The 57671-nt window shown below is 43.1% G+C and carries 56 protein-coding genes and 1 tRNA gene (1 of these 57 running past the window's edge); 30 read left to right on the forward strand and 27 right to left on the reverse strand.

The genetic code is table 11. From position 1 onward, the window contains the following. Positions 1-180: 180 nt before the first annotated feature. From N480_RS13730 to N480_RS13740, 3 genes are all read right to left on the reverse strand, one after another. Complete coding sequence (locus tag N480_RS13730; protein WP_063373061.1) at positions 181-1365, reverse strand: vWA domain-containing protein; 1185 nt, start codon at positions 1363-1365, stop codon at positions 181-183. Beyond that, the gene (locus N480_RS13735) at positions 1365-2198 is read right to left on the reverse strand and encodes an AAA family ATPase (protein ID WP_063373062.1); all 834 of its coding nucleotides are present in this window, start codon (positions 2196-2198) and stop codon (positions 1365-1367) included. The genes N480_RS13730 and N480_RS13735 overlap by 1 nt, the downstream gene beginning before the upstream one ends. A gap of 65 nt (positions 2199-2263) precedes the next feature. After that, on the reverse strand, positions 2264-2485 hold the full coding sequence (locus tag N480_RS13740; protein WP_063373063.1) for a DUF1653 domain-containing protein: 222 nt from the start codon (positions 2483-2485) through the stop codon (positions 2264-2266). Positions 2486-2573: 88 nt separating this feature from the next. Between N480_RS13740 and N480_RS13745 the strand changes: the two genes are divergently transcribed. The 10 genes from N480_RS13745 (at position 2574) to rpoS (ending at position 9684) form a co-directional block, all read left to right on the forward strand. Continuing rightward, positions 2574-3056: a DUF2947 family protein gene (locus tag N480_RS13745; protein WP_063373064.1), complete on the forward strand. Its 483-nt coding sequence runs from the start codon at positions 2574-2576 to the stop codon at positions 3054-3056. Positions 3057-3138: 82 nt separating this feature from the next. Beyond that, positions 3139-3768: a hypothetical protein gene (locus tag N480_RS13750; RefSeq protein ID WP_063373065.1), complete on the forward strand. Its 630-nt coding sequence runs from the start codon at positions 3139-3141 to the stop codon at positions 3766-3768. Positions 3769-3821: 53 nt separating this feature from the next. Then, a complete protein-coding gene (gene ftsB, locus N480_RS13755) occupies positions 3822-4106 on the forward strand; it encodes a cell division protein FtsB (RefSeq protein WP_063373066.1) in 285 nt (94 codons plus the stop codon). Continuing rightward, complete coding sequence (ispD, locus tag N480_RS13760) at positions 4099-4794, forward strand: 2-C-methyl-D-erythritol 4-phosphate cytidylyltransferase (RefSeq protein ID WP_063373067.1); 696 nt, start codon at positions 4099-4101, stop codon at positions 4792-4794. Before ftsB ends, ispD begins: the two co-directional genes overlap by 8 nt. A 1-nt stretch (position 4795) precedes the next feature. Then, positions 4796-5272: a 2-C-methyl-D-erythritol 2,4-cyclodiphosphate synthase gene (ispF, locus tag N480_RS13765; RefSeq protein WP_063373068.1), complete on the forward strand. Its 477-nt coding sequence runs from the start codon at positions 4796-4798 to the stop codon at positions 5270-5272. Positions 5273-5288: 16 nt separating this feature from the next. Continuing rightward, positions 5289-6326 (forward strand): tRNA pseudouridine(13) synthase TruD, encoded by a 1038-nt coding sequence (truD, locus tag N480_RS13770; protein WP_063373187.1) that lies wholly within the window; start codon positions 5289-5291, stop codon positions 6324-6326. After that, positions 6323-7072, forward strand: coding sequence for a 5'/3'-nucleotidase SurE (gene surE, locus N480_RS13775; protein ID WP_063373069.1), 750 nt, complete (start codon positions 6323-6325; stop codon positions 7070-7072). The genes truD and surE overlap by 4 nt, the downstream gene beginning before the upstream one ends. A 5-nt stretch (positions 7073-7077) precedes the next feature. Next, positions 7078-7716, forward strand: coding sequence for a protein-L-isoaspartate(D-aspartate) O-methyltransferase (locus tag N480_RS13780; protein WP_063373070.1), 639 nt, complete (start codon positions 7078-7080; stop codon positions 7714-7716). Between the two features lie 80 nt (positions 7717-7796). Beyond that, complete coding sequence (locus tag N480_RS13785) at positions 7797-8645, forward strand: peptidoglycan DD-metalloendopeptidase family protein (protein ID WP_155732853.1); 849 nt, start codon at positions 7797-7799, stop codon at positions 8643-8645. A 52-nt stretch (positions 8646-8697) separates the two neighbouring features. Then, positions 8698-9684: an RNA polymerase sigma factor RpoS gene (gene rpoS / locus N480_RS13790; RefSeq protein WP_063373189.1), complete on the forward strand. Its 987-nt coding sequence runs from the start codon at positions 8698-8700 to the stop codon at positions 9682-9684. A 270-nt stretch (positions 9685-9954) separates the two neighbouring features. On the opposite strand, the gene N480_RS13795 is transcribed toward rpoS, so the two are convergent. The 3 genes from N480_RS13795 to pepA form a co-directional block, all read right to left on the reverse strand. Further along, complete coding sequence (locus tag N480_RS13795; protein WP_063373071.1) at positions 9955-12801, reverse strand: valine--tRNA ligase; 2847 nt, start codon at positions 12799-12801, stop codon at positions 9955-9957. 23 nt (positions 12802-12824) lie between these two features. After that, positions 12825-13271: a DNA polymerase III subunit chi gene (locus tag N480_RS13800; RefSeq protein WP_063373072.1), complete on the reverse strand. Its 447-nt coding sequence runs from the start codon at positions 13269-13271 to the stop codon at positions 12825-12827. Between the two features lie 170 nt (positions 13272-13441). Further along, positions 13442-14953: a leucyl aminopeptidase gene (gene pepA, locus N480_RS13805; protein WP_063373073.1), complete on the reverse strand. Its 1512-nt coding sequence runs from the start codon at positions 14951-14953 to the stop codon at positions 13442-13444. 195 nt (positions 14954-15148) lie between these two features. Between pepA and lptF the strand changes: the two genes are divergently transcribed. Then, entirely contained in the window at positions 15149-16261 is a 1113-nt protein-coding gene (gene lptF, locus N480_RS13810; protein WP_063373074.1) for an LPS export ABC transporter permease LptF, read from the forward strand. Next, the gene (gene lptG, locus N480_RS13815) at positions 16258-17325 is read left to right on the forward strand and encodes an LPS export ABC transporter permease LptG (RefSeq protein WP_063373075.1); all 1068 of its coding nucleotides are present in this window, start codon (positions 16258-16260) and stop codon (positions 17323-17325) included. Before lptF ends, lptG begins: the two co-directional genes overlap by 4 nt. Before the next feature lie 45 nt (positions 17326-17370). Here the strand turns inward: lptG and N480_RS13820 are convergent, their stop codons facing one another. After that, positions 17371-17871, reverse strand: coding sequence for an RDD family protein (locus tag N480_RS13820; protein WP_063373076.1), 501 nt, complete (start codon positions 17869-17871; stop codon positions 17371-17373). A gap of 250 nt (positions 17872-18121) precedes the next feature. Between N480_RS13820 and N480_RS13825 the strand changes: the two genes are divergently transcribed. Further along, positions 18122-18206, forward strand: a tRNA-Leu gene (locus N480_RS13825). 158 nt (positions 18207-18364) lie between these two features. Here N480_RS13825 and N480_RS13830 read toward each other — a convergent pair. Continuing rightward, the gene (locus N480_RS13830) at positions 18365-18607 is read right to left on the reverse strand and encodes a hypothetical protein (protein ID WP_063373077.1); all 243 of its coding nucleotides are present in this window, start codon (positions 18605-18607) and stop codon (positions 18365-18367) included. A gap of 214 nt (positions 18608-18821) precedes the next feature. On the opposite strand from N480_RS13830, the gene N480_RS13835 reads away from it, so the two are divergent. Further along, positions 18822-20630 carry a sensor histidine kinase gene (locus N480_RS13835; RefSeq protein WP_063373078.1) on the forward strand — a complete coding sequence of 603 codons (1809 nt, stop codon included), beginning with the start codon at positions 18822-18824 and terminating at the stop codon, positions 20628-20630. On the opposite strand, the gene N480_RS13840 is transcribed toward N480_RS13835, so the two are convergent. From N480_RS13840 to N480_RS13870, 7 genes are all read right to left on the reverse strand, one after another. Continuing rightward, positions 20627-22456, reverse strand: coding sequence for a DUF885 domain-containing protein (locus N480_RS13840; protein ID WP_063373079.1), 1830 nt, complete (start codon positions 22454-22456; stop codon positions 20627-20629). The two genes, N480_RS13835 and N480_RS13840, sit on opposite strands and share 4 nt — an antisense overlap. 164 nt (positions 22457-22620) lie before the next feature. Further along, positions 22621-23757: a radical SAM family heme chaperone HemW gene (hemW, locus tag N480_RS13845; protein ID WP_063373080.1), complete on the reverse strand. Its 1137-nt coding sequence runs from the start codon at positions 23755-23757 to the stop codon at positions 22621-22623. After that, the gene (locus N480_RS13850; RefSeq protein ID WP_063373081.1) at positions 23754-24347 is read right to left on the reverse strand and encodes an XTP/dITP diphosphatase; all 594 of its coding nucleotides are present in this window, start codon (positions 24345-24347) and stop codon (positions 23754-23756) included. Before N480_RS13850 ends, hemW begins: the two co-directional genes overlap by 4 nt. Before the next feature lie 5 nt (positions 24348-24352). Further along, the gene (locus N480_RS13855) at positions 24353-24793 is read right to left on the reverse strand and encodes a DUF4426 domain-containing protein (protein ID WP_063373082.1); all 441 of its coding nucleotides are present in this window, start codon (positions 24791-24793) and stop codon (positions 24353-24355) included. Positions 24794-24812: 19 nt separating this feature from the next. Further along, positions 24813-25346: a YggT family protein gene (locus tag N480_RS13860; protein WP_063373083.1), complete on the reverse strand. Its 534-nt coding sequence runs from the start codon at positions 25344-25346 to the stop codon at positions 24813-24815. A 9-nt stretch (positions 25347-25355) separates the two neighbouring features. After that, positions 25356-26177: a pyrroline-5-carboxylate reductase gene (proC, locus tag N480_RS13865; RefSeq protein ID WP_063373084.1), complete on the reverse strand. Its 822-nt coding sequence runs from the start codon at positions 26175-26177 to the stop codon at positions 25356-25358. Between the two features lie 16 nt (positions 26178-26193). Further along, entirely contained in the window at positions 26194-26904 is a 711-nt protein-coding gene (locus N480_RS13870) for a YggS family pyridoxal phosphate-dependent enzyme (protein ID WP_063373085.1), read from the reverse strand. Positions 26905-26906: 2 nt separating this feature from the next. Here N480_RS13870 and N480_RS13875 point away from each other — a divergent pair, with 2 nt between their 5' ends. The 3 genes from N480_RS13875 to N480_RS13885 are packed head-to-tail and all read left to right on the forward strand — an operon-like array spanning position 26907 to position 29942. Then, a complete protein-coding gene (locus N480_RS13875; RefSeq protein WP_063373086.1) occupies positions 26907-27953 on the forward strand; it encodes a type IV pilus twitching motility protein PilT in 1047 nt (348 codons plus the stop codon). A gap of 2 nt (positions 27954-27955) precedes the next feature. Further along, positions 27956-29080 (forward strand): PilT/PilU family type 4a pilus ATPase, encoded by a 1125-nt coding sequence (locus N480_RS13880; RefSeq protein ID WP_063373087.1) that lies wholly within the window; start codon positions 27956-27958, stop codon positions 29078-29080. Further along, positions 29055-29942: a hypothetical protein gene (locus tag N480_RS13885; RefSeq protein WP_063373088.1), complete on the forward strand. Its 888-nt coding sequence runs from the start codon at positions 29055-29057 to the stop codon at positions 29940-29942. Before N480_RS13880 ends, N480_RS13885 begins: the two co-directional genes overlap by 26 nt. A 13-nt stretch (positions 29943-29955) precedes the next feature. Here the strand turns inward: N480_RS13885 and ruvX are convergent, their stop codons facing one another. The 6 genes from ruvX to N480_RS13915 all read right to left on the reverse strand — a co-directional run bounded on the left by ruvX (position 29956) and on the right by N480_RS13915 (position 34311). Next, the gene (gene ruvX, locus N480_RS13890; RefSeq protein ID WP_063373089.1) at positions 29956-30408 is read right to left on the reverse strand and encodes a Holliday junction resolvase RuvX; all 453 of its coding nucleotides are present in this window, start codon (positions 30406-30408) and stop codon (positions 29956-29958) included. 5 nt (positions 30409-30413) lie between these two features. Then, a complete protein-coding gene (locus tag N480_RS13895; protein WP_063373090.1) occupies positions 30414-30971 on the reverse strand; it encodes a YqgE/AlgH family protein in 558 nt (185 codons plus the stop codon). Between the two features lie 19 nt (positions 30972-30990). Next, positions 30991-31950 (reverse strand): glutathione synthase, encoded by a 960-nt coding sequence (gene gshB / locus N480_RS13900; RefSeq protein ID WP_063373091.1) that lies wholly within the window; start codon positions 31948-31950, stop codon positions 30991-30993. A 93-nt stretch (positions 31951-32043) separates the two neighbouring features. Further along, positions 32044-32778 (reverse strand): 16S rRNA (uracil(1498)-N(3))-methyltransferase, encoded by a 735-nt coding sequence (rsmE, locus tag N480_RS13905; RefSeq protein ID WP_063373092.1) that lies wholly within the window; start codon positions 32776-32778, stop codon positions 32044-32046. 116 nt (positions 32779-32894) lie between these two features. After that, entirely contained in the window at positions 32895-33377 is a 483-nt protein-coding gene (locus N480_RS13910) for a hypothetical protein (RefSeq protein ID WP_063373093.1), read from the reverse strand. Between the two features lie 40 nt (positions 33378-33417). Continuing rightward, a complete protein-coding gene (locus tag N480_RS13915) occupies positions 33418-34311 on the reverse strand; it encodes a hypothetical protein (protein ID WP_063373190.1) in 894 nt (297 codons plus the stop codon). Between the two features lie 80 nt (positions 34312-34391). Here N480_RS13915 and glnE point away from each other — a divergent pair, with 80 nt between their 5' ends. Beyond that, a complete protein-coding gene (glnE, locus tag N480_RS13920; protein ID WP_063373094.1) occupies positions 34392-37187 on the forward strand; it encodes a bifunctional [glutamate--ammonia ligase]-adenylyl-L-tyrosine phosphorylase/[glutamate--ammonia-ligase] adenylyltransferase in 2796 nt (931 codons plus the stop codon). 9 nt (positions 37188-37196) lie between these two features. Here glnE and N480_RS13925 read toward each other — a convergent pair whose 3' ends face one another. The 3 genes from N480_RS13925 to tolC form a co-directional block, all read right to left on the reverse strand. Next, entirely contained in the window at positions 37197-37805 is a 609-nt protein-coding gene (locus N480_RS13925; RefSeq protein WP_063373095.1) for a TcpQ domain-containing protein, read from the reverse strand. Between the two features lie 26 nt (positions 37806-37831). Continuing rightward, a complete protein-coding gene (gene lpxL, locus N480_RS13930) occupies positions 37832-38758 on the reverse strand; it encodes an LpxL/LpxP family Kdo(2)-lipid IV(A) lauroyl/palmitoleoyl acyltransferase (RefSeq protein ID WP_063373096.1) in 927 nt (308 codons plus the stop codon). Between the two features lie 124 nt (positions 38759-38882). Then, positions 38883-40232 carry an outer membrane channel protein TolC gene (tolC, locus tag N480_RS13935; protein WP_063373097.1) on the reverse strand — a complete coding sequence of 450 codons (1350 nt, stop codon included), beginning with the start codon at positions 40230-40232 and terminating at the stop codon, positions 38883-38885. A gap of 211 nt (positions 40233-40443) precedes the next feature. On the opposite strand from tolC, the gene N480_RS13940 reads away from it, so the two are divergent. The 9 genes from N480_RS13940 to glsB all read left to right on the forward strand — a co-directional run bounded on the left by N480_RS13940 (position 40444) and on the right by glsB (position 48915). Then, positions 40444-41067 carry an NUDIX domain-containing protein gene (locus N480_RS13940; RefSeq protein ID WP_063373098.1) on the forward strand — a complete coding sequence of 208 codons (624 nt, stop codon included), beginning with the start codon at positions 40444-40446 and terminating at the stop codon, positions 41065-41067. 25 nt (positions 41068-41092) lie between these two features. Continuing rightward, a complete protein-coding gene (locus tag N480_RS13945; RefSeq protein ID WP_063373191.1) occupies positions 41093-41563 on the forward strand; it encodes a DUF1249 domain-containing protein in 471 nt (156 codons plus the stop codon). Then, positions 41550-42314, forward strand: coding sequence for a metallophosphoesterase (locus N480_RS13950; RefSeq protein ID WP_063373099.1), 765 nt, complete (start codon positions 41550-41552; stop codon positions 42312-42314). Before N480_RS13945 ends, N480_RS13950 begins: the two co-directional genes overlap by 14 nt. Then, positions 42299-42856 carry a YqiA/YcfP family alpha/beta fold hydrolase gene (locus N480_RS13955; protein ID WP_063373100.1) on the forward strand — a complete coding sequence of 186 codons (558 nt, stop codon included), beginning with the start codon at positions 42299-42301 and terminating at the stop codon, positions 42854-42856. Before N480_RS13950 ends, N480_RS13955 begins: the two co-directional genes overlap by 16 nt. Positions 42857-42888: 32 nt before the next feature. Then, the gene (parE, locus tag N480_RS13960; RefSeq protein ID WP_063373101.1) at positions 42889-44778 is read left to right on the forward strand and encodes a DNA topoisomerase IV subunit B; all 1890 of its coding nucleotides are present in this window, start codon (positions 42889-42891) and stop codon (positions 44776-44778) included. 18 nt (positions 44779-44796) lie between these two features. Beyond that, the gene (parC, locus tag N480_RS13965; RefSeq protein WP_063373102.1) at positions 44797-47091 is read left to right on the forward strand and encodes a DNA topoisomerase IV subunit A; all 2295 of its coding nucleotides are present in this window, start codon (positions 44797-44799) and stop codon (positions 47089-47091) included. A 23-nt stretch (positions 47092-47114) separates the two neighbouring features. Continuing rightward, on the forward strand, positions 47115-47288 hold the full coding sequence (locus N480_RS25375) for a hypothetical protein (protein ID WP_155732854.1): 174 nt from the start codon (positions 47115-47117) through the stop codon (positions 47286-47288). 32 nt (positions 47289-47320) lie between these two features. Next, on the forward strand, positions 47321-47884 hold the full coding sequence (locus N480_RS13970; protein WP_063373103.1) for a phosphoribosyltransferase: 564 nt from the start codon (positions 47321-47323) through the stop codon (positions 47882-47884). Positions 47885-47997: 113 nt separating this feature from the next. Further along, positions 47998-48915, forward strand: coding sequence for a glutaminase B (gene glsB, locus N480_RS13975; protein ID WP_063373104.1), 918 nt, complete (start codon positions 47998-48000; stop codon positions 48913-48915). 37 nt (positions 48916-48952) lie between these two features. Here glsB and N480_RS13980 read toward each other — a convergent pair whose 3' ends face one another. Next, a complete protein-coding gene (locus tag N480_RS13980) occupies positions 48953-50257 on the reverse strand; it encodes an inosine/guanosine kinase (RefSeq protein WP_063373105.1) in 1305 nt (434 codons plus the stop codon). A 172-nt stretch (positions 50258-50429) separates the two neighbouring features. Between N480_RS13980 and tadA the strand changes: the two genes are divergently transcribed. Next, the gene (gene tadA / locus N480_RS13985; protein WP_063373106.1) at positions 50430-50948 is read left to right on the forward strand and encodes a tRNA adenosine(34) deaminase TadA; all 519 of its coding nucleotides are present in this window, start codon (positions 50430-50432) and stop codon (positions 50946-50948) included. On the opposite strand, the gene N480_RS25620 is transcribed toward tadA, so the two are convergent. Beyond that, positions 50939-51103 (reverse strand): hypothetical protein, encoded by a 165-nt coding sequence (locus N480_RS25620; RefSeq protein WP_196761495.1) that lies wholly within the window; start codon positions 51101-51103, stop codon positions 50939-50941. The two genes, tadA and N480_RS25620, sit on opposite strands and share 10 nt — an antisense overlap. Positions 51104-51195: 92 nt before the next feature. After that, positions 51196-52578: a membrane-bound lytic murein transglycosylase MltF gene (gene mltF / locus N480_RS13990; RefSeq protein WP_196761496.1), complete on the reverse strand. Its 1383-nt coding sequence runs from the start codon at positions 52576-52578 to the stop codon at positions 51196-51198. Positions 52579-52820: 242 nt separating this feature from the next. Here mltF and purL point away from each other — a divergent pair, with 242 nt between their 5' ends. Next, complete coding sequence (purL, locus tag N480_RS13995; RefSeq protein ID WP_063373107.1) at positions 52821-56705, forward strand: phosphoribosylformylglycinamidine synthase; 3885 nt, start codon at positions 52821-52823, stop codon at positions 56703-56705. Between the two features lie 688 nt (positions 56706-57393). Further along, on the forward strand, positions 57394-57671 hold the beginning of the coding sequence (locus N480_RS14000; protein WP_063373108.1) for a YdbH domain-containing protein. 2275 nt of this gene lie beyond the right edge of the window; 278 of the gene's 2553 nt are visible here — the first part of the coding sequence; it begins with the start codon at positions 57394-57396; the stop codon falls past the right edge of the window.

Here is a 57671-nt window from a genome sequence, read left to right on the forward strand (position 1 = left end):
CCCTGAAGCTGGGTCCCATCGTGCATCCATGCGCTCACTTCCTCATGCTGCGAAACTTTGTTTCGGTCATTCGTCACCCTTGCGCAAAGGAAACGCACTCACTGCGTTCGCTGACTCTCGTTTAAGGAGCCTTCGACTTGAAAGCCACACAAACTTATTTTTAAAAAGCAGGAAAACCAATCAGGTAAGGGTTTTAACCGCTTGGGAAATACCTTCTAGTGTCAATGGGTACATCCTTCCATTCATCAAGCTGTCAATTTGCGCTATTGATTGGTAATAATGCCAATACTCTTTGGGTTGTGGATTAAGCCAAGCAACCTTTTCGAAGTGATTTGTTAAGCGATGCAGCCACGCGCTGCCAGGCTCTTGATTCCAATGTTCCACGCTGCCGCCTGGGTAGGTGATTTCATAAGGCCCCATGGTTGCATCTCCAACAAATATTAACCGGTAATCTTTGCCAAATTTATTAATGAGCTGATAAGTATCGAGCAGTGAGTCGTTTAGGCGGTCATTGTCCTTCCAGACATGTTCATACACACAATTATGGAAATAGAAAAACTCTAGGTGTTTAAATTCCGAATGAGCGGCGCTGAAGAGTTGCTCGCAAATTTGGATATGATCATCCATGGAACCGCCGATATCAAACAACATAAGCACACTGATAGCATTGTGCCTTTGTGGGGCCATTTTGACATCCAGTAAACCACCTTGCTTTGCGGTTGCCTCAATTGTGTTGTTGAGATCAAGCTCATCACTTTCATGACTACGTGCAAACTTTCTGAGTTGCTTGACCGCCAATTTCATATTCCGGGTGCTAAGATCAGCATCTTTATCGAGATTCTTATATTGTCTTTGATCCCATACTTTCACAGCTTGTCGGTGGCGGCTTTCATGTTGCCCGATCCTAACCCCTTCGGGATTGTAGCCGTAAGCGCCAAAGGGGGAAGTTCCGCCAGTACCAACCCACTTATTCCCTCCAGCGTGCCTTTTTTGTTGCTCTTCAAGGCGGCTCTTTAGGGTTTCCATTAATTTTTCTAGGCCTCCTAGCGCTTTGAGCTTGGCCTTTTCTTCTTCGCTGAGGTGCTTTTCGAACTCTTTTCTCAACCAATCTGATGGTAAAGTTTGCTGCTGAATAGCATGGGCAATGTCGACTTGCTCAACACTCTCAAAGTACTCTGCAAATGCCCTGTCAAACTTATCAAATAAAGTTTCATCTTTAACAAAGATTACTTTGCTAAGTGTATAAAAGTCATCAAGGCTGCCGAAACAGAGGCCTTTTTCTAGTGCAGTAAGGCAATCCAACAGTTCCCTAAGACTTGCTTGAATACCGTGTCGTCTTAGAGTAAACAGAAACTCGATAAGCATTATCTTTTACTCATAAATGCGAGCTTCTCAATGAGAGTAACATCTTGCTCATTTTTCAACAATGCCCCAAACAGTGGCATAAGCCCACCTTGATGAGTTTTATCATGCAGCGTTTTTGCGTCAATCTCTTCTGCAAGCAATAGTTTTAGCCAATCCAACAATTCACTGGTACTGGGTTTCTTTTTGAGACCACGAGCTTCTCTTAAATTAAAGAATACTTCGAGCGCCTGTGTAAGCAGCTGTGATTTTATATTTGGAAAGTGTACGTCTACAATCGCTTTCATCTCTTCTGGTGAGGGAAAATCGATATAGTGGAAGAAGCAACGACGCAAAAATGCGTCCGGTAATTCTTTCTCATTGTTTGAGGTAATAATAACAATGGGCCTAATATCTGCTTTAACTTGTTGTTGTGTTTCGTAAACATGAAACTCCATCTTATCCAGTTCAAGTAGCAAATCATTTGGAAATTCAATATCAGCTTTGTCTATTTCGTCAATGAGTAAAACTGGACGTTTATTTGCAGAAAAAGCCTGCCATAGCTTGCCTTTAATGATGTAGTTGTTTACGTCATGAACACGTTCGTCACCAAGTTGGCTATCTCGTAACCGAGACACGGCATCGTATTCATATAGGCCTTGTTGGGCCTTAGTCGTTGATTTTATGTGCCATTGTATCAGCTCGGTATCTAGGCTTTGAGCAAGCTCTTCTGCCAAGAGTGTTTTGCCTGTGCCCGGCTCACCTTTTATCAGTAATGGCTTTTCGAGGAGAATGGCGGCATTTACCGCCTGTTGCAATGCTGTTGTTGCTATATATTTATCGGTGCCTTTGAACATTTTTTATTGTGGTCTGATGAGGTAATGGTATCAGTTTGCCACATTTTTAATTTTACTATCAAATATCATTCTTCTCGTAAATACTGAAATCTAGGCTGAGTTTTGCCATCAACCATTACTTCCTCGACAAACATGCTCAGAGGCCTTGCCCAATGGTCGTAATTACCATATAAAGTCTGGTAAATAACAAGTGGCTCTTCACTTTCGCTGTGAGTTGCTACAAACATTACTTTATATTCTTTTCCTTTGTAATGACGATATATCCCTTTTTTAAGTTCGCTAGGCATTGTTGAGTCCTCGTGTGACTGGGTATAATTGAAATTATTAAAAACGAGTCTGTAAACTCGTTTATCTGTGAGAGTAAGGTTTCTATACATGAATTATATTGCGCTTAACGATTTCAAGAAAGCATGGGTTTTTCGTCATCAAGATTTGCCTATTGAAGAGTCTGACTTGGACCAGATAAAGCCAATGACGGCCCAGCGTGCTGCGGTTCTTTGGAGTACAATGGTCAGCAGAGAACAAGATCATCCTGACTTTTTTACGCCGCATGATTGGGTCGGCAAAGAAGATAATTGGGAAGAAGTAGTCGACTGGGAACAGGCTTGGGAGCAAGGTGTGGAAACATTGCCACAAGAGATATGTGATTATCTTAAATGGGAAGACAATACCACAGTGTATTTTTGTCTGTCGCGCGAGCATGTTATTGAAACACAGTTTGGGGTTTTTAAACGTTGCTGGCAGAACTTTATGTTTCTTGTCGATGGGAGTTTGTTGTTAGGTAAAAAGCGCGACGCAGCAGTGCAATTTTTAGAGTCAGGCGAGGCCAAACTAGGTCTACGACCAAAAGGAAACTAGTACTTTTAGGCGTTGTAATTTTGTCAGATTGGCTGTATTTAGTAACGATGGCGTGTTATAAGATCCTCATAAAGGAGGAGCTTTGGAAAAATACCAATCTAGCAGGCAGCAAACAACGATCTGGCAAGATGAAGTCTCCAGGCTTATTTTTGCCGAGCTTGTTAATGTATTTTACACCAGAGAAATTACCAACTTGGTGAACGAACCCGATCCTATTCGGTTAAAGCGCTTTTTGAAGAGTCTCCCCTACTATGTTGAACGTGCAGCGACACACATTGTATTAGGTGCTGTACCGCTTGAACTAGACAGCCATAACGGGTGCTGGGTTGCACCGCAAAGAAAAAAGCCTTCGCAAGATCTTGCGGCGATAAACAAGTACTATCAAAAAAGTGCAATGGTTGGCCTTGTAGTGCCTATCATGTTTGAACTCCAACATGAAACAGGCATCTACATAGATATGATCGATCAAGTTAAGCCGAACAAAATTCACTGCAATGAATTTGGCTGGTTTGACTTGTCAGGTTTGCCGCAAGAATCAGAAAAAGCTAGGTTATTAAAACCAAGTAAAGCTTTAATGACCGCAGCCTGTTGTGGTCATCGATGGCATTATCATAAAATAGCAACACCAAGACTACTTGGGCTCAGAGAAATGCTGCTTGCAAGCAGTATCAACTGGCCTAATGTAACGAAAAAGAAAATAGTGTCAGGTTAATATTCGCACTTTGGCGACATGACTACACAGTTCATATACTAGGATATTGAATTATGCGTTTATTCCAACTTGCGCTGTTTTGTCTGTGTGTCTACATCCAATACAAGCTTTGGTTTGGTCACAATGGTTTGCAAGATTATCGGCGAATAACTGAAACCGTCAATTCTCACCAAGAAATGAATGCAGAGTTGCTAAAAAGAAACAAACTATTAAAAGCAGATATTGAAGATCTAAAATTAGGTTTAGAAGGTGTCGAAGAAAGGGCTCGACATGAGCTCGGTATGATAAAGCCTAATGAAACCTTCATTCGAGTATTACCAAAGAAACAACATGAATAAATCAATCTCTATTGCCTCCGTCGTACCAGCGGCTGGAGTCGGTGCAAGAATGGGGTTAAATCACCCTAAGCAATACATAAATATTAACGGCAAAACAGTGTTAGAGCACACGCTAAATAAGCTGGCTAGTGTAAGCAAAATTGAGCACATTTATGTCGCGGTTAGCGAGTCAGACGAATACTTTGGCGGGCTTGATTTAAAACACCTTGCACTATCTCGCGTAAAAGGAGGGAAAGAGCGGGCCGATTCGGTCTTAAATGCATTGAAGGCAATGTCTGATAATCCGCCTAAATGGGTATTAGTGCATGATGCGGCAAGACCTTTGGTTGACGTAGAAGATATAGAAAAGCTGATTGCTCAATGTCTCGCTTCAAATGAAGGAGGCATACTCGCGAGCAAAGTGAAAGACACGATTAAAAGAGGTTCGCTGTATAGTGAAGAAACCGTTCCTCGAGACATGTTGTGGCAAGCGTTAACACCGCAAATGTTTATTTATGAAGAGCTTTTAAGTGCGTTAGATATTGGGTTGAGTGCTGGAGCAACTATTACAGACGAAGCTTCAGCAATGGAACTTCAAGGTAAGCCGGTTAAATTGGTTGAAGGGCGGTCGGACAATATAAAAATTACCACACCAGAAGATCATGCTTTAGCATGTTTTTTAATGAGCCAGCAAAAAAAGAGTAGTTAATATGTTTAGAATTGGTCATGGGTTTGATGTGCATAAGTTTGGTGGTCAAGGGCCACTGGTCATTTGTGGAGAGAAGATAGATTACCATCAGGGTTTTATTGCTCACTCTGATGGTGATGTTGCTGTACATGCATTATGTGATGCCTTGTTAGGTGCGTTGGCGCTTGGTGATATAGGCAAACACTTCCCAGATACAGACAATGAATTTGAAGACATTGACAGTCGAATTTTACTGCACAGAGTCATGAGCCAAGTCAAGGCGATGGGCTATCGCGTTGGCAATGTAGACGTTACCATTGTGGCGCAAGCGCCGAAAATGAGGCCGCATATAGATGCTATGCGTGCAAACTTGGCTGAAGATTGCGATATTGAAATGGACCAAGTAAATGTCAAGGCGACTACGACAGAAAAGTTAGGATTTGAAGGGCGTAAAGAGGGGATCTCTAGTCACGCCGTTGTATTGCTTTTTAAGGTATAAAATCGTGATTGATGCCATCTCTTCGTTAAATTACTTGTATGGAAAGCCACTTTCTGAAGGCGAGTTTAAACACGAGCCTGAAGACTTTATGGTTGAAGAAGTGCTAGATATTGAATTTACTGGCGAGGGTGAACATGTTTGTTTGCAGGTGATTAAACGCGGTGAAAATACTGCGTATGTGGCAAAGAAAATTGCTCAATTGGCAGGTGTGGCTCCACGCGATGTGAGCTACGCAGGCCTCAAAGATCGACATGGCGTTTGTACGCAATGGTTTAGTGTGCCAGTTCCTATTAAAACTGAGCGGGATTTTTCTAAACTAAATTCTGACTCGATTGTCGTACTTAAACAGATTAGACACAACAGAAAGTTAAGAACAGGATGCCACCGAGGAAATCGATTTATCATTACCTTACGTAACGTAACAGAGCCACTAGATGTATTGTCTCGCATTAACGCAGTAAGGCAGGGCGTCCCAAATTACTTTGCTGAGCAACGTTTTGGACACGATGGTCATAATTTAGAGATGGCAGAAAGGTTATTTGGTGGTGAATACATCAGAGATAAAAAGCTACGCGGGATCGTGATTTCAGCTGCACGTTCGCACATATTTAACCAAATAGTCTCTCGGCGCGTAAAAGAACATGGTTTAGCTAAAACATGGCACCGCGAAGTCTTTATGCTCGCTGGAAGCAATGCGTTTTTTGAAGACGACCTAAACGACGATATTGTCGAACGTTTAAATAGAGAGGACATTCTATTGTCGGCGCCACTCGTTGGTAAAGGTGAAAAGGGGCTTACGTCAATCGAGCGTGAATGGCTTCTTGCATATAGCTCTTGGCATCAAGGTTTGGCAGATTTAGGGTTGAAAAATGAGCGTCGTAGCTTAAGAGTTATTCCTAAAGAGTTAAAACTGGAGTCTATGCCGGAACGGGCTATCAAACTTACCTTTGAATTACCTAAGGGTTGTTACGCAACATCAGTCCTCAGAGAGCTCATCATGCATAAAGACGTAAGTTTAAGAGAAAAACAACCACCAGGAGATTCGAAAGAGTGAAAATCTTATTGAGCAATGATGATGGTGTAAATGCCAAAGGTATTGACGTTTTGTATAAAGCTTTGAGTGAGCTTGCCAACGTAACGGTTGTTGCACCAGACAGAAATTGTAGCGGTGCCAGCAACTCTTTGACGTTATTAAACCCACTACGTACGACTAAATTGGATAATGGCTTTATATCAGTTAACGGTACGCCCACCGATTGTGTACACTTGGGGGTGAACCAACTTCTGGATAGCGCGCCGGATTTAGTCGTGGCTGGCATAAATAATGGGGCAAACCTAGGAGATGATACATTATACTCAGGCACTGTTGCCGCCGCCGCAGAAGGCCGTCATTTAGGCTTGCCTGCCATTGCGGTGTCTTTGTGCTCCAAAAAGGAAGCGCATTATGAGACTGCAGCAGCCATCACAGTGAGAATTATCAAAGCACTGGGCAGTCATCCATTACCTAAAGATCAAATAATCAATGTTAATGTGCCAGACATACCGTTAAGTGAACTCAAAGGGATTAAGGTAACAAGGCTAGGTGCACGGCATAAAGCTGATACCATGACAAAACAGCGCGACCCTTGGAATCGAGATATATACTGGTATGGCTCACTGGGCTCGGAGAGTGATGCAGGTGAAGGTACTGACTTTTACGCTGTGAACCAAGGATATGCGTCTATAACGCCGCTTACAGTTGATATGACAGCACACGATAGCATTGATAGTCTAGCCACTTGGCTTTCATCTCAGGAGTAGCGCAATTGCTCAGTAATTATCAACGTAGCGCTGACAAACTCGCAGCAAACTTAAAAGCCGCTGGCATACAAGATTCAGCTGTGTTGCAAAGCATATCAGAAATACCGAGACATCTGTTTGTAGATGATATTTTGCAGCATAAATCCTATGAGAATACTGCGCTACCTATTGGGCAGGGACAGACAATATCACAGCCATACATTGTGGCCAGAATGACAGAAGTGCTGCGACAATTTGGTATTTCACGAAATGTACTTGAGGTAGGAACTGGTTCAGGCTACCAGACGGCGGTGTTAGCGAAATTGTTTGACAGTGTGTTTAGTATTGAGCGAATAAAAACATTACAGTGGCAGGCCAAGCGGCGTTTGCATCAGTTGGATTTATACAATGTTTCAATGAAACATGGTGATGGTTGGTTAGGTTGGCAATCGAAAGCCCCATTTGACGGCATAATTGTCACGGCGGCGGCATCAGTTGTCCCTGAGCAGCTATTAGCTCAGTTAGCTGATGGTGGCGCCATGGTGATCCCTTTAGGTGTTGAAGAACAAATTTTAACGCTTTTTACTAAGTGCGAGGGTAAAATCACTCAACAAGCGCTTGCCCCTGTGCGGTTTGTTCCTTTGGTAGCTGGCCCGATTTCCTAAAATAAATGAAGAAAAATATTTTTAAGACTGATAAATTTTGCGTTTCTTAGTTTATTGTAAAGTCGGTTGAAGACTCAAATATGGATTTTGGTGGTGTAAGGGTGAGACAAAAAAACTTAATTATAACTGGCATTTGTTGCCTTTTTTTGAGTGCTTGTACCTCTGTTCATACTCCTGCACCAGTTGTCAATCTGAGTAAAGGTAAGACAACTTCGTCAAAAAAAATTCATATTAAAAATAATCGTTATAAGGTAAGAAAAGGTGACACTTTATTTGCCATTGCATTCAGTGCAAGTAAGGATGTACGCACAGTAGCTAAAATCAATAATATTAAGCCTCCCTATACGATTTATCCCGGTCAGACTATATTATTAACCTATCCTAAAAAAGCCAATAAAACGGTTAAAGTTTCACCGTTAAAAATCAAAAATAATACAAATAATAAACCTTTAAATAACAAGGTATCGAAAAAAGAGCTTGATCCACCCCCACAACGAGAGTATGTTCAAAAGCAAGCCAGTAAAAAAACCAATGACACCAGTACTTTGTTGAATAAAAAGGTACGTTGGAATTGGCCCGCAGTAGGTAAAGTTACAAGACGCTTTTCTATAAAAGAAAATGGCTACAAGGGAATACAGATTTCTAACAAAACAGGGACATCGATAAAGGCTGCGGCAAACGGCATTGTTGTTTATGCAGGGAGTGCATTAAGAGGCTATGGCAATTTAATCATTTTGAAGCATACCGATGATTATCTAAGCGCATATGCCCACAATTCCAAATTGCTAGTAAGAGAGCAGCAGCAGGTTAAAGTGGGGCAGAAGATTGCCGAAATGGGGAATTCGGATTCAAGCTCGGTTGCTTTGCGTTTTGAAGTAAGATATCGAGGTAAGTCAGTAAACCCTATGAGGTATCTGCCCAGAAAATAGCGTATCGACGTATTGATGGAACACTATCACTTATTCGCTTGGGAGGATGCTTATGGCTCAAACAGCAAAACAGAAAAGTAAAGTGAACCCGGAATTAGACGATAAATTTAGCGGGGTTGACTCCGAAGATAGTCCTAGTGGAGAGCTTCTTGAAGATATCGACAATGAAGAAGAGCTTTTTGCGAAAGACGATTCAGTTAAAAATTTAGACGCAACCCAATTGTATCTTGGCGAGATTGGTTTCTCTCCGTTACTTAGTGCTGAAGAAGAAGTTTATTTTGCGCGTAAAGCCCTGCAAGGGTGTGAAGCGTCTCGCAAGAGGATGATTGAAAGTAACTTGCGTTTGGTTGTTAAAATTGCACGCCGTTACAATAATCGGGGACTTGCACTGCTCGACCTTATTGAAGAAGGTAATTTAGGGTTAATTAGAGCAGTTGAAAAATTTGACCCTGAACGTGGTTTTCGATTCTCGACTTATGCCACTTGGTGGATCAGACAGACCATCGAACGGGCGATAATGAACCAGACTCGAACCATACGTCTGCCTATTCACGTCGTGAAAGAGCTAAATGTTTATCTCAGAACAGCGAGAGAGCTTACCCAAAAGCTAGATCACGAACCCACAGCTGAAGAAATTGCTGAATGTCTAGACAAGCCTGTCGAAGACGTAAGTAAAATGCTTCGCCTAAACGAAAAAATCACCTCAGTGGATACCCCCATTGGCGGTGACAATGATAAAGCTCTTCTTGATATCATCGCTGATGAACGAGGATATGAACCTGAGAGTGAAGTACAAAATAAAGATATTAATCGCCACATAGTAGATTGGTTAGGTGAACTTAATCCTAAGCAACGAGAAGTACTAGCACGCAGATTTGGGTTACTGGGTTACGAGCCTTCGACATTGGAAGATGTAGGTCGAGAAATAGGCTTAACGCGTGAGCGAGTAAGACAAATTCAAGTTGAAGCACTGCGTCGTCTCAAAGATATTTTACAGCATGAGGGCCTTAGTACCGACAGCTTATTCGAGCAATTGTAACGCTCAAACTTCAAATCCACGCGCCTGAGCATCGGTCGCACTTTTTCCCTAGATGTAATATTAGGTTTATCTAGGGGAAAAGTTGGTTTCGAACCTCATTATAGCAGCCCTGAATTAATAAATTGAACTAAGTAGTGGTATTGCGTCACCCTTTATGAATTGAATAATACTGCTTGTTTTAGCTGGCTACTGTGCCGTTGAGGTTGTCAGTTTTTTGCAGACATAAAAAAGCCACTGTACTAAACAGTGGCTTTTTTGTTTTAAATCAGATTAAAGAGATTCGATTTTAGCTTTTTGCTCAAGTAGCTTGGCTTTTGCATCGCTAAATTCAGCGAGTTTATCTCTCTCTTTTTCTAATACAGCAGCTGGTGCATTATTAACAAACTTTTCGTTTGCCAACTTCTTCTCAACTTGTAAAAGACCCTTTTCAGCTTTTTCTAGCTGTTTGGCAATACGTGCCAGCTCTGCATCTACGTCGATTAAACCAGCCATTGGGATCATAATTTCTAAATCACCAATAAATGCTGTAGCTGACGCAGGGGCGTCTTCTTTGTTTGCTAGAACAGTAAACTCTTCTAATTTAGCCAGTGAGCTTAAGAAAGCCTTGTTGTCATTTAATCGGCGCTGGTCTTGTTCATTTACGTTAGCGAGCAACACACTCAGAGGTTTATTTGGACTGATGTCCATTTCACCTCGAATGTTACGAATAGCCAAAATGAACTGCTTAACCCACTCAAGATCAGCCATCGCTTGTTCATCGACAATCGAAGCATCAAACTGAGGGAATGCCTGCAACATAATTGTAGTTGCTTCAATGCCTGCAAGCGGTGCTACACGCTTCCAAATGGTTTCTGTGATATATGGCATTAATGGGTGTATCAGGCGCAGCAGGCCTTCTAACACAGTGATCAGAGTATGACGTGTGCCACGTTGTTGTACTTCATCACCTTTAAATAAAACCGGCTTAGTTAACTCTAAATACCAATCACAGAACTGATTCCAAGTGAATTCGTAAATGGTATTCGCTGCTAGGTCAAAGCGGTAGTTGTCCAAGTGCTCAGTAAAGGTATTTACTGTGTTTTGGAACTGGCCCAAGATCCAGCGGTCTGCCAGTGAGTATTGTTTTGGCGCTTCATTGAATCCACAATCTTGGTCTTCTGTGTTCATTAGCACATAACGACTAGCGTTCCAAAGCTTATTACAGAAGTTACGGTAACCTTCAAGCCTGTTCATATCCCAATTGATATCACGACCTGTTGATGCCATTGCAGCGAGTGTAAAACGTAATGCATCCGTTCCGTGAGCTTCTATACCATCAGCAAATGTTTTACGGGTATTTTTCTCAATTTTCTTCGCCAATTGAGGTTGCATCATATTACCAGTGCGCTTAGTCACAAGGCTTTCAAGGTCAATGCCGTCGATCATATCTAGTGGATCTAACACATTACCTTTCGACTTAGACATCTTATCGCCGTTCTCATCACGGATAAGACCCGTTACATAAACTGTTTTAAACGGTACTTGTGATGTGCCATCGTCGTTTTTAACGAAATGCATGGTCATCATGATCATGCGAGCAACCCAGAAGAATATAATGTCAAAGCCAGTTACCAGGACATCTGACGGGTGGAATACTTTTAAGTCTTCTGTGTTTTCTGGCCAACCTTGTGTTGAAAAGGTCCACAGCGCTGATGAGAACCAAGTATCCAATACATCATCGTCTTGTGTTAGTACAACGTCGTCAGATAGGTTATTGTCTTTGCGCACTTCAGCTTCGTCACGACCGACATATACGTTGCCTTCGGCATCATACCAAGCTGGGATACGGTGTCCCCACCACAATTGACGAGAGATACACCAGTCCTGAATATCACGCATCCAAGAGAAGTACATGTTTTCATACTGTTTAGGTACAAATTGAATATCACCGTCTTCAACTGCCTTAATTGCAGGCTCAGCAAGAGGTGCTACTCGCACGTACCACTGGTCTGTTAGTAGTGGCTCGATGACTACGCCTGAACGGTCACCGTAAGGCACTGTTAGGCTATGGTCGTCAATTTTCTCTAAAAGGCCTGCTTGTTCAAATTCTTCAATGATCAGTTTACGTGCATCAAAGCGGTCTAAACCATGGAAGCGCTCTGGGATTGGCGCATCAAGAGACAGCTCTTTACCATCAAAAGTATAGCTTTCACCTTGTGCTAGAACTGCAGCGTCTTTATTAAATACGTTTATCATAGGCAGCTGGTGGCGCTTACCTACTTCGTTATCGTTAAAGTCATGAGCTGGTGTGATCTTTACACAGCCTGTGCCTTTTTCCATGTCTGCGTGTTCATCCGCAACAATTGGAATACGGCGGTTAACGATAGGTAGTAAAATTTCTTTGCCAATTAGATCTTGATAGCGTTCATCATCTGGGTTGACCGCAACACCTGTATCACCGAGCATCGTCTCTGGACGCGTTGTCGCAACAATGATGTAGTCTTTACCATCTTTGGTTTTTACGCCATCAGCAAGTGGGTAGCGCAAGTTCCACATGTGGCCTTGCTTGTCTTTGTTTTCTACTTCAAGATCTGAGATTGCCGTATGAAGCTTAGGGTCCCAGTTTACTAAGCGCTTACCACGATAAATTAAATCTTCTTTATAAAGACGAACAAAGACTTCTTTCACTGCTTCAGACAGGCCTTCGTCCATTGTAAAGCGTTCGCGATCCCAATCTACAGATGCACCTAATCGACGCAATTGCTTCGTGATAGTGCCGCCAGACTCGTTTTTCCACTGCCAAATTCGATCGATGAACTCATCACGTCCTAAGTCGTGTCTTGTTTTCCCTTCCTCAGCAGCAAGTTTGCGCTCTACAACCATCTGCGTTGCTATACCTGCGTGGTCAGTACCGACCTGCCATAAAGTATTTTTACCTTTCATACGCTGGTAGCGTGTTAGCGTATCCATGATGGTATCTTGGAACGCGTGGCCCATGTGCAGGCTACCTGTGACGTTTGGTGGCGGGATCATGATTGAGTATGCATCGCCTTGTCCAGAAGGCTTAAAGTAGCCATTCTCTTCCCAGTCTTGGTATAGTGACTGTTCAATATCTTGTGGATTATAGGTTTTATCCATTACACAGAACCTTTAAAAATACTTTAATTATCAATTTCTTTTGTTGAAATATTTGCGCCTATAGCGCGAAGTTGTTTGAACCTTTCTCGTGCAGCCTGCTTGGCGTGTGACTCCACAGGAACAAAGTCGTAAACCTGCTCAAATCGTCGGACAAAATCCGGGATATGCGTGGCGAGGTTGATTAGTGTCGTGCGCCTTCCAACGGGAGGCATTTGCCCAATTTCCACTGGTGCGCCACCTTTTGGGCCTTCACCTTGCAAATTATGCGGTACGAAACTTTCAGCATCGAACTGCCACAAATATTCGTCAACGGCATGGGCATCTTCAACGTTATTTACATAAATAAACACGCGTTGCCCAGCACGGTACAGTTTAGCAGCACTGCGTGCTGCAAGATCAAAATGAGCCGGGATTTGTTGATTGGGCTCATGGTCATGCTTTAACACAAAAAAGCGTGCATTGATTGACATGGCATGTGACTTATATTCAGTCCTGAATTATTAGCTTTGCATGATTTGCATCGCTTGAATTCAGCGTTCAAAATAAAGCCGCATTCTGACACAGAATACGGCTATCATCAATCTAGAGTCGTGCTTGAGTCAAGTTAATTAGTACTTAAGCTCAATAATACGCTCTTTTGTTAATCTTGCATGCCTTCGGTGATATTTGCGCGGTTAAGCAAATATTGCATTAACATTGGCACAGGTCTGCCAGTAGCGCCTTTATTGGCGCCGCTACGCCAAGCAGTTCCTGCCACATCAATATGTGCCCAGTTGTACTTTTTAGTAAACTTAGATAAGAAACATGCAGCTGTTATGGTGCCTGCGGCTTTACCCCCCAAGTTGGTGAAATCAGCAAATGGACTCTTCAATTGTTCTTGATAGTCATCCCATAATGGCAATTGCCATGCCCTGTCACCACTTTGCTCAGACGCTTTTAACAAGTCATGAGCAAGCGGGTTGTGATTAGATAATAATCCTGAGGCGTGGTGACCAAGGGCAACAATACATGCTCCGGTCAGTGTTGCAACGTCTACGACTGTGTCAGGCTCAAAAGCTTCTACATAGGTCAAGGCGTCACACAGTACTAATCTGCCTTCAGCATCAGTGTTTAACACTTCTACTGTTTGGCCCGACATGGTAGTTAAAATATCACCAGGGCGATATGCACGGCTACTTGGCATATTTTCACAGCCAGCAAGTACACCTATCACATTTAGCGGTAGTTGCATTTGTACAACCGCTCGCATTAACCCGAGTACGCCTGCTGCTCCACCCATATCGTATTTCATTTCATCCATGCCTTCGCCTGGCTTTAATGAAATACCACCGGAGTCAAAAGTTAAACCTTTCCCGACAAACACAATAGGGGCTTGCTTTTCAGACGCACCATTGTAGTGAATAACCGACATAACTGACTCATTTTCACTGCCTCGGCCAACGGCCAAATATGAGTGCATGCCTAGTTCTTCCATTTCCTTTTCGCCGACTAAGTTGACGGTGACATTGTCAAACTCTTTAGTGAGCGCTTCGGCTTGTTCGCCTAAGTAACGAGGGTTACAAATATTTGGCGGCATATTCGCGACGTCTTTACACAACTTTGCGCCAGCAGCGATAGCTAAACCATGCTCAATAGCACTTTCGCCAATGGTTAACTCTCTACGAGTCGGGACATTGAAGACAATTTTACGCAGTGGACGTCTCGCTTCACTTTTTTTGCTCTTCAACTGGTTGAATGTGTACAAGCAGTCTTGAGTTGTTTCAACAGCTTGACGCACCTTCCAATAAGTATCTCGACCTTTTACATGTTGCTCTGTGAGAAAACAAACAGCTTCCATTGAACCTGTCTCGTTGAGCGTATTAATCGTCTTTGAAATGATTTGCTTGTACTGTTTGTCGTCAAGCTCGCGCTCTTTGCCGCAGCCGACGAGTAAAACGCGCTCACTAAGTACGTTGGGAACGTGGTGAAGTAATAAAACTTGTCCCGGTTTGCCTTCTAGATCACCACGGCGTAATAAATTGGAAATATAGCCTTCGCTGATTTTATCCAGCTGCTCACCAACCGGCGATAAACGACGTGGTTCATACACCCCAACAACAATACACGCACTGCGTTGCTTTTCTGGACTACCACTTTTAACGCTGAATTCCATTGCGACTCCTGAGTCTAAGTTATGCCATTTTCAACTTTAAATGCCAAATTACATCAAGTTAACTAAGTTACTTTAGTGCACCCGCACTAGTAGGATATTTGATTTTGATGGCATATAATAAAGTGACTAAAATAACCAGTTTACTCAAAATTTCCTACTATTCCAGTGAAATGAGACGTTTTATAGGGGCGAACATTGCTAATTTTTCGATATTTAACTGCTGAAGTTTTAAAATCGCAGGTCGCCGTTTTCCTTACTTTGATGACTATTTTTCTGTCGCAAAAATTTGTCAAAATCCTAGCTGAGGCTTCTGGCGGCGGAATTCCGGGAAAACTTGTGCTGTCCTTTTTGGCACTTAACTTGCCCAAACTTGCAGTATACATCCTGCCTTTGAGTGTGTTTCTTGGCATTATTTTGGCTTACAGCCGTATTTATGCGGATAGCGAAATGACCGTTTTGAAAGCCTGCGGTGTCAGTGAATGGTATGTTGTTAGGGTGACGCTTGCATCCAGTTTTGGAGTTGCACTGTTTGCGGCTTTTATTAGCTTGTATGCAGCGCCTTGGGCTGGTGAAAAACAAAATCAATTACGAGAGCAAGCAAATGCAGAATCTGGTCTAACTCAATTGCGTGCGGGTCGCTTTCAGCAAACGGGGAACGAAAAAGCAGTTGTGTTTATTCACAATACGAGTGACCAAGGGACTGTGCTTAATAAAGTGTTTGTTGCGCAGTTACCTGAAAAAGAATCAAATCATGCTGCGCGCATTGTTTATGCGCAACAGGGTGAGGTGGTAGATGGTGATTCAGGTGAGCAACAACTGATCCTCAAAGATGGTAAGCGATATGAAACAGATGGGTTTAGCCAAGCGCTAAACAAGACTGAGTTTGGGAGCTATCAAGTTCAGATTCAAGAACAGGAAATAGAACGTAGGCGTCGAGAGCTGGAGGACTTACCTTCTAGACGTTTGCTGGAGCTTAATACGCCAGAAGCTGCTGCACAGCTGCAATTGCGAATAGCGACCCCAATTTCAATAATTCTACTAACGTTGTTGGCTGTTCCACTTAGTGTCGTTAATCCTAGGCAGGGAAAATTTGCGAAACTCGTACCAGCAATAGGGATTTATCTAGGGTACTTTATCCTCTTAAATGCTGGTAAATACCTTGTGGCGGAAAGTAAAATTCCACCTTCACTCGGTCTTTGGTGGATCCACTTAAGTGTGCTCTTTATTGGCACTTACTTGATAGTTAAAGGCCGTCCATTTGGCGTGTGGGTCAGATCGATACTGAAAAGAAGGGAGACTGTGGCATGATGAAGACGCTGGATTGGTACTTAGGCCGCAGCATATTACAGACAACGAGCTTTGCGCTTTTGGTATTTGTTGGTATTAACACGCTGATTAAATTTATCGAGCAGCTGCGCTCTGTTGGTCGTGGTACCTATGAAGTCACAGACGCATTGTTGTTTACGTTATACAGCGTGCCAAGCGATATCGTGGTGTTTTTCCCGATGGCGGCTTTGATTGGTGGTCTAACAGGGTTAGGTGCGTTAGCATCCAGTAGCGAGCTGGTGGTTATGCAGGCAGCAGGCATGTCTCGATTGCAAATCATTGGCTCTGTCATGAAAACAGCCATCGTGCTGGCTATTTGTATGATGGTGCTTGGTGAGTGGGGGGCGCCTGAAGCAGAAAGAACTGCTAAGCAGTTGCGTAACCAAGCCATATATGGCGGTGATGTGTACGATGCGCAAAAAGGCGTCTGGGCCAAAGATGGTAATAACTTCATCAATATAGCGAATGTCGAAAAGTCTGGTGAATTGACGGATGTGAATATTTATCAATTCGATGACGATTTGAATTTGCAGCATATCACCCGAGCTCAATCAGCAACGCCTTCAGAACAAGGGTGGCAGTTAAAAGCTGTTGAAGAGGTTCAGATCACCGAACAACAAGTTAAAACGCTTTATGCGCAAACTCGTTTGTATGAATCCCAGCTGACGATTGACAGATTAGGTGTTGCCTCTTACGAACCTGAATCACTGTCTTTTAGTGGGCTCATGTCTTACTTAAATTACCTTGAGCAGAATGAGCAAGACACCAGTAATTATGAGTTAGCACTGTGGCGAAAAGTTATGCAGCCAGTGACAATTGCAGTCATGCTACTGGTCGCATTGTCATTCATATTTGGGCCTTTGCGCTCTGTGAGTATGGGCGCGCGGATCATCATGGGTGTGGTAACGGGGTTGATATTCCATCTAAGTAATGAAGTATTTGGGCCCATAGTAATGGTTTATCAGATCCCGCCATTTGTTGGGGCTGTGATGCCGAGTATCATATTTACACTGCTGGCGATGTACTTTTTACAGCGAAGGCAGTAGGCATAAAAAAGGCGCATCGAGCGCCTTTTTTATGTATGAGCCTATTTAGTCGTCTAGGCTATCGTACACTTTTTTATTCTCTTCTTTGCTGAGTAAGACGACCTCAGACTTGCATATCAAGTCTTGCAGGGCGCGTTTGTGTTTTCTATCTAAGATAACCATTAGGTTTCCAAGTCCTAATATTGCGGTTAAGCTTCTGGCAACAGCTTGTGGCCAAGTCAGCAACTTGCCATCATTGCGTTGTACTTTGAGGCGCCAAGCTCTCATACCAATTGTTTGTCCGCTTTTAGTCCAAAAATATGCAAAGAAAGCGACAGAGACTGCCACAAGCAGCACTGAGCGCAAATAGTAAAGCGCAGGTGTGGCCTGAATAAGCGCAGTGACATCTTCATGTCCTTCAAGGGCAAACCAACCGATAGAGATCATCCCCTGCACTAGGGCCAAATAAACGATGGTGGTAAGCATTGCAAAAGCGATAACTACAAGCGCATCGTATATTAGCGATGCCAACCTGCGAATAAATCCTGCTCTAGGAAACGGTGTCATGTCAGAACTCAATAAAAACTAGATGAAGAATATTTTACACAAAATCATCGGGTTTCTTTATTAAAGCATATATATTTTATGATTTTGGTCAAATACCCAACACTTAAACACTTTTATCAAAAAAACTGCTTGCTAGGCTGTCACATATTTGTATAATGCAGGGCATAGAGACGAGGGCAAATAAAAAAAGCCTAAGCTCAAAGTGGTTTTTCTTTATCTTCTCAAAGTTAGAAGATTAAAGAAAAATGATGCCAGTGTGATGGAATTGGTAGACATGACGGATTCAAAATCCGTTGCCTTCGGGCGTGGCGGTTCAAGTCCGCCCACTGGTACCACTTTTTATAGCCCCAGAAATTTTTCTGGGGCTTTTTTATTTCTGCAGATTTTGATTAATCTTGAGATTCTCCCATTAAGCCGCGCATAACGTGCAGGTTATCATCTGAAAAAGCATATTAAACACGCTGTAAAGTCTTTTTCTAGCAAGTTATATGTATCAATGCTGTAACTTTACTTCTTGTTTTTGAATGCTAATCAAATAATCTTTCTCTTTGGGAGTAAGGTTTAAGCCTTCTAATGTTTCAATATCTATTTTTACAGGCTCATTGTATTTCATCATATAAATAATGGAGTCGGCCAATCTCACTTTGTGACGTGTGGAGATAAATATAAAAGTTGTATAAATGACTGAGAGTACTATTAATAGCAATAACACAATTATAGTTACTAAAATTTCCATCGCTTTCCCCATTTAAATTTCACTATATGATGATGGCAAGTGCGACTATAAAATTGTTCATAAAAAAGGCATAGTGCATAACTTTCACTCGGTATATCGCTCAGTTTGAGTTTGTAAGCACTAATCTCATGATCTCTCCTCCCAATTGTTCAGGCCAGATTGGCAATTCTCGACTAAACTTATTTTGGGGCAAAAGACAAGCTGGACTATTTTTGTGCAATTAAAACAATCACTTTTATTTTTTAAAACAGCCGCGGTTGGTTCTGCTTTGGTTATTATGATTGTCAGTTGGGTATTGTATGTGCAACTGCAACAAACACGAGAGCTTAATGACCGGCTGTTCATGCTGCAAACGCAAATACAACGTTTACTTGATCAGGAGGAACGCTTTCTTATCGAGAGACAAAGAGAGAGCTTAAAATCTATAGAAGATCTGAGATTCGCCTATAAAGACAGTTACAGCCAATTATTAAATATGTTGGTTTCTCACGATCGTGACCTTGATCTGTTATTTAAATTAGATGAAGAGGTCAAGCGCTTCACTTTAAAGTATGAGCAATTAGCGTCTATGCAGGCTCTGCTAGGTTACGACAAAAGTGAGGGGGTATATGGCAATTTTCGTCGACAGGCACACGCGTTGCAAGATATAGCTAAGTCAACGAATCACCCTCAGTTAGAAATATTAATTCTGGAGCTTAGGCGCAGAGAAAAAGATTTTTTACTTAGACTAGACCCGAGCTATTTGTTGATGCATCAAGAGTTATTGGTTAACACTAAAGCACTTATTCGCGAGCAATTCCCTGATAAGTCGGCTCAGTTGCTTTCTACGCTAAAGCAATACGATCAAGGCTTTAATACGTATATAAACGTACTAAAGCGTCAAGGTTTAGATCACAGTCAAGGTGTGCGAGCTGAATTACACGATTTAAAATTGTCTATTCGCGGTCATTTTGAAGTAGTGTCCAAGCAGCTATTTAATCAATCTCTAGATAAAAAGCAGCAGCTTATTTTAGCTTGCTTATCGGTCATTGTGTTTATTAGTTGCTGTAGTCTTTTTCTTTTGTATATGCTTAACAGCCGAATCTCTGAGCATATTATCGCGATTAGCCGCGTGTTAAAAAAAGTGGCAAAACATGAAGACTTTTCGCTTAGAGTCGATATACAAGGTGAGGACGAAATAGCACAGATTGCCCATTATTTGGATGATTTGCTGGCGTTTATTGAAACATTATTAGATCGACTAACGGCTGCACAGCAACGTCTAATAGAAGAAGCAAAAATGGCCAGCTTAGGGAATATGGTGAGTGGTTTTGCGCATGAACTTAATACGCCTCTAGGCGTTGCTATTACCAGCCAGTCGCTTCTGAAAGAGCAAGTTGAGACTTTAAAAAAAGACCTCGAGTCTGGTCAATTACAAAAACACACCTTAACCCACCTGATTAACGAAGCTGAAACTGCACTTTATTTACTAGAAAATAACTTGCATAGAACGGCTTCTTTAATCAATGATTTTAAGAAAGTGTCTGTTCAGCAAGAATATGACGATGTACAAGAGTTTAATTTAAAAGCGTTGGTGGAAGGGGTGTTTGACTGCTATCAACATGAATTGCAGGCACCTGGCTATCACGTAGATTTGGAAATTCCCGAAAGTTTAATTCTCAATAGTTACCCCAATGTATTTGTACAAATACTTACTTACAGTCTCAACAATAGCATTCAGCACGGTAAAAATAAGGACAGAACACTTAATATTGTTGTTTCAGCACTGGTAGTAAATGAATATATCCATGTATATATCAAAGATGATGGCAATGGTATTGATAAGGAGTTGTTGCCCGTCATATTCGAACCATTTATTACGACTCAAAGAAACCAAGGTGGGATAGGGCTGGGCTTAAGTATTATTTATAACCTAGTTACGCAAAAGCTAAAAGGGGAAGTTAAAATACAAAGCCCCGCACATGGCGGGGCTTGTTTGCATATTATTTTAGCTAATACGCCATTTGAGCTAAAAGAGCATTAACTCTTTTTACTCGCTACCCATTCATCAACGAATTGCTCAAGCACATTCAGTGGTACTGGACCATTTTTAAGTACAACATCGTGGAATTGGCGAATATCGAACTTGTCACCAAGTTCTTTTTTCGCGTCTTCACGAAGCTCAATGATCTTGTTCATACCAATCTTATATGCCGTCGCTTGGCTAGGCATAACGATATGGCGTTCAACCATTTTTACTGCGTCTGATTTCGCGTTTGGCGTGTTGTTGACGTAGTAATCAATCCCTTCTTGACGGGTCCACTTCATAGCGTGGATACCAGTATCAACAACTAGGCGACAAGCACGCCACAACTCCATGGCTAAACGACCAAAGTCTGAGTATGGATCTTCATATAGGCCCATTTCTTTAGGTACAAGTTCTGAGTATAAGCCCCAACCTTCAACGTAGGCTGTATAACGACCAAACTTACGGAATTTAGGCATGTTCTCTAGCTCTTGCGCAATGGCAATTTGCATGTGGTGACCAGGGATCCCTTCGTGATAAGCAAGCGCTTCCATTTGGTAGGTTGGCATAGCTTCCATATCGTACAAGTTAGCGTAGTAAATACCTGGGCGTGAGCCATCAGGAGAAGGCTGTTGATAGAATGCTTTACCAGCCGCTTTTTCACGGAATGCTTCAACACGTTTAACTATCATGTCCGCTTTTGGCTTAACAATGAATAACTCATCTAAACGAGATTTCATGTTATCGATCATTGCCGTTGCGTCTGCCAAGTACTTGGCTTTGCCTTCTTCTGTGTTTGGTAAATAGAATTGCTTGTCATCACGCATAAACTGCATGAAGGCTTTTAAATCACCTTTGAAGCCGACTTTCTCTTTGATTTCGCGCATTTCATCATGAATTCTCGCAACTTCTTTTAAGCCAATTTTATGAATTTGCTCAGCTGTTAAATCCGTTGTCGTTGTGCGTTTAAGCGCATTGTTAAAGAATTTATCGCCATCTTTAAACTTCCATACACCATCGCGAGTATCAGCACGCTTCTCTAGTTTATGCAAGTAGCTGATTAGTTTGCTGTAAGATGGCTTTACGGCACTCGTTAGCGCTTCGTTTGCTTCTGAAATTAGTGCGTCTTTTTCGCTTTGAGCAATTTCGAGTTTAGTTACTTTGCGCTTGAAGTCCGCTAGGATAGCTGAATCATCACCACTGCTAAATGGCGCACCTTTGATGATATTTTTGCTTGACTCGATTACGTGAGGGAAAACAAATTTCGGAGCAATGATTCCCATGTCTGCACGAGTTTCTAACCCTTCGATCAGCTGGTCAAATACCTTAGGCACACCATTTAAGCGCGAGATATATGCTTTAGCATCTTTTACATCGCTAATTTGGTGTTGGTTGATTAAGAATGCTGGCACCATAGAGTGAGTACCATACATTTGATTGACCGGGTATGAGTAGTGACGCCATTTAAAGTCAGCGATTTCGTTTTCTAAACTTTGCTTGAATAAGTCGTAGCTCACTTGAGTATTTGCATCTAACTTGCTGCGATCGATAGCATTAACTGCCATCAAATCTTTTTTAGTTAGTGCTAGGTCCTCTAGCTCTCTCTCTTCAGACTCGTCATCCCACTTATCATAGTCAGTCTTAATACCGAGGTAAGTTTGGTAGATTGGACTGCGCATTACGCTTCTGTTGAAAGACTCATCAAACAGTGTATTAGCTTTTTCGACTTCACTCTGAACAACTTGTTGGACTGCAGTTACAGGTTTTGGTTGCTCTGCCGTTTGTTGACAGCCCGCAAGCAATACCGTCGATATTGCTGCAGCGACAATGGTAAGTTTACGCATGTTTTACCCTTTTTATTTTCTGTATTAAGAGGTTATCTTGTTATTTACATTGAGACCCATCAGCTCATTGTAGGTCATTATATGAGTTGCGACGAATTTCAATTGGATTGTGAGACCAATTACAAATATAGATTAATGTAAAAATCGCTCTAATGTACCTTAAACTAGACAAACAATTCTAGCAGGTCATTTAAATATCTATGGCCTTTATTTGTTACAAACCATGAATCTTTACGCTCTTCCAACAAGCCAGAGCTAATGGCCTGTGTAAGCTGGTTTTCTATGTCGCTCAAAGCAAGGCCTGTATAATCTATAAAGTCCTGTTTAGAAGTTGCTTCTACCAACCGAAAAGTATTCATAAAAAATTCGAAAGGCCTGTCTGCGGCTTCAACGTGCCAGCTATCGTAAAGGTAGGGCTTGGTTAAATCCATATACCCCCTAGGATGCTTTACTTTGACAGTACGACGTATTTGATTTTGCTCAGGCAAGGTGATTTTTCCATGTGCGCCACACCCAATGCCGAGGTAATCACCAAACCGCCAGTAGTTGAGGTTGTGTTTGCACTGTAAGCCTGCTTTAGCGTAGCCAGATATTTCATACTGAATGTAACCGTGTTGCTTCAAGAGCGCTTGTCCAGCTTCTTGGATAGCCCATAGAGTTTCATCTTCAGGAAGCTTGGGAGGCTTTGACGCAAACTGTGTATTTGGTTCTATGGTTAATTGGTACCAAGACAGGTGAGGGGGAGCCAACTCAATAACACGTGTTAAGTCGCTCATCGCGTCTTCTAGCGATTGATTTGGCAAACCATGCATGAGATCCATATTGAAGCTATTGAGGCCGGCATCATGCGCTTCAGAAGCTGCATTGATCGCTTCTTGTTCACCATGAATACGGCCCAATGCTTTCAGTTTGTCACTTTGTAAGCTTTGCACACCAATGGATATTCGGTTAATACCCGCTTTAACGTAGTGCTTGAAGCGGTCGCTTTCAACCGTACCTGGATTTGCTTCGAGCGTGATCTCGATGCCATCTTCGAAGCCAATGAGTGCTTCAATCTGTTGAAGAAGATAAACATATGCGTCTCCTGACAACAAACTTGGCGTGCCGCCGCCGACAAATATGCTGTGTAACTTTCGTCCTTGAACCAAATGCAAGTCAGCTTTGAGGTCATCGAGTAGGTGCTGAATATATTCCTGCTCAGGAATTGTGCCCTTTTGGCTATGACTGTTGAAATCGCAGTAAGGGCATTTTTGCACGCACCACGGTACGTGCACATATAAACTTAACGGAGGGAGGTTCACAGTTTGCTCTTAAAGTGGGACAAAAGTTGTTGCAAAGCTTGCCCTCTATGGCTTATCGCATTTTTTTCCTGTTTAGTGAGCTCTGCGGCCATACGGTTTAGAGATTTGACCCAAAAGACAGGATCATAACCAAAACCTTGGTCACCGTGTTGTTCAGTCGCTATTTCACCTTCCCAACTTGCTTGGCAGATAATCGGAGTAGGATCGTTTTCATGCTGCATATAAACCAAGACACACCAGAACCTTGCGCTGCGATTTGGGGTGGAGCCTAAATCACTGAGTAGTTTATCGATATTATCCTGATCGCTTGCACCTGAACCAGCGTACCGAGCGGAATATACCCCTGGGGCACCTTGCAGCGCATCTACCTCTAACCCCGAATCATCAGCTATAGCGGGTAACCCTGTTTCTTTAGCTGCATGGCGCGCTTTTATGATGGCATTTTCGACAAAGGTTGTTCCAGTTTCAGCTACGTTAGATACACTGAATTGACTCTGTGGTAAAACTTCAATATTGAGCGATTCTAGCATTGCGCCGAGCTCTTTGACCTTGCCTTGGTTACCTGTGGCAAGCACGATTTTGTTTGTCATATTACTTAATCTACATAAAACTTTTGTTGAAACTGTAAAACGTGTTGTTCAGTGCCTTGTTGAATTTTCACATCAAAGCGGTAAACGTCTTCATTGTAGTAATTGAGTTGAGCGAGGTAGTAAATCGCATCACCTTCAACAACCTGCTTGAACTCTAAATTTTGCCCGTTGCCCAATAAGTTTTTTGCAACACCAGCTATTTGCACTTGCTGTGCCGTTTTAACGCCGTCTTTAGCCAATACGGATATATTGATCAGAGCTTTGTTATCTGCTCGGACAACGCCATAAGCTTTGGCAACATTAGGCTGAATAAATGTGGAAGGAAACGCGATGTAATGCACTTCCCAATTACCGAGTACTTTAAATTGACCGCCAGACTCAGTATTAGCAGCGTTAGCTGCCATACTGGTCATTAAAGCCAGCAGCATAGCGAATAAGATTCTCATGACTAATACCTCTTTGAGATCAGTGTAGGAAGTCCATAACAAGTCGCTGTAAGAACATCATGCCAATCAGTACCACCATTATAGACAAATCTAGTCCGCCAAGTGGTGGAATTACTTTACGGATTGGTCTTAAAAGTGGCTCAGTGAGTTGCTCGAATACGGCTGCAACAGGGTTGTAGCCCTGTACGACCCAACTTAGTAATGCACGGATAACCAAAATCCAAAATACTAAACTAAACGCTTCTTTTAGTACGGTTAGTAAGCCGCTAATAGCGACACCCGCAGCATCCCAATAGCCACCAAACATCATCATTAGCACTGACACTTTGGCACAGGCGACGATAAACGCGAGAATCAGAGAGGCAATATCAAAGCCCCCGAGCCCAGGTACAACCTTTCGCAGTGGGTTTACAGCGAAGGAGGTTGCCTTAACAATTGCTTGGCTCAATGGGTTGTAAAAGTCGACACGTGCCCATTGCATCCAAAAACGCAACAATACAACCATCAAAAATAAATTGAACAAAGTTTCAATTAAAAAATGCATAGCACTCATGGTAATTCCTTAGATTTGTTTTTCCATTTCGTGTGCGCGAGCGATACAAGCGTCCATCGCTTCGGCAACTGTTTGTGGCAAATGACCGTCTTTCATAAACTCGATTGCAGCATGTGTGGTACCACCTTTTGAAGTGACATTGGCACGTAGCTGTTCAAGGCTAGTTTGCTCTTGAGATACTGCCATTTGTGCTGCACCTAGCGCGGTTTGCTGAACTAAACGTCTTGCTGTTTGCTCGTCAAACCCAAGCTGCTTAGCTTTTTCTTCGATAGACTGCATGAAAAGAAAGAAGTAGGCAGGCGACGATCCCGTTACGGCAATAATATCATTTATCTGTTCTTCTTTATTCAACCAGGTCGTAATGCCCGTTGCGCTAAATATTTTGTCAATGAATGCTTGTTGTTCCGAATCAATATCTTGGCTATATAAACCCGAGACACCCAACCCAACCAGTGAAGGTGTGTTAGGCATACATCTCACTACCTTAGTATCGCTGTTTAGCATTTCTTTTAAGCGGTTTATTGTGATACCAGCCGCCACAGATACAATCACTTTGTCTTTGAGGTCTAGATTGTGCTTTTCAAACGTAGCACATAGCTCGGCCATCATTTGTGGTTTGACAGATAATACAACGACATCAGCAGCATTAATTGCACTGATATTGTCGCTGGTGGTGTTTACCCCAAAGTCAGCACTTACTTTTGCCAGTTTCTCTGGATTGCGGTTAGTCGCGATAATGTCCTGTGCTGCAAATCCGCTTTTCAACATGCCACCGATAATGGCATAGCTCATGTTACCGGTACCGATAAATGCAATTGTTTTGTTAGACATGTGTTATGTGTGCCCTTTATTGTCTTTTACCAAAAATATCCGTGCCAATGCGAACCATTGTGGCTCCTGCGGCAACTGCCGGCTCTAGATCTCCACTCATTCCCATGGAAAGTGTATCTATTTGAGGATATTGGGCCTTTAGTTTATCAAAGCAATCTTTCATTTGCTGAAAATATTGCTTTTGTAACTCGGAATCGTCGGTTTTTGCTGTGATAGTCATGAGTCCGCGCAAGGTAAGTTGCTTTGATTCACTGATAAATTGCGCAAGCGCATCAAGCTCTGAAGGCCTGCAGCCAGATTTATTCTCATCATCGCTGATATTAACTTGGATTAAAATATTAAGCGGTTTTAAGTTTGTCGGCCGTTGTTCATTGAGTCGCCTCGCGATTTTTAAACGGTCGACACTTTGTACCCAGCTAAAATGCTCTGCAATGTGGCGTGATTTGTTCGACTGAATCGGGCCAATAAAATGCCATTCGATATCTCGAAGCTGTTTAAAATGCGAGACTTTATCAACCGCTTCTTGAACATAAGACTCACCAAATAAGCGCTGCCCAGCATCATAGGCTTGTTGAATCAACTCTATCGGTTTGGTTTTTGATACGGCAAGAAGTTGAACAGGATCAGAAATTTGACCATTTTGTTCAGCTTTTGCGATGCGATCGTAGGCGTTATTTAGCCGTTCTGCTATTGTAACCATATTATTATTTGCTCGTTGTGGAGTCATAGATGGATATTACTGAATTATTAGCCTTTAGTGTGCAACATAAAGCGTCGGATCTACACCTGTCTTCGGAGGTTTCACCGATGATCCGAGTAGACGGGGACGTTCGTCGCATAAACATTCCTGCTTTAGAAGCAAAGGATGTAAATAGCTTAATATACGATATTATGAATGATAACCAGCGTAAGGACTATGAGCAAAATCTTGAGGTAGATTTTTCGTTCGAAGTGCCTAATTTGGCGAGATTTCGTGTCAATGCTTTCAATTCAAGCAGGGGACCTGCCGCAGTTTTTCGTACTATCCCAAGCCAAGTACTGACTTTAGAAGAGCTCGGTGCGCCAGATATATTTAAACAAATTGCTGAAAACCCTCGGGGGTTAGTGCTGGTTACAGGTCCTACAGGTTCTGGTAAGTCAACGACGTTGGCAGCCATGGTTGATTACATAAATAGCAATAAACACCACCATATCCTCACCATTGAAGATCCAATTGAATTTGTGCACCAGAATCAACTTAGTTTAGTAAACCAGCGTGAAGTGCATCGTGACACGCATAGCTTTAATGCGGCGCTGCGCAGTGCGTTGCGTGAAGACCCTGATGTTATCTTAGTCGGTGAATTACGTGATCTAGAAACGATTCGACTTGCAATGACTGCCGCCGAAACCGGTCACTTAGTATTTGGCACTTTGCACACCACTTCGGCACCTAAGACGATAGACCGTATCATTGACGTTTTTCCTGGAGAAGAAAAAGATATGGTGCGTTCGATGCTCTCAGAGTCTCTTCAGGCTGTTATTTCTCAAACCCTAGTGAAAAAAGTGGGGGGCGGACGGGTTGCAGCTCATGAAATTATGCTTGGTATACCAGCAATTCGAAACTTAATTCGTGAAGATAAAATTGCACAAATGTACTCAGCGATTCAAACCGGTGCATTACATGGCATGCAAACCATGGATCAGTGCTTAATGAACTTGGTTAATCACGGGCTGATTACAACACAAGATGCTTACACGAAAGCACATGACAAGAATCAGTTTGGTAGTGGGTATTAATTATGGCATTGAAAGATTATTTACAGCTGATGGTGGACAAAGAAGCTTCTGACTTGTTTGTTTCGTCAGGGCTTGCCGTTAGTGCCAAGATTGACGGTGAACTTCGTGCGTTGGACGATGAAGTGCTGGACAATGACGGTTCTCTTGCAATGGTTGAGTCTGCGATGACTGAAGTGCAAAAGCAACAGTTCCATCAAGAGAAAGAATGCAACTTTGCTGTTGCTAATGAGATAGGGCGTTTTCGTGTATCTGCATTTTGGCAGCGCGACTGCGCTGGCATGGTTATCAGACGTATTGTGACTGAGATCCCCGATGTGACGCAATTGGGACTGCCCTCCGTATTAACCGATGTAATTATGTCGAAGCGTGGTTTGGTATTGTTTGTTGGTGGTACAGGTACGGGTAAATCAACATCGCTTGCAGCCTTGCTTGGTTACCGTAATCGCAATCAGCGAGGTCATATTCTAACGATTGAAGATCCAATTGAATTTGTGCATGAACATCGCAAGAGTATCATCACACAAAGAGAAGTTGGGTTAGATACAGAAAGCTTCGAGGCTGCCCTGAAAAGTTCATTGCGGCAGGCGCCAGACGTTATTTTAATTGGTGAAATTCGCTCACAAGAAACCATGGAATATGCGTTAAGTTTCGCAGAAACGGGACACCTTTGTGTAGCGACGTTGCATGCTAATAATGCTAACCAGGCGATTGACCGTATCATGCACTTAGTGCCAAAAGAAAAGCATGACAAACTTAAATATGATTTGGCGCTCAATCTACGCGCGATTGTCGCTCAGCAACTTGTTCCGAATTCGAAAGGTGAAGGGCGAGTTGCTGCAATAGAAGTGTTACTTAACTCACCGATGGTCGCTGAGTTGATTAAGAAAGGTGACATTGGCTCTATTAAAGAAACAATGTCTAAATCTAAAGAGATGGGCATGCAGACATTTGACCAAGCGTTATTTGAATTATATAAAAATCAGCGGATTAATTATGCTGATGCGCTTCATCATGCTGACTCGCCTAATGATCTGCGTTTGATGATCAAACTGCAAAATAATGAGCAAAAAGGAGCTGGCTTTTTACAAGGGGTCACCATTGATGGGTTGGAAGGCAAGAAAAACTAAGTTTTTTAACATTATTGCTTTCTATTTTCTGAGCCTCGCTGAATGTAGCTGGGCTCAAAATGAGTATGTTGACATATATATTCGTGATGATGTGTATGTTAACTACACGACCCTCATTGCAGGTCGCTCTCCACTGCTTGTGGATGACTTCCACTCTCAATTTATACGCCGTGATGTGATAGACATGGTGTTACTGCATAAAGCGTTATTGCTCGGTGGCTTTGATAAACCTTTTAAATACCGCCCTGGAAACATTAATTTCAGAGATACCAATTTACTAGAACAAGGAAAGCAGTTGTTAAGCTTTGATACTTATTGGTACGAAGAAGCACTCGATAAAAAAGATAAGCTGTTTATCAGTGACCCTGTTGTTAGAAAAGGAGAGTTTTACGCGGGTCTGTATTATGCAAAAACAAACACGAAGATGGCGAAGCTATCGTCTATTAATGATCTACAGGAATTAACGGCAGTATCGTCAAACCGCTGGGTGGTTGATTGGCAAACACTGAGCAACCTGCCGTTAAAAAGGTTGCTAAACGAAACAACATGGGCAGCGCAAGCGCAAATGGTAAATAAACAATGGGTTGACTTTATGTTGATCCCCCTGATGCCGCATGCGGGAAATGATTTTCAACTAGCGGGGATAAGCCTCGTGTCTCATCCTCACTGGGTTGTATTGTTAGATAGCAGTCGCCATTTTGTGGTGTCTAAACTGCACCCAGATGGTGAACGGGCATTCTTGGCAATACAAAGAGGTTTGAAAAAGCTCAGGTTGCAGGGAAAAATCGTTGATGCATATCGACAAGCTGGATTAATCCCTGATTTAAATCAATATCGGCAATTAAATGCAATGCCTCGTTAGATGAACAATACTTTTACTCACCCCATAGCTGTTCAAAAAAGCTTTCTAAAATAATCACCGCAGACATTGCATCTACATTGTCTTTGGCTAGGGATCGGTAACCCCCTTGATCGAATAGCCTAGCTTTCGCATCGGTTGTTGTTAACCTTTCATCCTGAGTTTCAACAGGCAGGCGGTAGTTGTTGTGCAAACGGTTGGCAAACTTTTTAGCTGCAAACGTCACCTGTTGATTGGTGCCGTCCATATTAAGCGGCAGGCCAACAACAAGGAGATCTGGCTGCCATTCTTTTACGTGCACTTCGATATCTGACCAATTTGGAATACCGTCACGTGCTTTTACTGCCCCTATACTTGTTGCGGTACCAGTCACTTCTTGGCCAACGGCCATACCTATACTTTTGGTGCCAAAATCGAACCCCATTACAGTGCGCTGACCTACGGGGGTCTTTTCTTTTTTACTACTCATTTTGTTTATGCATGTCCTGCTTGATTACTGAGCTGTGCGATATCAATACCGAGCATACTGACTGCTTTTTCCCAGCGTTTTTCAGGTGGTGTACTAAAAATAATTTCTGGATCAGCTTGAATGATTAACCAAGAGTTTTCGAGGATTTCTTTCTCTAGCTGGCCTTTTTCCCACCCAGAATAGCCTAGCGTGATGATAAACGCCTCAGGACTATCATGGTAAGTGAGAGACGCGAGCACATCCTTAGAGGTTGTGATCATAATATCAGAGCTAAGCTCTTTGCTCGAAGCATAGCCTATCTTCGGCGTATGTAGCACAAAGCCTCGATCAGTATGTACAGGACCACCTGCAAATACCGTTTGCTCAGCAGCGTTGCTTGATTTGTCGTTGTCTATTTCGATTTGATCAAGCAGTTCGCCAACGGTTACGTCAATAGGGTGATTGACTATTAGGCCCATCGCCCCTTCTTCGTTGTGTTCGCAGATGTAAGTGACCGAACGTTTAAATAGCGGGTCTTGCAAATTTGGCATCGCGATGAGAAAGTGATTTGCTAATGATTGCATGCGTGACCCCTTCTATGATTTAACTTTCAGTATGGTTGAGTTTTGTTTCAATCGCATCAAAAAACTTGTCCATAATAGATATATCGTATGCAGCTTCAATTTCCTTAACACATGTCGGCGCTGTGACATTAATTTCTGTCAACCTATTTCCAATGATGTCTAGGCCTACAAAGATTAGACCCTTTTCTTTTAGAGTTGGTGCTATGGCTTCTGCGATTTTTCTGTCACTGTCGCTAATAGGTCTTGCCTCGCCACGACCACCAGCTGCCAAGTTACCTCGCGTTTCACCGCTCTGAGGGATACGAGCTAGGCAATAAGGGATCACCTCACCATCTACTACTAATACGCGTTTATCACCTTCTTTGATCTCCGGGATGTAATTCTGCGCCATGGCAAAACGTTGTCCGTGCTCTGTCAAAGTTTCGCAAATAACGCCAATATTCGGATCGCTCTTTTGTACTCTAAAAATCGATGCGCCGCCCATACCATCAAGTGGCTTAAGAATAATGTCTTGGTGCTTTTCTAAAAACTCTCTAATTTGCTGTGTATTACGCGTGACCAAGGTATCTGGCGTATGTTCACTAAACCAAGCTGTAAATAACTTTTCATTAGCGTCTCGTAGGCTTTGTGGTTTATTGACGACTAGCGTCCCAGCAAGTTCAGCGCGTTCAAGAATATAAGTCGCGTAGATATACTCCGTGTCAAAAGGAGGGTCTTTACGCATTAAAATGACGTCTAATTCACTTAGTGCAATGTCTTCTTTATCAGCCAGCTCATACCAGTGTTGTTCATCATTAAACACCTTTGCTTTGGCGGCGGTCGCTCTACCTGCACCTTGATACAGATACAAGTCATCCATTTCCATGTAATACAGCTCATACCCTCTTTGTTGTGCTGCCATCATCATGGCAAAACCAGTATCTTTTTTAATGTTGAAACCACTGATTGGATCTGAAATTATCCCGAGTTTGACTGCCATTGCATTTACCTTATGAGTTACTTTTAGAGTATCGTTCGGTGCGGCAAGTATTCTGCCGCCGTGTAACGTTTATATGTGGTCGTATTTGGTAATTTAAAGAGCCAAATCACCAAACTGCAGCTGAAGAGCGCTCAAAACTGTTAGGGCTGCCGTCTCTGTACGCAGTACGCGAGGTCCGATTTTAATATCAACAAAGCCCTGTTCGCTGGTGCTGTGCATTTCTTCATCGGTAAACCCGCCTTCAGGCCCCACTAAAAACCTAACTCCATGCTTTGGCTCTGGTAAGGTCTTGATTGAGTGCGCAGCGCGTGGATGTAGTGTCAGCTTCAATTCGTCACTTTGCTGGGCTAGCCACTGTTCAAGTGTCATAGGCGTATGGATTTTTGTGATGTAGTTACGGCCAGATTGCTCTGCTGCTGATATAGCGATTTTTTGCCATTGCTGATGCTTCTTAGCAAGCCTATCACCACTCAGTTTGACACCACAGCGTGTCGTGAATAGCGGCGTAATTTCGCTCACTCCAAGCTCAACCGACTTTTGAATGGTAAAGTCCATTTTATCGCCTCGTGAGATCCCCTGACCTAAATGAACCTTTAATGGTGACTCTGCACACTTGTCGATGAACTCGGTGGGTACAACCGTTACCGACTTTTTTGATACGGATTCTATGGTTGCTAAGTATTCGCCACCTTGACCATTAAATAGACTTACTTGCTCGCCAGCGCCCATACGCAATACACGCGCTATGTGGCCTGCAGCATCTTCACTTAAGTCTGTAGATTGATTAATTGATAAGTCAGAAGGTTGGTATATGTGTGGAATTCGCATCGTGTACACGTTCTAGATTTTCAATGCGTCAATGGTAAGGCTTTCGTGGCAGTGAGTCTAGCGCCAGATACCCTAACACACTGTATAAAAAACAGTACAATGGCGGGGAAAGTGCATTAATCAGTAGTATCTGTTTTTAGTACTATGAACTCGCTAAATGTATCTTCTTTAGTTGCGGCAAGGCTCGAGTTACATGTTAGGTGATTGTTATTAAACGGATCTGAAATGCGATGATAGTCGTAACCATTTGGTAATTGTTCAATGGTGTATCGCTCTGCATGTAAAGAGTTAAAAATAAACCTTTGCTTCTCATCTGCTAGATGATAATCCAAAGAGTTTATAAGGACGCCTTTTATTTGATGATGTTCGTGGAGGTAAGTAGCAAGCTCAGAGACGCTGATTTCATTATCAAAATCACAGTAGCTATAGTCTTTGATTTGGTCCTTAAACATCATTTTAAGCATCTGTTTTGTATTATCGCCAGCAATAATAATCTTACTGGGAGTATCAGGCGCCAGTGTCTTTACAAATTCAACAAACTCTTGGCTAAACTCCCAGTTACTATCAACGAGTAAGAAGTTATCTAAGTTCAAGGACATAACTCTCCAGAAGCACGATCTCCAATATCTATTTACGCAGCTAAATTGAAAACATGTTTATTAGTAAATAGCCCATGGTACAAAAAACAGCAAATTCTAAGCAGGCAATACCAATATTATCTTGATGGTCAACTTCTAATCCAATGTTCACTTTTGGCAACACTATTTTTATTAGTAACCTGCTACATAGGTATAGAAGTATCCACATAAATATGGAGTGAATAAGTACAGTCAGTAAACTATCTACGATTTTTCCTTCATAACTGGGTGCACTGTGTAAGCCTGCGTAAATAGCTAAAGCTAAACCAATGGTTTTACCCGCATAACGAATGCCAATGGAAGTGTTAGCTAGGTTGAAATTGTCCTGTAGAGAAGCCCCTTGATTGGATTTAGCAAAACGAGACTCCCTAAACTTACTGTCTAATGCAAACAACAATTGCAAAACAATGAAACAGATACTAGCGATAAAGAGGGATTTGAAGTCAGTCGGGGCAAACCACTGGTACAATCCAAGGACGAGGATGCAATTGCCTATTAACATGCCCGAGTCCACTAAAGCTGCACAGACATTTTGGTTTAATATAGCTTGAGCTTCATTGAACCGATAGAGAATCCATTTTCGATGTATATACTGCCCTAGATATATATAGGACCAAATTAATCCCATTGGCAGCAGTATTTGCATATGTATGACAGAGGCATCAAATACAGTAAGGTTGCCGAAAAAATAACTGATACTGCCACACAAAACGGCTACTTTGGCAGCATAGTTGATCCCAAGTGCAAAGTTGTCACGTTGCGCTAGTTCTTTTTGCAATAACTTTTTGGCATGCATTTGCACAATTAAACGCAGACTGGTGAGTGCTATACAGATGAGCACTAGGCTGCTTCCAATGATGAAAAAATTGCTGTTTTCTAAAGACAAGTAACTCATGCTCAGTGTAAGGTTTGTGTTATTTAGCGTTACTATAACACTGCCCAACAAATGAGCCACAGGGCACCGGAGATTTTTGTATGGAACAAAACCACAAGACAGGTGAATTAACCCAACTAGGGCAGCAGCGATTTCGTGAGTTATTTCCTGAACGCGATACACACGATCAAGTCGTTCAGCTTTTAGCCCTGAGTGATTTTGCTTATCGCATATTGGCGCAGCACCCTCAATGGGTTGATTGGCTGTTAGATGAACAAGCTATGCAAAGTCGTCGCTGCGAAGCAATTTTTACTTCTGTGGTGGCTGATCTCAACGAGCAAGATGCTTTTAGGCAGTTACGTGTTTATCGTAAACGCTATTGGTTGAAATTAATGTGGCTTGATCTGGTGCTTGGTAACGATATTGCAGACAGCATTTTATATCAATCACAGTTAAGTGAGCACCTTATTGCGAGCGCAAATGAATGGGCGTTCTTGCAGGTCGCCGCGAGCAACGGGGTGCCTCTAAATGAACGCGGGCAGCCTATCCCCATGCTGGTACTGGGTATGGGTAAACTCGGGGGACAAGAGCTAAACTTTTCTTCTGATATCGATCTTATTTTTACTTACCCAAAGTCTGTGAACACGCAAGGTGGGCGGCGCAGTGTTGAGGCACAAGTCTTTTATACTAAAGTTGCACAAAAGCTGATCGCAGCTTTGGATCAACGTACCATGGATGGTCAGGTTTTTCGTGTTGATATGCGGTTGAGGCCTTTTGGTGACAGTGGCCCTTTAGTAATGAGCTTTTCAGCAATGGAAGACTACTACCAAGATCAAGGGCGCGAGTGGGAGCGTTACGCGATGCTTAAAGCACGCCTGTTAGGAGAAAAGAACGCTTATTGGGATGAGTTTAAAGTACTTATTAGACCATTTGTATTTCGTCGCTATATCGACTTTTCAGTGATCGAATCGCTGAGAAAAATGAAGTATATGATTGCTCAAGAAGTTCGACGCAAAGGGCTCAAAAACAACATCAAATTAGGGGCTGGTGGTATTCGCGAAGTAGAATTCATAGTACAAGCCTTGCAGATGATCAGAGGTGGCCGAGAACCTGAATTACAAGTTCCTTCATTACTAAGCGCTTTAAGTACATTGGCTAAATTAGATGTTATCCCGAAAAAAGTTGCCACAGAGTTGCAATCGCAATACTTGTTTTTGCGTCGTGCTGAGCAGTATTTACAGGCATTCAATGATGAGCAAACACAAACACTACCTGACGACGACTTAAACCAGCTCAGGTTGTGCCAGCTTCTTGGGGTCAGCGACACACATGCACTGTTTGCATTGTTTGACACGGTACAATCAGGGATTCGACAAGAGTTTGTTCAGGTCATTGGAGAGGAGCCTCATGATTGTGAAGAGTTAGACTCAAGCTATACCTCGGCATGGGAACAACGAGATATGAGCTATTTAGAGATTGGATTATCACCATCAGAGTGTACTCAGTGGCAGGGGGTCCTAGATACGTTTTATGCGGGTATCAATAAAAAACAAATAGGGGTTCGTGGTCGAGATGTCCTTGATCGGTTAATGCCCTTAGTTTTACGAGAAATGAGCGCCATCAAGTCGGCGGAGACACTGCAAAGTGTGCTCGATATCATTGCCAAAGTTGCATCAAGAACAGCGTATTTAGAGCTCTTGTATGAAAACATAGGTGCTTTACAACAGCTAATAAAGCTTTGCGCACACAGTTCTTGGATAGCTTTGCAAATAGCACGGTACCCAATCTTGCTGGACGAACTCTTAGATCCTGCTGTGTTATACCGCCCACTGCCTCTGAACGCCTATTACAGTGAAATCCAACAATATTTCTTACGCATTGATGAAGACGACCTAGAGCTGCAAATGGAAGCCTTGAGGCAATTTAAGCAAACTCAACAACTGCGGATAGCGGCAGCAGATGCAACGGGCGTTTTGGATATTATGAAGGTCAGTGATCACCTCACTGCTCTTGCTGAATCAATTGTTGCCAAGGCGGTTGATATTGCATGGGCACAAATGGTTGGTCGCTATGGGTACCCAGAAGGGGCCTCTGTAAGTGCTAAAGGGTTTGCTGTGATAGCCTATGGCAAAGGAGGGGGCTTTGAACTGGGGTATGAATCAGATCTAGACTTAGTGTTTGTGCACAATTGTGATGGTAGCAGTAAGACCATGGGGGATAAGGCGATTTCTTCAAGGCAGTTTTACTTGAAACTTGCACAGCGGTTAATGCATCTGTTCAATACGAGGACCCCATCGGGGATATTGTATGAGTTAGATACACGATTACGACCAGAAGGAAACTCGGGCTTATTGGCAATTAATATTGAGAGTTACTATCAATATCAACAAGAGCAAGCTTGGACCTGGGAGCATCAGGCCTTGGTGAGGGCGAGAATGGTTGTTGGAGAGTCGGATTTGGTAGAAAGGTTCCACTGGATACGCCATGATATTTTGTGCCAACAGCGTGATATAGAAGCGCTTAAACAAGACATCGTAAAAATGCGTGCGAAAATGCGCGCCCACTTGTCTAAAGACAGTGAACAAGAGTTTGATCTCAAGCAGGGCGGTGGTGGTATGACAGATATTGAGTTTTTAACCCAATATTTAGTGCTTGCCTTTTCCCATGATTACCCTGCGCTCACACGTTATTCAGATAACATTCGAATTTTAGAACAAGCCTGTGCTGAGTCGGTCATTAGTGAGCATCAGCAATCCACTTTAACGCAAGCATACTGTCAATTAAGAGAGTGTTATCACTTGAACAGTTTAAATGGCAAAGGAAAGACAATCGATGCTCAAAAGCTGGTAGAGCAAAGTTCGATGGTGAAATGTATTTGGCAGGCCTACCTTGAGTAGGCCCAAGTACTAATTTGTGAGTCGTCGGCAATTTTCTCGCACAAATATAGAAGGGTTCTCTGTGATTACTGCAGCCCTTTGGCGATGACAAAAGAACGTGTAAACCTCAAACTCGAAATCGTCGTTGATGGCTCTACCTACCTGATATAATGCACTAACAAAGTCAGAATCAACACGAAAGTTTTGTTTTACGACATAGTCTTTACTGAGGTACCAAAAAAGCTCTATGTCTTCTTGTTTGGCGTAACTCGTTAATACGCTTTTGAGAGTATTACCCATTTCGAAACGTCGAGGCTGTGACTCACCAGTCCACCTTTGGTTAGTCGGCTTCACAACGAGTTCCCTCTGGGCAAGTGCGTCATCAAGTGGAAACGTTGGTTTTCCAATATCCATAACGAACTTCTCACGCTCCGTGTCTCGCTCATTCATGCGGTCGCGAAAATTGGCATAAAACTGAGACAAGCCTTGCGCAGCTGCGTTGGTTGTTTCTTTAAATTCCATTTTAGGAATATTGCCATACAAGAAGTAGTAAGCAGCCCAAACTAAGATCGCACCTAAAGAAAGGTGCTTTGTCCAAAACCACATTGCGGATAAACGTTTTTTATTTTTTTTAGCCATATTACGCGACGCCAGTTATTCGTAGTTTAAGAGTAATACGATGGATCACTCTCATCAGGCCTAGTTTTAAACCGCCTGTGCAACCACATGTATTGTTCTGGAGCTTGCATGATTGATTGCTCCATTCTTTTATTAACGCGTGTGACATCATGATTTTCATCTTCACTTGGAAAGTCAGCCATCGCAGGATGAATCGTGATATGGTATTTACCGTGTTTATCACGAATACCTGTTAAGCTTAATGTCTCACACTTTTTACTAGATGAAAATAATAAAGTACCAGTAGTTGTTGCTGCATCAGGTACTGCGAAAAAAGGGGCAAACTCACACCGTTTTCTGCCATAGTCTTGGTCTGGCAGGTAGTAACAGACTTTTTTATCGTGAAGTGCCTTCAATAACCCTTTTACGTCACGCTTACCTATCAGAAACTCATTAGAGCGCAACCTACCCTTGGTCATAAAGTATTCCATTAAGGGATTATTATGAGGGCGGTAGAAACCAATGCCTTGCGTATCTGTGCCTAAAATTCTTCCAAGCATTTCTAAATGCAGCATATGAGGTACTAAAAGCAATACGCCTTTGCCATTTTTTTGTGCACTTTTAAAGTGCTCTAACCCTTTGATAGAGCCAACGGCACGTTTGACACGCCATTCAGGCCACCACCAAGCCATACCCGTTTCAAATGTAGCAATCCCAGTATTTTCCATATTTTTAAGTACCATGGCACTGCGCGCTTGTTCGTCCATGTCTGGGAAGCAAAGCGTCAAATTAACTTCAGCAATTTTTCGGCGCTTTTTGACAAAACGATGTACCAGTCTGCCCAGCAACCTTCCGAGAGAAAACTGCACGCTTTGAGGCAGCCAAGAAAGACTATAAAGGACTATGACACCAAGCCAAGTAAGCCAAAATTTAGGTGCTAAAAACTGTAATTTAAAGGTGGGATTGTGAACCAAGGTGGCGTTCTCGTACAAGCATAAAAGGGAGTAGTTTATCTATAACTTGCAATTTGCTCAAGCGTTGTTGATTTGGCAATTGAGGAGTTTGGGACCAGTGGTAACTGGCCCCATCAAATCAAGGCTAGTTGTTTGCAACTAAACCTCTGTTGATTGCTTCTAGATCGTCACGAGTTAAGTCACCAGAAGCTTGTTTCAGTTGTAGCGTCGACAAGATGTACTGATAACGTAAATTTGCTAAGTTACGTTTGGCACTGTAAAGGTTACGCGTGCTCACTAAAACATCAACGATAGTACGAGTACCTACTTCAAAGCCAGCTTCAGTTGCTTGTAAAGCACTTTCAGCTGAGACCACCGCTTGTTCTAAAGCGCGATAAGTCGCCACATCAGACATTACTTGGTTGTAAGAAGTGATTACTGAACGTGTAATGTTACGCATTGACGCTTCTAGGTCTTCACTTGCCGCAACATACAGTGCTCTAGCCTGATCTGTTGCTGCAACCGTTCTACCACCAGAGTATATTGGAACGTCAAGTTGTAGCCCAATTGTGGTTTCGTCGCTACGAGGTGCAAGTTCACTGCCTGGCGTATTGGTCAATGAATCCCCGTGTGATGCTTGGAAAGACAAAGTAGGGTAATGTCCTGCTTGCGCTTGATCGATTTGATCTTGTGCAATTTCTAGAGATGACTTTGCTACCTGTAACGAAAGGTTTTTCTCTTTCGCAATGTTGATGAAATCATCTGCTTGTTTGTTCGGTTTTACCGTTGAAAACTTTTCTGTATTTAACTTATCGAGTTTTGCGTGGTATTTACCTGTGATTGTGCGCAGAGTTTCACGTGCCGTTTCAACTTCGTTTTGCGCAACAATCTCATTTGCAACTGATTGGTCAAATTGAGCTTGTGCCTCGTGAACATCAGTAATTGCTGTCAAACCTACTTCGTAACGCTGTTTGGTTTGCTCAAGTTGGCGTTCGATTGCACGCTTTTCTGCTTGTACGAACTCTAAGCCGTCTAGTGCACCAAGTACATTAAAGTAGCCCTGTGCGATACGTACAATCAGGTTTTGTTTTTCTTGCTCATACTGAGTCAAAGATTGCATCGCGCGCTTTTCAGCAATTGATAAACCTTCCCAAATACTAAGATCGAAAATAGTTTGGTTTAACGTCAGTGTACGAGAAAATGAGTCTCTATAGCTGTCGTTTAATGTATACCCAGATTCATCATTTTGTGTCGGTAGTGAACCTGTAGAGTCGGTATCAGAATAGCTTAGTCTTAGTCCCAATGTTGGTAGTAAAGCACCAAGTGCGCTGTCTTGTGCGTACTTTTGTGCATCTGCATTGGCTTTTGCACGCAACACCGTAGGATCGTTTGCCGTCGCAATGTCGTAAACTTGAAGCAGGTCTTCTGCGTATGAGCTGTTACTTGACAGCGCACAGGTCAAGCCAACCAACATAGATAAAATGGTTTTTTTCATTATTTTTGCAGTCCTTAGACAATTTTATTGTCAGCATGTTACCTTGTTTTCATGCAAATTCCCAAGTGCTATTCAGGGATAAAAACAAAACAAGTGTAACAGAATATAATACATTATCAGTTCTGGCTTTTCGGGCCCGTTTCGTTGCTTATTGCAATATGGGGATAAAATAGCCGATATTAAACCCTACTTTATGAATCTAGGATTAAAAATGAAAGAAATTAGCCAATACAATAGCAATGATGTTGTATTGAAGCCGTCTTCGGGTGGTGTTTTGTACGATGGGTTTCTAACAATCAAAGAATATGCCTTTGAACACGCGCTATTTGACGGTGGTGTATCTGAGACAATCCGCAGGGAGATTATTGACCGTGGTCATGCGGTGGCAGTGTTACCTTATGATCCTGTTAGAGATGAAGTATTATTAATCGAACAAATTCGCATTGGTGCTTTGGCAACGAAAAACTCTCCTTGGTTATTGGAATGTATTGCGGGAATGGCTGAGGGAAGTACTGATCTCGAGGGAGTTGCCAGAAAAGAGGCACAAGAAGAAGCTGGTTTGAAGCTCAACAAACTGCATTACATGCGCTCATATTTATCTAGCCCAGGTGGGTCTACAGAGCGTTTATATTTATATTTAGCGGAAGTGGATTTAAGCGAGCATGTAGCAGGTGTTTTTGGTTTGGAAGAAGAAGGTGAAGACATAAAAACGCATGTATTACCTTTCGACGAAGCGATGGCGAGGCTCGAAAGTGAGGAAATTGATAACGCTGCTACCGTGATTAGTCTACAATGGTTAGCGCTAAATAAATCGAAACTTGCAACAATGTTGTGAAATGGGAGTCATTTTGTCTGGTTTGATGCGTGAATATGGATTAAAGGGTAAGGCTTCTGAGCGAAGTTACGTACAGTCTTTACCTCAATATATAACTTTGTGTGAGCGCAACTATTTGCGTGCACTTAAGGTGATGCCTGAAGAACAAGTGGGCAAACAGCGTCAAATTAAAATGGGCTCTATGGACTTCTACATTGTTGTCGATGATGTTGAAAAATATACAACGGATATTTCTATCCGCCAAAAGCATGGTTTAAGCTGCCATATCGGCGAATTTGAACTGGCTGTGAGACTGTATCATGATGCACGCGTCGCTGAAGTTGTGCAGCACAATTATCACCAAAAAGTGAAACCATCATATCGTTACCCTAACCCGAATATGCACCACAAAGACGAGAAGTATCAGTTGAATGCGTTTTTAGCCGATTGGCTTATAGCTTGTATCGAAAACGGTCGAGTGCCATTGAATTGGGACGTAAATAATGGGCTGGTTTGAAGACAAATACGAGTTCAATCAGGCACAATTGCGCATTGCTCATATCACAGACACACACTTATTTGCCGATGAGGGTGGGGAATATTTTGGCGTGAACACAGCGCAGCACTTCGGCGCTATTTTAAACGCGCTTGCGCAATTGAATTTAGATGCGGTTATCTTTGGTGGCGATCTCACCCAAGATCATACTTATGAGTCGTATGAGTTATTTGCAAGGCTGGTAGCAAGCTCTAAGTTGGCGTGCCCGCTATTTTGGTTGCCAGGTAACCATGATGACATCGAGTATTTATCAAAAATCAGTCACGGGCAAATTCAACAAACTAAACGTATCGCTTTTGAAATGGGCCAAATTCTGCTGGTAAATAGTAAAGGTCCAACCCCAGCGGGCTGGATTGAAACCTCACATTTAAACGAACTAGAGAAACATTGTGAGTCACCTAGTGTTGTTTTTTGTCATCACAACCCTTTGCCTATAGATGGTTACCTCGATAAGCATATGTTAGACAATGGCCCCCAGTTGCTTAATCGGCTAGTGGATAGCGGACAAGTGTTGGGTTTATTTCATGGCCACGTACATAACGAGTACCAGTTTCGGTTTCGAGGCATGACGCTCTATGCAACTCCAGCGACCTCAATCCAATTCACTAAGAATACAGCGCAGTGGCAACAAGAAAATTTAGGCGCGGCGTACAGGTTGATTAATTGGACACAGGATGGCATACAAACAGAGGTTAAATGGCTCGAAAAGTAATTTATATCCACGGCTTTAATAGTTCAGAGAAATCATTTAAAGCACAGCAATTTGGTGAATTTTGCCAAGCTCAATGCGAATATATTGTACCTCGTTTACACTATGATCCGCGCATCGCGATTATTCAACTTGAGCAGTTAATTGACAACGATAGTGTACTAGTCGGCAGTTCGTTAGGTGGGTTTTACGCAACATATTTATCTGAACGGTTTGCAATTAAAGCAGTTGTTGTAAACCCAGCAATTAGGCCGGATAAATTGTTATGGGATTACCTCGGAACTCAGTATAATCCCTATCAGGATATAGAATATGAGCTTACCAAAGAACATGTCTTTGCACTTAAGAGTATGTATGTTAAGCAATTAACTACTCCAAGCAATATATTGCTATTACAGCAAACTGGTGACGAGGTGTTACCTTATCAAGAAGCTGTGGAGTATTATCGTGACTGCCCATCGAAAATAGAGTTTGGTGGAGATCACAGTTTCATGAATTTTGAAAGGCACTTTGATCGCCTCGCCAATTTTCTTAAAATTAACTAAAACATAAAGAAATAACTTAGTCAGTAGCATTTATGAGTCAGCAAAATTATAACGCAGAAGCCATTGAGGTGTTAAATGGCTTAGAGCCAGTTAAACGCCGTCCGGGTATGTATACGGACACCACTCGACCAAACCACTTAGGTCAGGAAGTTATCGACAACAGTGTTGATGAAGCATTGGCAGGTCATGCGAGTAAAATTGATGTAATTTTGCATGAAGATAACTCGCTGCAAGTCATTGATGATGGCCGTGGTATGCCTGTGGATGTGCACCCTGAAGAAGGGATCCCAGGTGTCGAATTAATATTAACTAAACTTCATGCCGGCGGTAAGTTCTCAAATAAAAACTACCAATTTTCAGGTGGCTTGCACGGCGTAGGTATCTCGGTTGTAAACGCGCTCTCTACCCGGGTGGAAGTAACGGTAAAGCGTGATGCGCAGCAATTTGAAATCGCATTTGAAAACGGTGACAAAGTACAGGATTTAGAGGTAACCGGTAGCGTTGGTAAGCGTAACACAGGTACTTCAGTTCAGTTTTGGCCAGATGCTAGCTATTTTGACTCTGCCAACTTCTCTTTGACAAAACTTAATCATTTACTCAAAGCAAAAGCTGTTTTATGTCCGGGCTTACGCATACGATTTATCAATAAACAAACCAAAGAAACACAAGAGTGGCACTTTGAATCGGGTTTGCAAGATTACTTAAGTGACAGCGCCAAAGATTTAGAAGTGCTACCGAAATCTCCATTTACAGGGAGTTTCAGTGGTTCTACTGAGGGGGTTGACTGGGCGTTGCATTGGCTGCCAGAAGGTGGCGAGTCAATAGCAGAGAGCTATGTAAACCTGATCCCAACAGCGCAGGGTGGTACCCATGTAAACGGGTTAAGACAAGGCCTTTTAGAGGCGATGCGAGAGTTTTGCGAATTCCGTAATTTATTGCCTAGAGGTGTCAAGCTGACACCAGATGATGTTTGGGATAAGTGCAGTTACGTACTTTCTGTGAAAATGCAGGATCCACAATTTGCGGGTCAAACAAAAGAAAAGCTCTCCTCTCGTTCATGTGCAACATTTGTATCGGGTATTGTGAAAGACGCGTTTAGCCTATGGTTGAACGAGCACACAGATACCGCTGAGCTGCTGGCTGAACTGTGTATCAGCAACGCCCAAAAACGACTACGAGCTGCTAAGAAAGTCGTACGTAAAAAAGTAACCAGTGGTCCTGCATTGCCCGGTAAGTTAACGGATTGCTCAGGCAGTGAAACTGAGCGTTCAGAGCTATTTTTAGTAGAAGGTGACTCGGCGGGTGGTTCAGCTAAGCAGGCGCGTGACCGAGAATTTCAGGCCATCATGCCTTTGCGTGGTAAAATCTTGAATACTTGGGAAGTTGACTCGGGTCAGATTTTAGCTTCTCAAGAAGTCCACGATATTTCTGTCGCGTTGGGAATTGACCCTGACTCAACAGACTTATCCGCACTGCGCTATGGCAAAGTGTGTATCCTTGCAGATGCAGACTCGGACGGTCTACACATTGCAACCTTGCTATGTGCGTTGTTTGTAAAACATTTCCCAACCTTGGTTGAGGCAGGGCACGTTTACGTTGCAATGCCACCACTATTTAGAATCGATGTGGGCAAAGAAGTATATTACGCGCTAGATGAAGATGAAAAACGTGGCATATTAGACCGCATTGAAGCGGAGAAAAAACGTGGCAAAGTCAATGTGCAACGATTTAAGGGGTTGGGTGAAATGAACCCAATGCAATTGCGTGAGACCACGATGGACCCCAATACCCGTCGTTTAGTTCAGCTTACTTTAGATGAACAAGAACAGACGATGGAAATGATGGATATGCTGTTGGCGAAAAAGCGCTCCGGCGATCGTAAAGCTTGGTTAGAGCAACATGGCGACAAAGCCGAGGTATAACAAGAAGTAAGGTGTGTCATGACTGATCCACAAGCCCTGTCATTGCAGGGGATAGAACAATTACCAATGGGGCGCTTTACTGAAGACGCCTACTTAAATTATTCCATGTACGTGATCATGGATAGGGCATTGCCACATATTGGTGATGGCTTAAAGCCGGTTCAACGTCGCATTGTTTATGCAATGAGTGAACTGGGGTTATCTGCAGCTGCAAAGTATAAGAAGTCTGCGCGTACGGTAGGTGACGTATTAGGTAAGTACCATCCGCACGGCGACAGCGCATGTTATGAAGCCATGGTTTTAATGGCGCAGCCGTTTTCATACCGTTATCCGTTGGTGGATGGGCAAGGTAACTGGGGCGCAGCAGATGATCCTAAATCATTTGCTGCAATGCGTTATACCGAAGCGCGCTTATCAAAATTTTCAGAAGTATTGCTCAAAGAACTCGGTCAGGGCACTGTAGACTGGGCGCCAAACTTTGATGGCACAATGAAAGAGCCACAGGTATTACCTGCACGCCTTCCGCATATCTTATTAAATGGTGTGACTGGTATTGCTGTTGGCATGGCTACTGATATTCCACCGCATAACGTCAATGAGCTGGCAACGGCGTGCTGCATGTTGTTGGACAAGCCAAAAACGACTTTAGAGGAATTGCTGGAAGTTGTTCAAGCTCCGGATTACCCCACCGAAGCTGAAATTATTACGCCAAAAGATGATATTCGTAAAATCTATACGACTGGCCGTGGGTCAATCAAGATGCGTGCTGTGTATCAAGAAGAGCAAGGCGAAATTGTTATTACGGCATTACCGCATCAAACGTCTGGCGGAAAAATACTAGAGCAAATCGCCGCCCAAATGACAGCTAAAAAGCTGCCAATGGTTGCGGATTTGCGCGATGAGTCTGACCATGAAAACCCAACGCGAATTGTTGTCGTACCGCGTTCAAATCGTGTTAAAGCTGAGCCTCTAATGGCACACTTATTCGCGACGACCGATCTTGAGAAAAACTATCGTGTAAACCTCAATATGATTGGGCTTGATGGGCGTCCACAAGTTAAAGATATCCAGCAAATCCTTTCTGAGTGGCTGATATTCCGTCGTGAAACTGTGCGCAGAAGGCTACAGTATCGTTTAGATAAGGTCTTGGCTCGCTTGCATATTTTAGAAGGCTTGATGGTTGCTTTCTTAAACATTGACGAAGTGATTGAGATCATACGTAATGAAGAAGATCCGAAAGCAGAGTTAATGTCTCGCTTTGGATTGTCTGAAACACAAGCCGAAGCGATTCTAGACTTAAAACTGCGCCACCTAGCAAAGCTAGAAGAAATGAAGATCCGCGGTGAACAAGATGAGTTAAGTAAAGAACGCGATAAGCTAGAGTTAACATTGGGTTCTGAGCGTCGTATGTCGACGTTAATGAAGAAAGAGATCCAAGAAGCGGCTGAGCTTTATGGTGATGAAAGACGCTCCCCAGTGATCGAAAGGCAAGAAGCTAAAGCGCTTAGCGAGAAAGATCTGATCCCATCCGAAGCGGTTACTGTGGTGCTTTCTGAAAAAGGTTGGGCACGCTTTGCTAAAGGTCATGAGATTGATGCTGAGGGATTAAACTACCGTTCTGGGGATAGCTATAAAGCCTCAGCCAAAGGTAAGAGCAACCAGCCCGCGGTCTTTTTGGACAGTTCTGGTCGCGCCTTTGCAACAGATGCACATAGTTTACCGTCAGCGAGAAGCCAAGGTGAGCCGATGACTGGCCGATTTAACCTCGCAGCTGGGGCTAATTTTGAACATGTCGTTATGGGCGAAGAGCAAGAGTTGTATTTAATGGCCACTGATGGTGGGTACGGCTTTATTACAGAATTTTCTGATCTCGTGAGCAAAAATAAAAACGGTAAAGCGCTAGTAAGCATTCCAAAAGGTGCTGAGTTAATGGCGCCAATTGCCGTTAATGATGTTGCTACTGACCGCTTGATGGCAATTTCGAATGAAGGTCGTATGCTGTTGTTCCCGCTTAGGGATTTACCCAAATTGGCCAAAGGCAAAGGCAATAAGATTATTTCTATACCGAGTGCCAAAGTGCAGGCAAGGGAAGAGTTTGTGAAAGTGCTGGCAGTCGTCCCAGAGGGTCGTGCCGTTACGTTGTATGCTGGTAAGCGAAAGCTCACTCTTAAGCATTCTGATCTAGAACACTATTTTGGAGAGCGCGGCCGACGAGGTAACAAGCTGCCAAGAGGCCTACAACGTGTCGATAACTTTGAGATTGAGTTCTTAGAAACCGAAAATACCAATACTGAAGGCGATCCAGAAGCTTAGCAGCCAACGAGAGAGCGGGTCCTATGACCCGCTTTTTTATTGTGATTTCTATGATTGATGATGAGCACATTGTCATCACTTTCTCGCTAACCTGTCATTTTGCTGTAAAAACCCTGATGTATGACAAGCAATTTCTATCTGAGTCGGCTAGAATACACGGTTATAAGTTATTCTTGTTCAGAGTGACATCTAACTAAGGTGACACTCGCACTGACAATACGGGGTTTTTATGTCTGAGAAGTGCTACATTACAGCGCAACAGTTACTAGAGGATTCTTTCCGTCTAGCGGCTCAAGTTTATGAAGATGGGTTCCGTCCTGATTTTATTATTGGCATTTGGCGTGGGGGCGCACCTATTGGGATCGCTGTGCAAGAGTACTATGATTACAAGGGCATCGAAACAGATCATATCGCGGTTCGTACATCTTCTTATTACGGCATTGGCAAGCAGTCAAAAGAAATTAAAGTACACGGGCTACATTACATCATTGAAAATGCCAATGCTGGCGACTCCCTCTTAATTGTCGATGACGTTTTTGACTCTGGTCGCAGTATTTATGCATTACGTGAAAAACTTGAAGAATTGATGCGTTTGAATCTACCGAAAGACATTCGAGTTGCTTGCCCATACTACAAGCCTACCAATAAGAAAGTACCTATGACGCCTGACTATTATATTCACGAGTCTGACGAGTGGTTAGTCTTTCCACATGAGCTGTCTGGGTTAACGCCTGACGAGTTAATTGCTGGTAAGTCAGATCTGGCTAACATCAAAGATCTGTTTACTAAGTAATTACTAGGTTGAAAATATGAGCCGTCGAAAATTTGTCTTTTCGGCGGCTTTTTTATGGCTGCGAATAAGTGCATTTGTTACACTCCGGCCATTGTGATTTATGCCTATTTTGTATGACAGACTACCAATCAATTTTAGACCGTACCGTGTCCCATGTGCAGCCTTTTTTAAGGCAAGGTCAGGTCGCAGACTATATTCCTGCATTAGCAGAGCAGCAACTCGGCCAGTTTGCTATTGCGATTCAAGCCCAATCAGGTGAAACCTATTGTGCCGGCGCATGTGAAGCTATGTTTACGGTGCAGTCGGTGTCTAAGGTGATGACTTTGACGCTTGCTTTACAGCGTTATGGAGATGAGTTGTGGCAAAGGGTTGGCAAAGAGCCATCAGGAACAGCTTTTAACTCTCTTACTCAGCTTGAGTTTGAAAATGGTATTCCAAGAAACCCGTTTATTAATGCTGGTGCAATTGTGACTTGTGATGCGCTGTACTCCCGTTTGAGTGCGCCTATTCACACCATGCTTGAAAGCTATCGTATGCAAACTGGTAATCCAAAGCTATCTATTAATAAGGTTGTTGCTCAGTCTGAATATGAGCATCGTTATCGCAATGCAGCAATGGCATATTTGATGAAATCATTTGGCAACTTTAATAATGAAGTTGAAGAAGTGCTTTGGTCATACTTTAACTTCTGTGCCATTGAGATGAATGTAGCGGAATTGGCGAAGTGTTTTTCCTATTTGTCTAACAGCGGTGTTTGTACCCAGACAGGTCAACAAATTCTGCCTGCAAAGCAAGTAAAGCAACTAAACTCTTTGTTGTTCACCAGTGGCCTGTATGATGCAGCGGGAGACTTTGGCTATCGTGTTGGTATGCCCGGAAAGTCAGGCGTGTCTGGTGCGATAATCGCGGTTGTACCTGGGCGTTTTACCATAGCGGTGTGGTCGCCGGGTCTTGATAAAGTAGGGAATTCTGTTGCAGGAATTGCGGCGTTAGAATTTCTTGCTGAAGAGCTCGGCACAGCGATCTTCTAACGCCACTCAAAGCGCGATGACTTTCGCGTTTTTTAGTTTACTGATCCCAGTAAGATTGCTCTAGAGAGTCTTCTCTTTCTGGGAGGCCACGAGATAACCTTGGGGAATGCTGCACTAAAACTTCGAAACTTGCGCGATTAGCATATTTACTAATTTGCGCTAACGAAGAGTAAGTAATTGCTGCTTGTTCATGCTTGGCTGAATTAGGCACATTTAAGCGGTGGTAAACATTTGCTGATAAGTCGTGTAAAACAGCTGCTAATGCACAGTCACCCGCACCATTGGTATTCTTAATCGTATCTGGCCCACCCATGTAAGGGGCTGTATGACTATAAACTCGGACAGGGTTGTCGCAGTGGGACTTGCGCATTGCGCGAGAAAATTCATAGCGATTAAATTCAGGGATAGCACCTGGCAAAAGCGGATACTCTGTCTCTCGCTTCATCTCGTCTTCAACATAACCTGCCATATAAAGCCCAGTTGGACCCGCGGTGCAAATAACTAAGTCCACCCAATCCAGCGCTTTATCGGCTGCCATTAACGGATCATCAAACCCTGTAATTGCCTCGCCTTCTTCTTCGTTCATAGCAAGAATATCGACATGCTTTTCGACGAATTCAGCCCACCACTGAGGGTCCTGTTCGATCAAAAATTTAGTACCAAGTGTAAGTACTACAGGGACACCAGCTTGGTTTGCATATTCAACTGCTTGCATGGTGGCTTTTGTCATCGTTTCATCCCCTTTGGTACGCATAAGGTATGCGCTGATCACCAAAGCTGACGCGTTTTCGATCAATGACTGGCTGATAGATTCAGGCTTTAGGTAGTTCATCAAGCCAGCGCTGATAGCAAAAGTTCTCTCTCCACTGTCGTCGATCAGGGTGAAGCAACGACCAATAGGGCCTGCTACCGGTTGCAAATGATCTAAGTCGACTCGGCTAGAAGTATTGCATAAAAACTTATACGCATAGCTGCCTATCTCAATGCGCTCACTCATAACGCCTAGCAATACAGAGCGGTCGTCTGCTAAGACTGAGTAGTTGTGCATGGTGTTACCAATAGTTCCGCCAGCAAATTCGTAATCAATCATGTCATCACGCTTTAAACGCTCGTAGAGCGCATTGGTGACATCATTGTCTATGACTTGTGACATACCACGTTGAAGATGAAACTCATCTAAAAACGCTTGGTCGACTTTGGCTTCAATATCGACAACTATTTGATCAATGCCGCATATGTAGTTGCGTTTTAAACGATCTTCAGCATTTAAGTGGTTGATAAGTGGGTCTTTATCTTCCACTGGAAAATAATGTTTATGCCTACGGTGTCCCGGAAATTTCATGTTTTACCCGTGTGTTATGAGCTCATTAAATAAAAAAAGCGGCGAATTATAGCCTAATTTTATATCGCGGAGCCATGGTAAATTGGTAATTTTAGCAATAATTCTGTAACCAAGCGGTTTCTCCAGTTTGAACTGGTATACTAAAGTCCAAATTTACATTGCAATATTGAATATGACTGCCCAAGAGCAAGATGAGTACTGGATGCGCCAAGCGCTAAGCTATGCGGACAAAGCCGAAGCCGAAAATGAGATTCCCGTTGGCGCTGTGGTTGTTCAAGATGGTGAACTAATCGCGGCGGGCTGGAACCGCTCGATTGGTCATCATGACCCTTCGGCACACGCTGAGATGATGGCTATTCGTGAAGCTGGTAAAAAAATAAAAAACTATCGCCTCATTGATTGCACGCTATATGTCACTTTGGAGCCTTGCCCAATGTGTGCTGGCATGTTGGTGCATGGGCGTGTTAAGCGGGTGGTTTATGGTGCAAGTGATGCTAAAACAGGTGCAGCGGGTTCTGTAATGAACTTATTGCAAGAACCGCAATTAAACCATCAGCCCGAAGTCACATCTGGTGTGCTTGCCGAAGAATGTGGAAAGAAGTTATCTAGCTTCTTTAAGCGCAGACGTAAAGAGCACAAAGCGGCAAAAAAAGCACGCCAAGCGCAACAGGCTAATACGGCTCAAGACTGAGCCGCTTTGGTATCTGCCGCTAATTGGAGTAGTGAATAAATACGGCGGCGCAATAAGATTTTCTTGTGGATGTTTTTAAGCATGACTCGGCGACGATTAGGATTGGTGTTGCGAGTATTGCGTTTAAATTGATGAGTTCGACGTCTTCTAAGCATCAGAACCTCCTTTGTGAGAGAGAAAAAACTTACGCGTGACAGAAATACCTGTTTATTGTGACAGGCTTATGACAACGATGCTGGGATGCAATTTATTCGCCAGAACTGAAAGGGAGCGCCCCGTTTTCGTCTAACCAGACTAGAGCGTCAAAGTAGCGACGTATGTTATCAACGTAATGTACCGCAACATCGCCACGCGCATATCCATATCTTGTGCTTCGATAGTAGCGCTTTTTTGTCAACAGTGGTAGTCGTTTTTTAACATCGGCCCAACTGTTTGGATCGCCCCCCTGTTGAGCAGTTAATTTTAATGCATCCCGCACGTGACCCATACCTACGTTATACGCAGCTAGTGCTAACCAAGTTCTGTCAGGGTTGGTGATTTCATCGGGGACACGAGAAATTAGATTGGCAAGGTAACGGGCCCCTCCGCGGATATTTTGCTCAGGTTTTAATCGATGTTTAACGCCCACGCTTTTGGCGGTACTTTGCGTAAGCATCATTATACCTCTAACTCCCGTAGGAGATTTTGCTCTCGGGTTCCACATTGACTCCTGATAACTGAGCGCTGCGAGCAGTCGCCAGTCCAAGTTGTACTGCTTAGAGTATGTTTTAAACCACTCGGCATATTTTGGAAGTGTTTGTTTACTCGCCTCTACAAAAGCGACGGTGTTAACATAATTAAACCGAGTTACGTGCCCAAAATACTTTTCTTCGAGTGTTGCTAGTTGACCGCTATATTGTACTTTCGCAAAAAATGGCATAAGTAGCGCAAATAATGAGTCGTCTGCTTGTTGTTTCATTACCCAAGCTATCGGGTCCGATTGTGTAACTGAGAAAGCAATACTCAAATTAGGATGATAGCGACGAAAAAGCGCCAGAGAGTGAGAATCTACGATTGTATAATCAATTTCATCATTGAGGATACCCAGTAGGAGTTCCTCTTGATCAAGTAGAGTCGTGGTTTGCCAGTTCAAATTGGGGTTATCAACTTTCGCCTCTTGCAGTGACAGCAGGTGGTGGCTATTTGCCAATACCGTAACGGGAGCATCAAGCTGACCATAGTGCCTTGGTCTTGATTTCCCCTGTTTATACACCAGCTTTTGGCTAATCTCGCGATAGTAAGGCCCAAAACGAAAGTTTTTTGCGCGACTCGAATGATAGCTTATTCCCGACGCGATAATGTCTATTTGGCCTTGTTCTAAACTTTCAAATAGTTTTTCTAAATTAAAAAAAGGGATTATTTCTAATTTTACGCCAAGTTCTTGGGCAAATGCGCCTGCCAGCTCAAACTCAAATCCCTCTTCTTCCGTAGAGCCTTGATAATAGGTTGCAGGGCCCACTAAAGTGCCGACTTTAAGCTTGTTGTTTGCTTTTACTTGCTGCAATTGATTAGGTGGCGTTTTGTCACACCCTCCAAGTAGTGTGAGCACGATGCAAACTGTGACTAAGCCAAACAACCTCAAAATTACCATAACGCTCCTGATTCATTTATTTCTGAGTCTTAAGACATCTTTGCAAACTGTCTTGTTAGAAGTTGAAAAACAAAGAGTAAAGATCAAAAAGTATCCTCTAAATCTTATGCTCTCAGTTCTATGTAAATTTGTGAAGAGGGTTTTTTTCGATAAATGACAATTTTGAGTTAAATCTGTGCGCCAATTCGACTATAATAGCGGCCCAAAATATCGTTCAATCCTTAACCCCGGATGAAATATCTATGTTAATCCTACGTGGTGCACCTGCACTTTCTGATTTTAAAGTCCAAAAGATACTTAAAAGCTGCGCGGATGCAGAATTACCTGTTACTGGTGTTTATGCCGAGTTCATGCACTTTGCTGATTTAACTGCTGAACTTACAGAAGCAGAATTAGACAAACTGAGCAAGCTGTTAACGTATGGGCCAACTGCCGTTGAACATACGCCAGAAGGCGCACTAGTGTTAGTGACTCCTCGCATCGGTACTATTTCACCATGGGCATCAAAAGCGACCGATATCGCTAATAACTGTGGCCTTGATAAGGTGCATCGTGTTGAGCGTGGCATCGCATATTATGTTGAAGGCGACTTAAGCGCTGCGCAATTAAATGAAGTTTCTAAGCTACTTCATGATCGCATGACGGAATCTGTACACAGCCAATTAGAAGATGCTGGGCAGTTATTCCGTGTTGAAGAGCCGCGCCCAATGTCATCTGTAGATATTCTTGGCGGTGGCCGAGAAGCACTTGCTACTGCAAACGTAGAGCAAGGTTTTGCATTGGCTGATGATGAAATTGATTACCTAGTAGAAAATTTCACTAAACTAGGTCGTAACCCGAACGACATCGAGCTATTCATGTTCGCACAGGCGAATTCAGAGCACTGTCGTCATAAAATTTTCAACGCTGATTGGACAATCGACGGTGAGCAGCAGCCTAAGTCGCTGTTCAAAATGATCAAAAACACATTCGAAACGCACCCAGAAAACGTACTGTCTGCGTATAAAGATAACGCGGCAGTAATGAAGGGCTCTAAAGCAGGGCGTTTCTTCCCAAATAAAGAAGGTGAATACAGCTACAATCAAGAGAACATTGAAATCTTGATGAAGGTTGAAACCCATAACCACCCAACGGCAATTGCGCCGTTCTCGGGCGCATCGACCGGTTCTGGTGGTGAAATTCGTGACGAAGGCGCAACAGGTCGCGGTTCTAAGCCAAAAGCAGGCCTAGTTGGTTTTACCGTATCTAATCTTCGTATTCCTGGTTTTGAGCAGCCGTGGGAAACTAACTTCGGCAAGCCTGGTCGTATCGTTGATGCTCTAGACATCATGATTGACGGCCCTCTAGGTGGCGCGGCGTTCAACAACGAATTTGGTCGTCCTAACCTACTTGGTTATTTCCGTACTTACGAAGAAAAAGTTAACAGCCACAACGGTGAAGAAGTTCGTGGTTACCACAAGCCAATTATGCTTGCAGGTGGTCTAGGTAACATCCGTACCGAGCATGTTCAAAAAGGTGAAATTCCAGTAGGTGCTAAGCTAGTGGCACTAGGTGGCCCTGCGATGAACATTGGTCTTGGTGGTGGTGCTGCATCATCAATGGCTTCTGGTCAGTCAAACGAAGACCTAGACTTTGCTTCTGTACAGCGTGAAAACCCAGAGATGGAGCGCCGTTGCCAGGAAGTTATCGACAAGTGTTGGCAGCTAGGCGACGAAAACCCAATTGCGTTTATCCACGATGTGGGCGCGGGTGGCCTTTCAAACGCATTCCCTGAGTTAGTAGACGACGGTGGCCGTGGTGGTAAATTCCAACTACGTAACATCCCGAATGATGAGCCGGGCATGGCACCACATGAAATCTGGTGTAACGAGTCACAAGAGCGTTACGTACTTGCTGTAGCGGCAGAAGACTTTGCACGTTTTGAAGAAATCTGTAAGCGTGAGCGTGCACAGTACGCTGTAATTGGTGAAGCAACAGAAGAGCGTCACTTAACGGTTGCGGATAGCCACTTCGACAATAACCCGGTAGATCTGCCGCTTGAAGTATTACTTGGCAAAGCACCTAAGATGCACCGTGACGTTGAGTCGAAGCATGTATCTGGTGAAGCACTTAAGACTGACAGCATCGACGTTGAAGAAGCTGCTAAGCGTTTACTTCGTCTACCAACAATTGCTGAGAAAACTTTCCTTATCACGATTGGTGACCGTACGGTTACTGGTTTAGTTGCACGTGACCAAATGGTTGGCCCTTGGCAGGTACCAGTAGCAAACTGTGCTGTAACAGCAGCTGCGTTTGACACATACCACGGTGAAGCAATGTCAATGGGTGAGCGCACACCTGCGGCACTTCTAAACTATGGTGCATCTGCACGTTTGGCAGTAGCAGAAGCGTTAACTAACATTGCTGGCGCAAACATTGGTGGTCTTGAGAACATCAAGCTATCTGCAAACTGGATGGCTGCAGCGGGTCACCCAGGTGAAGACGCAGGTCTTTACGAAGCAGTAAAAGCTGTGGGTGAAGAGTTATGTCCAGCACTTGGTCTAACTATCCCAGTTGGTAAAGATTCAATGTCAATGAAGACAACATGGCAAGACGACGGTGAAGATAAAGCGGTTACTGCACCACTTTCTCTAGTTATCACTGCATTTGGCCGTGTAGAAGACATTCGTAAAACAGTAACGCCTCAGCTTCGCACTGATAAAGGTGACTCAAGCTTAATCCTAGTTGATTTAGGTGCCGGTCAGAACCGCATGGGTGCATCAAGTCTTGCACAGGTTTACAAGCAGCTTGGTGATAAGACGCCTGACGTTGATAGCCCAGAGCTATTAAAAGGCTTCTACAACGCGATGCAAGCACTTGTGGCTGACGAGAAGCTACTTGCTTACCACGACCGTTCAGACGGTGGTTTATTCACTACCGTAGCTGAAATGGCATTCGCAGGCCGTACAGGTGTCACTGTAAACCTTGATAGCCTAACAGGTTCTGACATCGAAGCGCTTTATAACGAAGAGCTAGGTGCAGTCATTCAGGTTCGCAACTCTGACCTTGCAGCAGTTGAAGCTGTGTTAGCAGGTAACGGCCTTGCAGCAATCAGCCACACTATCGGTGCATTAAACACAGAAGATAAAGTTATCTTCAACCGTGGTGGTGAAGCGGTACTTGCAAATACACGTACTGAACTACGTACTATTTGGGCTGAAACGACCTATAAGATGCAAGCACTTCGTGATAACCCTGAGTGCGCTAAGCAAGAATTTGATGCTAAGTTTGACGAAAAAGATCCTGGTCTTAACGTAGAACTAAGCTTCGACTTAAACGAAGACGTAGCTGCACCTTACATTGCAACAGGTGCTAAGCCTAAGATGGCAATCCTTCGTGAGCAAGGTGTTAACTCACACGTTGAAATGGCAGCCGCATTTAACCGTGCAGGCTTTGCAGCAGTAGACGTACACATGAGTGATATCCTTGAAGGTCGCCTAACGCTAGAAGAGTTCAAGGGTCTTGTTGCATGTGGTGGTTTCTCTTACGGTGACGTATTAGGTGCTGGTGAAGGTTGGGCTAAGTCGATTCTATTCAATGACATGGCACGCGACCAGTTCCAAACATTCTTTGAGCGTCAAGACACGTTCAGCTTAGGTGTGTGTAACGGTTGTCAGATGTTATCAACATTGAAAGAACTTATCCCAGGCACTGAGCACTGGCCACGTTTTGTAACCAACAAGTCAGAGCGTTTTGAAGCTCGTTTCAGCCTTGTTGAAGTACAAGAAAGCCCGTCAGTCTTCTTCCAAGGTATGGCTGGTTCTCGTATGCCAATCGCAGTATCTCACGGTGAAGGTCATGCTGAGTTTGCAAACGACGCAGCAGTAAAAGCAGCATTGGAGTCTGGCACGGTCGCGGTTCAGTACGTTGATAACTTTGGTAATTCAACAACGCAATACCCGAACAACCCGAATGGTTCTCCAGAAGGTATTACAGGTATCACGTCAACAGATGGTCGCGCAACAGTAATGATGCCGCACCCAGAGCGTGTATTCCGTGCAGTTGCTAACTCTTGGCACCCAGATGAGTGGAAAGAGGACAGCCCTTGGATGCGTATGTTCCGTAACGCACGCAAGAACGTGGGTTAACCGAGCGGATTTTAACTTTTGAAAAGGGTCACTTAGGTGGCCTTTTTTATTGCTTTATAAAAGCTACTCTTGGCAGCGATATCCGTAACAAGAGTGGAAAGAGGGCTGCCCTTGGATGCGTATGTTCCGTAACGCACATAAGAATGTGGGTTAACCGAGCGGATTTTAACTTTTGAAAAGGGTCACTTAGGTGGCCTTTTTTATTGCTAGTGGCAAGCTCGCTTAGGCGTCGCCTTAACCTGTTGGTATAGAGTTGGTAGCGGTTGTGGTTGTGGTTGTCAAAATATTAAAGGAACTTAACTTGTTAAGTTCCTTTAAGTTCCTACTTTTCATGACTTCAAGTTGTAGTCTTTTACGAGTCGCTATTGGTGGAGTGTCGTCCGTCTTCAATATTGCAGTGTTTTTGACGATGAGCACATTTTCGGAAGGGATGAAGGTGGCTTCACACCCAGTTAGTGTGATGCTTAAAAGCGCAGTTAAGATAATATTACGTAACAACTTTATAATTCCTTTGATATTTTTTATGAGGGCGAGCAACAGTCGCATTTAAATTATAGGAAACTTAAATTTTATTTCAGTTGTAGCAAGCGCTTAGGCTATTTTACAACTTCTTACTTAGTTCTACATTACATTGCAGCAATGATGGCTTAAACTAACAGCCTTAAGTCGCTAAATTATCTAGGATCGAATGCGCCGCAACTTTATCTTCGCTGCGATGGCTTTGCTATTCGTTGTTTTTATTACTTTTGTCTTTAGGGTGCCGCTAAGTTTGGCGGTTGCTAAGTACTATCTACCTCAGGGGCAACTCACTTGCTTAGATTGGTCATTATCAGGACTTATAGAAGTCACAGTAGATGAAGTGTGTTTTGAAAGTGATGATATTTTGGTGTTAGGCAAAGACATTGCGATATCCACAGAGCGTTTAGATGCTGATTTGTTAAGCATCACGCACAAACGGCGGCAAAA

Origin of the sequence: Pseudoalteromonas luteoviolacea S2607, from assembly GCF_001625575.1 — a bacterium.
GTDB classification, from domain to species: domain Bacteria; phylum Pseudomonadota; class Gammaproteobacteria; order Enterobacterales; family Alteromonadaceae; genus Pseudoalteromonas; species Pseudoalteromonas luteoviolacea_E.

Coding starts and splice junctions, on each gene's coding strand:
- N480_RS13730 (WP_063373061.1), bottom strand. CDS start 1,365: ATGCTTATCGAGTTTCTGTTTACTCTAAGACGACACGGTATTCAAGCA.
- N480_RS13735 (WP_063373062.1), bottom strand. CDS start 2,198: ATGTTCAAAGGCACCGATAAATATATAGCAACAACAGCATTGCAACAG.
- N480_RS13740 (WP_063373063.1), bottom strand. CDS start 2,485: ATGCCTAGCGAACTTAAAAAAGGGATATATCGTCATTACAAAGGAAAA.
- N480_RS13745 (WP_063373064.1), top strand. CDS start 2,574: ATGAATTATATTGCGCTTAACGATTTCAAGAAAGCATGGGTTTTTCGT.
- ftsB (WP_063373066.1), top strand. CDS start 3,822: ATGCGTTTATTCCAACTTGCGCTGTTTTGTCTGTGTGTCTACATCCAA.
- ispD (WP_063373067.1), top strand. CDS start 4,099: ATGAATAAATCAATCTCTATTGCCTCCGTCGTACCAGCGGCTGGAGTC.
- ispF (WP_063373068.1), top strand. CDS start 4,796: ATGTTTAGAATTGGTCATGGGTTTGATGTGCATAAGTTTGGTGGTCAA.
- N480_RS13785 (WP_155732853.1), top strand. CDS start 7,797: ATGGATTTTGGTGGTGTAAGGGTGAGACAAAAAAACTTAATTATAACT.
- rpoS (WP_063373189.1), top strand. CDS start 8,698: ATGGCTCAAACAGCAAAACAGAAAAGTAAAGTGAACCCGGAATTAGAC.
- N480_RS13795 (WP_063373071.1), bottom strand. CDS start 12,801: ATGGATAAAACCTATAATCCACAAGATATTGAACAGTCACTATACCAA.
- N480_RS13800 (WP_063373072.1), bottom strand. CDS start 13,271: ATGTCAATCAATGCACGCTTTTTTGTGTTAAAGCATGACCATGAGCCC.
- pepA (WP_063373073.1), bottom strand. CDS start 14,953: ATGGAATTCAGCGTTAAAAGTGGTAGTCCAGAAAAGCAACGCAGTGCG.
- lptG (WP_063373075.1), top strand. CDS start 16,258: ATGATGAAGACGCTGGATTGGTACTTAGGCCGCAGCATATTACAGACA.
- N480_RS13820 (WP_063373076.1), bottom strand. CDS start 17,871: ATGACACCGTTTCCTAGAGCAGGATTTATTCGCAGGTTGGCATCGCTA.
- N480_RS13830 (WP_063373077.1), bottom strand. CDS start 18,607: ATGGAAATTTTAGTAACTATAATTGTGTTATTGCTATTAATAGTACTC.
- N480_RS13840 (WP_063373079.1), bottom strand. CDS start 22,456: ATGCGTAAACTTACCATTGTCGCTGCAGCAATATCGACGGTATTGCTT.
- N480_RS13850 (WP_063373081.1), bottom strand. CDS start 24,347: ATGACAAACAAAATCGTGCTTGCCACAGGTAACCAAGGCAAGGTCAAA.
- N480_RS13855 (WP_063373082.1), bottom strand. CDS start 24,793: ATGAGAATCTTATTCGCTATGCTGCTGGCTTTAATGACCAGTATGGCA.
- N480_RS13860 (WP_063373083.1), bottom strand. CDS start 25,346: ATGAGTGCTATGCATTTTTTAATTGAAACTTTGTTCAATTTATTTTTG.
- proC (WP_063373084.1), bottom strand. CDS start 26,177: ATGTCTAACAAAACAATTGCATTTATCGGTACCGGTAACATGAGCTAT.
- N480_RS13870 (WP_063373085.1), bottom strand. CDS start 26,904: ATGACTCCACAACGAGCAAATAATAATATGGTTACAATAGCAGAACGG.
- N480_RS13875 (WP_063373086.1), top strand. CDS start 26,907: ATGGATATTACTGAATTATTAGCCTTTAGTGTGCAACATAAAGCGTCG.
- N480_RS13880 (WP_063373087.1), top strand. CDS start 27,956: ATGGCATTGAAAGATTATTTACAGCTGATGGTGGACAAAGAAGCTTCT.
- N480_RS13885 (WP_063373088.1), top strand. CDS start 29,055: ATGGGTTGGAAGGCAAGAAAAACTAAGTTTTTTAACATTATTGCTTTC.
- ruvX (WP_063373089.1), bottom strand. CDS start 30,408: ATGAGTAGTAAAAAAGAAAAGACCCCCGTAGGTCAGCGCACTGTAATG.
- N480_RS13895 (WP_063373090.1), bottom strand. CDS start 30,971: ATGCAATCATTAGCAAATCACTTTCTCATCGCGATGCCAAATTTGCAA.
- gshB (WP_063373091.1), bottom strand. CDS start 31,950: ATGGCAGTCAAACTCGGGATAATTTCAGATCCAATCAGTGGTTTCAAC.
- rsmE (WP_063373092.1), bottom strand. CDS start 32,778: ATGCGAATTCCACACATATACCAACCTTCTGACTTATCAATTAATCAA.
- N480_RS13910 (WP_063373093.1), bottom strand. CDS start 33,377: ATGTCCTTGAACTTAGATAACTTCTTACTCGTTGATAGTAACTGGGAG.
- N480_RS13915 (WP_063373190.1), bottom strand. CDS start 34,311: ATGAGTTACTTGTCTTTAGAAAACAGCAATTTTTTCATCATTGGAAGC.
- glnE (WP_063373094.1), top strand. CDS start 34,392: ATGGAACAAAACCACAAGACAGGTGAATTAACCCAACTAGGGCAGCAG.
- N480_RS13925 (WP_063373095.1), bottom strand. CDS start 37,805: ATGGCTAAAAAAAATAAAAAACGTTTATCCGCAATGTGGTTTTGGACA.
- tolC (WP_063373097.1), bottom strand. CDS start 40,232: ATGAAAAAAACCATTTTATCTATGTTGGTTGGCTTGACCTGTGCGCTG.
- N480_RS13940 (WP_063373098.1), top strand. CDS start 40,444: ATGAAAGAAATTAGCCAATACAATAGCAATGATGTTGTATTGAAGCCG.
- N480_RS13945 (WP_063373191.1), top strand. CDS start 41,093: ATGCGTGAATATGGATTAAAGGGTAAGGCTTCTGAGCGAAGTTACGTA.
- N480_RS13950 (WP_063373099.1), top strand. CDS start 41,550: ATGGGCTGGTTTGAAGACAAATACGAGTTCAATCAGGCACAATTGCGC.
- N480_RS13955 (WP_063373100.1), top strand. CDS start 42,299: ATGGCTCGAAAAGTAATTTATATCCACGGCTTTAATAGTTCAGAGAAA.
- parE (WP_063373101.1), top strand. CDS start 42,889: ATGAGTCAGCAAAATTATAACGCAGAAGCCATTGAGGTGTTAAATGGC.
- parC (WP_063373102.1), top strand. CDS start 44,797: ATGACTGATCCACAAGCCCTGTCATTGCAGGGGATAGAACAATTACCA.
- N480_RS25375 (WP_155732854.1), top strand. CDS start 47,115: ATGACCCGCTTTTTTATTGTGATTTCTATGATTGATGATGAGCACATT.
- N480_RS13970 (WP_063373103.1), top strand. CDS start 47,321: ATGTCTGAGAAGTGCTACATTACAGCGCAACAGTTACTAGAGGATTCT.
- glsB (WP_063373104.1), top strand. CDS start 47,998: ATGACAGACTACCAATCAATTTTAGACCGTACCGTGTCCCATGTGCAG.
- N480_RS13980 (WP_063373105.1), bottom strand. CDS start 50,257: ATGAAATTTCCGGGACACCGTAGGCATAAACATTATTTTCCAGTGGAA.
- tadA (WP_063373106.1), top strand. CDS start 50,430: ATGACTGCCCAAGAGCAAGATGAGTACTGGATGCGCCAAGCGCTAAGC.
- N480_RS25620 (WP_196761495.1), bottom strand. CDS start 51,103: ATGCTTAGAAGACGTCGAACTCATCAATTTAAACGCAATACTCGCAAC.
- mltF (WP_196761496.1), bottom strand. CDS start 52,578: ATGGTAATTTTGAGGTTGTTTGGCTTAGTCACAGTTTGCATCGTGCTC.
- purL (WP_063373107.1), top strand. CDS start 52,821: ATGTTAATCCTACGTGGTGCACCTGCACTTTCTGATTTTAAAGTCCAA.